Below are 57,671 nucleotides of genomic sequence, written 5' to 3'. Positions count from 1 at the left end.
GGCCGCAAAAATTACAATTGAACCCACCTCAGCCCTCTCCCTTTCAAAACCGGATGAGTTTTTTACAGCAAATTTAAATGTTGACCTTTACGATAAAACCCTTGATAGGTCGGACCTATTTATTTCCTATAGTCTTCATGATGTGACACGTGGCGGCATTGTTTATGACAGTGGTTCGTTACCCATTCATACTGTAAATACTATTGAAATCCCAATGAGGAACTTCCACAATACAGAGTTTGGTTTAGTGGCAACGATACGGATGAAGCAACGCGTAGCAGAGGATGGTTTTATTGAAACTGAACTTCTCACTGCTTCACCAATGCTCAGTTTTGTTTACAGAGATTCTTCAGACAAGCGAACTTACGGACTTTTAAAAGAAATCAAATGATACCAAAAAAGAAAATCAAACTTTATTCATGGAAAGCTCCAGGCGGAAAACCAAATTTTGGTGACGAACTTGGTCCTGAAATTATCCAAAATTTATTCTCCTACATTGAAATCGTCTACGAATCAGATATTAAGAAGGCTGATATGATTTCTGTGGGCAGTCTGCTACACATTTTGCTTGATTTAGAGCACAACCGCCCAACAAAAAAAATGCACATTTGGGGAAGTGGTACAATCTATCCGCTTCAAGCAAGAGTAGGCTCCATCAAGGAAACCTATCCTTTGCATGAGTTTTCATCGCTAAATTTTTCAAAGTTAAAATTTCATGCAGTACGCGGTAAGTTGACACAACAGGACTTGAAGCTTCCACCACTTCCTCTAGGCGATCCGGGAATTCTTGTAAATAAAGTGTATGAAGAAAGCCAGGTCAAGGAAGATAAAATAGGTATCATCCCTCACTTCGAGGAAGCTGATCAACCACTCATTAAAAAGTTAGCAGCAGACTCAAGATTTAAAATTATTGATGTTTTGCGGGCACCGCAAGCCGTCATTACCGATATTACATCGTGTAAGCTTATTTTTTCCTCGTCTCTTCACGGTTTGATCGTGGCGGATAGTTTTGGTATTCCCAACCTCCACATGAATCTATCAGATCGACTTGTCGGAGGAGACTTTAAGTTTGAAGATTACTACTCAGGAATAGGAAAGCAGCATCAATTGGCAAATCTAAACAGAATTTTAAGTCAAGAATATCACGCGCAGCTTATTGAAGAATATCAGCCTATTACTGACCTTGAAGGAAAACAAGAAGCCTTATTAAAAGCTTTTCCATACAGAAGAATAAACTATATCTACTCATTGCTCGCCAAGCTGAAAAAAAGGTTATAAGGAGAAAAAATGAACATAGCTAAAAATAAAAAATTAAAACTCCCAGCAGAAAAATTCTTTATCATAGTTGTGCTCATTTTTGGTGTATTGGCTACCTTTCTTACTCCGCCGCTGTCAACAGGAGATGAAGGCTATCATCTTAGTTATGCCTATAGTCAGTTTTCATCTACTCATCCCGAAGTGATGTCTAAGCCAAGCCTCCGTGTGATGGAGAATGAGGCTATTGGAGGGGTTACAGGAAGTACAGCAGATATCAGCATCAAGGATACCATTTTCAAAAAAGTTGACTTGGGGAATGACGGTATTCGTTTTAATTTAACGAGTAATGGGAATAGCTTTGTTCCTATCAATCTTATGCACCTTCCAGCTTCGGTAGGTGTACTCATTGCGCGATTGATTTATCCGAGTATCGGAGTGATGGATTATGGGGGCAGATTGGCTAATCTTCTCTTTTTCGCCCTCTGTTTTTATTTTATCATCCAAAAAAGTAAGCAAGGGAAATGGCTTATGGTCATGCTTTTCACGGTTCCTTACCTTATGAAAATTGCCAGCCCAAGCTATGATATCTTTAGCTTTATCGTCTTTGCGATGTTTGCGCTCAATTTCTTAGAATTGACTCAAATCAAGAGCTTCAAAGAATTAAGCAGAAAACAGCGTCTTTATACCTTAACCACAATTTTGCTCCTCTTTTTCGCAAAGAAGAATTATGTTTTCTCACTTTTTGCTCTAGTCGGTCTCCCCATGTTTTACAGACCTATAGTTGCATACCTCAAAAAGATGAAGAGCGCAACAAAATGGGTTTCGTCCTTTATAGTTACTCTCTTGATTGTTGGGACTCTTGTCGTTTTTAATGAAAAATTTGGCTTAGTTCATTTTACAAAAGTCTTTTTTAATAACTATCTCAACTTTGCAACAATGGGAACCAATGCGCGCAGAATGTGGATGATTACCCCAATGAATCTTCCAGACTTTTTCAACATTATCTGGATTCTTTTATTCTGTTGGGTAGCCATGGGAGAGTTTAGACAGGTTTATTCCAAATGGACGACTTGGGTTTCTGGTATGACTTATTTCATCAACTGGGTAGGGATATTTGCAGGAATCTATATTGGACAGAGGACGCTTTCGGCATTTGATGAACTCTCTGGTCGTTATCTGCAGCCCTTTATCATTTTTTTCCTCCCAGCCCTACAGAATTTGGGAGCAAAATATAACATCAAACTTTCAGAAAAAACAGTTGCCAACATTTCCAAAGTTTCTACGATTACGATAATGATTCTTTACCTCCTTATCGTCTTCTACCGAGGCTTTATTCTCAGAGTAAAACCAACAGGAGTTGTCTAAAGAAAGAGTATACCTATGAATGATAAGATTTCAGTTGTAGTCACTTGCTATAATCATGAAAAATATATTGAACAGTGCATAAGAAGTATCTTTGAGCAAACTCATCAAAATATTGAACTTATTATTTTTAATGACGGTTCAACAGATCATTCTGGAGAAATTATTTCTTCACTGCTTCCAGAATCCCCCTTTCCAGAAACGCGCTATTTTTCAGGTGAAAATCAAGGCGTAGTAAAAATAAGAAATGCTGCTCTGGATAGGATTACTGGTGATTATCTCTTATTTGTCGACAGTGATAACTTTTTAAACAAAGACCATATCGAAATCTTGCTCAGAGAGGCAAAAAAACATGGTGATGTAGACATCGCCTACTGTCAACTCTGGGATTTTGAAAAAAAGAGAAATATTTTGCATGAAAACCTAGACTTTTCTCTCAATGATGAATTGGTGCAAAATGTTATTGACATGTCTTCCTTAGTAAAAACTCAGGCGATTGGAAATGCGAGATTTGATGAGAATTTGCGAAGTTTAGAAGATTATGATTTTTGGCTCAACCTCTTTCTCAACAACGGTGCAAGTGCTTATTTTGTGAGAGAAACTAAGTTAAACTATCGCGTACTGGAAGCTTCACGGAGCCAAAGGGATGATTTGGACAGGTATTTTGATGATTATCTTTATATTTTAAATAAATATAAAGATGTCCTTGGAGACAGGTACGCACAGGCAATCAAGCAAAACCTCATAGTTAGTGCGAGCAACTATAGAGAGATGGCAGAGGTTGCGGATGAACGTCTTGCATTAATAAGGCGCTTGGAGCAAGAACTCCAACGTAAAGAATGGGAGATAGAGAGCAAAGAGGTACATATACAAAACATCACCCAGTCAAAAAGTTACAGACTGGGAAGTGCTATCGTGAAAAATATTAAGCGTGTCTCTCATGTTTTACGTCATCCAAACTTGTGGCTAAAAATGCCCAAGAGGATTTTTAAAGCCCTAGGGTTAAAATTCCACCCAGTTCTCAAAATCAAAAAAGAAATACTAAGTCTTTTACGCAATAAATCACGCAAAAACAACAACTATCACAATCCTAAGCGTGTCCTTGTTTACGTCATTTATTCAAACGGTAAAAAGCTTCAGGAGTACAAGCTGATTTTTCTTGAGGCTCTGGCTAGACTGTCGCATAAAATCGTCATTGTTGTCAATGGTTCTCTCGTCCTAGAAGACCAAAAGATCTTGGAGGGCTTTGGAGAAGTAATTCTCCGGCCAAATGAGGGATATGACACAGCAGCATTTAGACAGGGCATTTTGGAGCTAGAAAAAACCGTTCTTTCACAATACGATGAACTGCTACTTGTTAATGACACAAATGTTGGGCCCTTTATGGACTTGGAAATAACCTTTAGGGAAATGGCTGAGCGTAAATTGGACTTCTGGGGTATCTCCTATGGCGAACCCCAAGAAGATTTTACGGGTTATAACAAATATAAAACCATTCCAGTTCATCTCCAATCGTATTTCCTCGTTATTGAAAAAAGTATGTTCACTTACCCAGGTTTCATAAAATACTGGAAAAATATGGACGATACAAATTCGAGAAATAAAGCGATTGGTAAACATGAAACTGTGTTTACAAAACATTTTGAAGATTTAGGGTTTAAGCATGGTGCAGTAAGTAACAACAATGGTGACAGTGCGATGTATATGCATCCACTTGTCATGCTGAAAGATTTCAAAGTTCCTTTAGTAAAATACACAGCATTTTCAAATTACGATAACGACAAGTTTGCCTGGCAAGGCATAACAAGAGAAACAGAAGTTCCTGCCTTAATTGATTATATAAAGTCAAGTACTTCCTATCCCTCAGAAGTTATTGATGGGATAATGGAGGATATCAAGAATACAAAACCCAAAGAGCATATCCTGATTATTGATGGTGTTGAAAATGCTATTCCACAGTGTACACGCTATCGTGTTGAAAATAAAGCTGCACAGTTAAAATCGCTTGGCTTTGACGTGTGGGTAGTAAATGCTTCAAGCTTTAAGATGGGTTATGCAGAAAATGCAAGCCATATCATTATCTATCGTACGGGTTACTCAGAAGAACTAGAAAAGTTATGTCAGCTTGCTAAAAAGTATAATAAGCCTGTTTATTATGATATTGATGACCTTGTTATTGATACAAAATACACCGACTTGCTGACTTATACGCAAGAACTCTCTGATTTAGAGAAACACGCGTATGACAGTGGCGTTCACTCTTATGGGAGGATGATGGCGCTGTGTGATAGCGTGATAACAACGACTCGTGATCTTAAAGAGGAGCTGAAAAACTACAGTTCAAATGTATTATTAAATAGAAACCTTGCCAGCGAAGAACTGGTGAGCCTCAGTCAAAAAGCACTCAAAGATTATTCAAAAGAAGACGCAAAAGTTAAAATAGGATACTTCTCCGGTTCAATCACACACAATGAAAATTTTGAAATGATTAAACCAGCGATTGTTCAAATTTTAGAAAAATATCCCAATGTAGAACTTCACTTGGTCGGTTATATCGATCTCCCACAGGACTTGCAAAAATTTTCAAGACAAATCAAAATGAATGATTATGTAGATTGGAAAGAGCTGCCGAAACTTATTAGTCAAGTGGATATTAACTTGGCTCCTCTAGTGGATAATGTGTTCAATCGGGCAAAATCAGAAATCAAGTGGCTGGAAGCTGCTCTTGTAAAGATTCCAACCCTAGCAAGTAATTTAGGATCTTTTGAAGAAATGATTGAAGACGGAAGAACGGGTCTCTTGGCTCAACCAAATGAATGGTATGAAAAACTAGAAGCACTTATCGAAAGTCCAGAAAAAAGAAAAGCAATTGCCGAAAATGCCTATGATTTTGTTTTAGAACATTGCACAGCTAAAGATCATACAGATGAATTTACCAAGAGTATAAGCGAATAATGTTTGGGGCAGGGAAGACTTAATTTAAGTGCTTTTCAATCAATTTTTCTTACAGAGCCTGTCTTGCTGAATGAGAGGCTGACCATGATTGCATTTCGAATAACGAGGAAAGAACAATGAAAAATATTTTATTCGTTTCTCCAACAGGTACCTTTGATAATGGAGCAGAAATCTCAATTTTTTATCTGATGACTGCGTTAGTTAAACGTGGGAACAAAGTGATAAATGTTGCACCAGGTTATCAAGGGGAGGATAAAACAAGTTACCAAAACAAATTTAAGGCTTCGGGTATCGATACCTATATTCTTCCAGCAGGAAAATGGTGGTGGGAAGATGCACCAGGAGGGCTTCCAGAAGATGCTAAGGTTCGTGCCTTTTATTATCGCGAAAACATTGCGCAAATCAGACAACTGATTCAGGAAAACAGCATAGATTTAGTGGTTACTAATACGGTGAATATGTTTCAAGGCGCGCTTGCTGCTGCGTGTGAGTCAATTCCTCATTTTTGGTTAATCCATGAGTTTCCAGAAAATGAGTTTGCTTATTATCTTGATAAGATAGATTTTATAGCAGAGTATTCGAAAGAAATCTACAGTGTGACAGGGCTTCTGAATCAAAAACTGAATCTTCTCTTTGGAGAAAAAGACATTAAGCAGTTCATTCCTTATAGCGAAGTGGATGCCTCGCCATTAAAAAAAGGAGAAAATATTCGTTTTGTGTCAGTAGGGCGTTTGACCGAACGTAAAAATCAATTGGAACTTTTAAAAGCTTATCACCAGTCTGGAAAAACGGATGTTGATCTTGTTTTAATCGGTGCCGGAGATGAAGACTACAAAATCAAGTGCTTAAATTATATTAAGAAATATAATTTGAAAAATGTGAAGTTGACCGGTCATCTGGATAATCCCTGGGAAGAACTTACAGATAAGGATATTTTTGTCAGCAGTTCGGCTATGGAGACCTTTGGTTTGGTTTATATTGAAGCTCTACTCAAGGGACTTCCTGTTATCATATCGGACAACCCGGGTTACGCGTCTGCATACAAGATTTTTCAAGAAGGAGAGATGTATCCTTTAGGAGATATTGAAGCCTTATCTGAAAAAATGAGCTTGAGCCTAGAAACTTTTACAGAGCAAAAGCAAAACAGCATCAATAAAATTTCGGAAGTACGAGAGAAATATTCTATAGAGTTTGTTTATAAAACGTTTATTGAAGAAGCTGAAAAAGTCCAAGGCAGTGAGAAGAAAGCCGTGCGACATATAGAAAATCTACTCACAGTGAATGCAGACAGTTCAAGTTCGTTTAAGTCTGAAATAAAGAGAACGGTTAAAAGAGTGCTCTTGAAATTTAAGAAACGATAAATATGAATATAACAATTTGTTTGGTCGCTTATGCCCAAAAATTCACGGAAACAGAATCTTTTGCATCACTTGTCAAACTTAGTGATGCAATCAAAAAAAAGCTCAATGTCATTGTATTTGATAACGGAGCTATAGACTATTCAGAGATAAAGCTTTCCCCTCTTTTTCATTCACTCACATATCTTTATAATCCTAATCCTAAAGAACGAGGGACCCGTATAGCATATGAGACTTCTCTCTCTTTGTCAAAAGACGAATGGCTGATGTTGCTGGACGATGATACCTTACTTACAGAAAGCTATATGCTTACTCTGTTTTCTGAGTTAGAAGGTGAAGAAAGAGAGAGTGACATCGTTGCTTACTGCGCGAAAATATATGATGGCACAACACAGATTTCTCCCACAGCAAGTGAGACTTTGGACATGCTCCTCTACCCAAGAGAAGCGGGTGTCTATCACCAAGATATTTCTGGAATATCCAGTACGCTAACGCTGAACGAGTCTTTCCTTGAACAAATCGGTGGTTTTACAAAAGAGTTTCCTCTTGACTATCTGGACCATTGGATCTTTTCAAAAATCATTTCGAGTCATAAAAAGGTCAAGGTGTTGCAATGTAAGCTTAGCCATAAGCTATCAGTTCAAGATTTATCCAGTCTGTCAGAGGAAAGATTTCATAGTATTTTTAGCAGCGAATATCGATTTTACAAAGCCTATAAGCCCGACTTGCTCTGTCAACTTAAAAGAAAATATGTTAAAATGATTCTGAAAGGTCTTTTGAAAAGAGATTCTGGAATCAGATGGAAGTACTTGATTAAATTAATGTTACAAGTGAAAAAGACAAATCCAAGACTAAGAGAGGAATTTCATAGATTTGACTAACAAAGCAAAAATTCTTCTAATCATTCCTGCGTATAACGAGGGAGAAGGCATTGCAGAGAATATCAAAAAAGTAGAAAATTATATTAAAAGTTCTTTTTATGACTTAGATTATGTAGTCATAAATGATGGTTCGACAGATAACGAAGAAGAAGTGCTGAAAGAGAACAAGATTAATCATGTTGAACTCATTCAAAACCTTGGAATTGGTGGAGCTGTACAGACAGGATATATGTATGCCTATAGAAAGGGTTATGATATCGCAGTCCAATTTGATGGTGATGGACAACATGATATCGAATCACTTCCGCAACTGATAGACCCTGTTATAAATAACCAAGCAGATTTTACTGTTGGTTCAAGATTCCTTGATGAGAGCAATTCAGAGTTTAAGTCTTCAAGAACACGTCAAATTGGAATTAAGATTTTGTCCACTTTGATTCGTTTCACATCAAAGATACGTATAATGGATGTTACCAGTGGCTATCGTGCAGGGAATAGAAAAGTTATTGAGCAATTTGTGAAAAGGTATCCTCGGCAGTATCCAGAGCCAGAAAGCTACATGCATCTTTTTGCCAAAAATATTCGTGTAAAAGAAGTAGGGGTAAGAATGTTTGAACGAACTACGGGGACATCTAGCATAAGCCTTTTAAAAGGTGTAAACTATATGATTAGTGTTTCGTTGTCCATTTTAGCAACGTCACTATTAGGGAAGGGTAGAAAATGATGCCGTTACAACTACGAATATTAGCGATTATTCTAGCAGTTTCATTCTTTTTTTATACGATTCATCTTGTTAGAAAAGATAGAGCAGAAATTCGACACATGTTGAAATGGCTGGTTCTAGCGTTAGTTATTCTGTTTGGAGCGCTTTTTCCAGAAGTAGGAAGTGAAGTAGCACATTTCTTTGGTATTCAAACTCTTACAGCATTATCTTTGTTTATACTGGTGAGTATTTTACTGATAATTGTTTTGAAACATCAGATGTCTTTAATATCTGCCGAAAAGCAAATAAAAAATTTAGTTCAAGAAATATCACTACTTAAGAAGAATGTGGAAGAAGTGGAAAATAAGAATGATTCAAAACAATAATATTTTAATCACTGGTGGGGCAGGGTTTATTGGTTCATCTTTGGCTAATAAGCTTCTTCCTAACAACAAGGTTACGGTTATTGATGACCTCTCAATGGGAGATTTTTCTAACCTAAATAGCTCGAGTAATTTAATAAAAATAAAAGGCTCTGTAACGGATAAAGATCTGCTTGAGAAAGTATTTGACGAAAATGACTTTGATTATATCTTTCATCTTGCAGCAGTGGCCTCTGTAGCGGATTCAGTTGCTCGTCCATATGAAACTCATCAAGTCAATTTTGATAGTACAATGGCGATTTTAGAGATTCTACGGAAAAATAAAAAATCGATCAAACGTTTTATTTTTTCTTCAAGTGCAGCGGTTTATGGAGATGAACCGACTCTTCCAAAACAGGAAGAAAGCATCATTCGTCCTCTAACACCTTACGCGGTTGATAAATTTGCTTCGGAAAGAATGGTCATGGTCTATAATAACCTTTACAAAATTCCGGCAAGTGCAACGCGCTTTTTCAATGTCTATGGTCCGAACCAGAATCCTAATTCCCCATATTCAGGTTTTATTTCGATTTTGGTGGATCGCCTGAAAAACCAGAAACCTTTGACAATTTTTGGCGATGGTGAGCAAGCAAGAGATTTTGTCTATATTGATGATGTTCTCCAAGCGCTGCTTCTTATTGCCACATCTGACCAATCTTTAGGCCAAGTGTACAATGTTGGGACTGGAATAAAGACGACTTTGAATGATTTGATTCGCTTTTCCCAAAGCAATTTAGGCAAAGTGGTAGATGTCAAATATGCTGAACCAAGAGAAGGCGATATTAAACTTTCAATCAGTAACATCCAAAAATTAAAGAAAATAGGATATAATCCAAAGTATAATCTCGAAAGTGGAATGAAGAAATACTTAGATTATGAATTTCACAAATGAAAAACGAGTTTAAATCAGGAATATTTTTCACGGCAATTGCTCAGTACAGTACCGTAGTTGTACAACTCATCCTCAATATGGTGCTTTCACGGCTATTGACCCCTGAGCAAATAGGGATAGTAACTACGGTACAAGTGTTAATTTTATTTTTCCAACTCTTAACTGGTACGGCTATCGCACCAGCAATTGTGCAAAATAAAGAGTTGAAGCCTGAAGATTATGGAGTGATTTTTAATTATACAATCTTAATTGGCGTGATTACCTCTCTATTTTTCGGAGTTGTTGGTGGCTTTACATTATCAACAATTTTCAACGACCCAATCTATATTCCGATCAGTTGGTCAATGTCACTTATAATTCTTACTGCAGCGATGAACCAAGTGCCTAATGGTATCCTCAGTAAGGAAAAGAGATTTAAGGCAATCAGCCTTAGATTGGCTGGGGCAAGCATAATTAGCGGGGTAATGGGTATAACTGCTGCATTAATGCATGCTGGGATATATTCATTGGTAATCACCTTTACGATGATTGAAGCAATCATACTTGTGTTGAATTTACGACTGGTAGATATTAAGTTTACAAGGTCAATGCATCTTGGCCCAATGAAGAAAATCTTTTCATTTGTAAAATATCAAACGAGCTTTTTATTATTAAACTACTTTTATCGTAACTTCGATAACCTACTTGTAAGTAAGTTTTTTGGCGCCAAGCCCTTAGGAAATTATTCAAGAAGTTATCAATTGCTATCACTTCCGATAACTGTATTCTTAAGTGTCGTCAATCCTGTTTTACAACCTATTTTGGCCGAACATGAAAAAAATGTCCCTTTAATAAGAGATACATATTTAAAAATTAGTCAAATCCTCGCCTTTATCGCTATTCCGGTATCTGTTTTCTTTTCACTCAATGCTGAACCCATCATTTACTTGCTGTTTGGGAATCAATGGGGCGGAGCAGTCGTGCCCTTGAAATTTTTAAGTTTGAGTATATGGGCACAGATGCTGGCACAGATGATGCCAGCGATATGGCAGGCAAGAAATCTTGTGAGGATCCAATCCTTTAATGGGATAGTTTCTTTAGGAACTATTTGCATAAGCATCATAGTTGGAATTTCCTTTGGTTCAATAGATACTGTGGCAATTGCAGTTTCCATCTCTTATATCATTAATTTTATTATTTCAGGAAGTTTGTTAATGAGTCGCGCACTTGAAGGGAAGTTTCGTCTAATAGTACGAAATCTCATCAAACCTTTCATTCTGGGAATACTACTTTATGCAGTTTTATATTTCACACAAGATTTTACTAATATTTTAAATTCCTTTGTTACCCTTCTTGTGAGAGGAAGTATTTGGCTAGCTTTGATTGTAGTTTTCTTGTACTTCTCTGGCGATTTGAAAAATATAAAACAATTGGTGAAAAATAATGAATAAAACAGTTGCGATTTTTAATGGATATTACCTGCCTCATTTAGGTGGTGTCGAACGCTATACCTACAATGTTAGTAAAAAACTGCACGAGCGGGGCTATAATGTCATTATAGTGACGACTCAGCATAGTGATGATTTGCTTAACGAAGAGGTACAAGATGGAATAAAAATTTATCGTCTTCCTGTAAAAAATATTTGGAAAAACAGATATCCATTTTTGAAAAAGAACGCCTTATATCATTCTTTAATAAAGAAAATTTCATCTGAACCCATTGATTATTATATCGCCAATACTCGTTTTCACCTTCCTGCCTTGTTAGGAACTGAACTGGCAAAGAAAAAAGGAAAAGAAGCAATCGTTATCGAGCATGGTTCGTCCTACCTTACCTTGAACCAGCCCATTTTAGATTTATTTTTACAAAAAATTGAGCATTGGTTGATAAAGAAGGTGAAGAAAAATACTTCCCTTTTTTATGGTGTATCCAAGGAAGCTTCTGAATGGTTGAAAACTTTTAACATACATGCAAAAGGTACACTTCCTAATGCAGTCTCCATTGAAGAGTATAATAACCAAAAGATAGAAAAAGTCCAGGATAAGATTGTTATTTCCTATGCTGGGCGATTGATTCCACAGATGAAAGGCGTTGAAATATTGCTTTCGGCTTTTGAAAAGCTTTCAAAAGAACGAGAGGACTTGGAACTGATTATAGCTGGTGATGGTCCACTATTAAAGGATGTTCGGACACAGTATCAACAAGAAAATATAAAATTTTTAGGACGACTCCCTTATGAGGGCGTACTAGAGTTAGATGCGAAATCGGATATTTTTGTTCTGATGTCTCGGAGTGAAGGTTTTGCGACAGCAATGCTTGAGGCAGCCATGCTAGAGAATGTTGTAATTGCAACTCCAACTGTCGGTGGAGCACGAGATATTATGCCAGATGAAAGTTATGGCTTTATTATCGAAAACAGTGAATCTGCACTACTTCAAACGCTGAGAAAAATCATTGCGGATAAAGAAGAGATGAGACGCATACAGAAAAAAGTCTCTAAGAATGTGGTAGAAAACTTTACTTGGGAACAATCAGCAGAAGCTTTCGTAAAAGTTTTCAAAGAATTGGACGAGAAAAAATGAAAGAGATAACTCAAGAAGAACTTCGTGAAATACAGCTTGACCAACTGGCTTATATCGATACTATTTGTCGAGAAAATGGTATTGAATATACTTTAGCTGGCGGCTCTTTGATTGGAGCTATGCGTCATGGGGGCTATATTCCATGGGATGATGATATTGACATCGAGCTTACACGATCAAACTATGAACGCCTCATTAAGATTTTGATGGAAAAACTCCCAGATGAGAGATATGCTCTTCTTTACTATAAAGTCAGAGAAACTTATCTTCCTTTTGCAAAGTTATATGATACACGTACAACATTTGAAAGTAAAATTGATAATTTGAATAGAGGAACAGGAGTGTTTTTAGATATTTTTCCGATGGATATTTTACCGGATGATGCGGAAGAACGAAAGCAGTTTAAAAAAGAGTTCTTGAAAAAAGCCGTTCGATTAACGGCTTCAAATCCTCATGGTTTAGACTTTGCCAGTGCAAGCAGAAAACTTTATTTTTGGGGGAAGTTGATTTTGTGGATGCCGCAGCATCTCAAATACCGTGGAAAATATCGAACTTTAGCTGAACAGTTAGATCTCTTTATGCAAAAATACAATAATACAGATAACAATCTAGTCTCATATCTGTATACTGGTTATAAAAATGCAATTTTTCCTAAAAAAATCTGGGAAGAATATGAAGATGTAAAATTTGAGCATTTGATTTCTCGAAAACTGAAAGATCATGATGCTTATCTCTCCCGTCAGTATGGCGATTATATGAAATTACCCCCAGAAAATGAGAGAGTAAATCATGAATACTATAAATGGTTTTGGAAGGATAAATCATGAAATTTAGCATTATTATCCCAGTTTATAATTCGGAAAAGTATATCGAAAAATGCGTATCCAGCATTACTCAGCAAACACATCAAGATTTAGAGATTCTTTTAATAGATGATGGTTCAACAGATAATTCTGGAAATATATGCGATGAACTATCAAAGGCTGATTCCAGAGTGAAAACCATTCATCAAGAAAATGGAGGGACATCAAAGTCTAGAAACACAGGTTTAAAAGAAGCCACGGGCGACTATATTATGTTTATGGATAATGATGATTTATGGTCGACTAAAGATGGTTTGGCGGCTATAAACAGCCAACTTCTAGAATCTAAGGCTGATGTTTTAATGTTTGATTCTGCAATTGAACGTAATGGAAACGTAGATCATGTAGGAGAATCTAATTTTTCAAGAGATAGAGTATTAAAACAACCTACAGAAGTCGCTTTGAAAGAATTAATTGTAGGGAATAAATTGGTTCGAGCTGTTTGGACAAAGGTAATCAAAAATGATTTAATAAAAAAATATCATTTGGAATTTCCAGTAGGAATGAGAAATGAAGATACAGCTTTTACAGCAGATTTAATTGCTGTAGCTCAAAGCTACGACTGGTACAATTATCATTTTTACACTTGGATTAAAACAGGAGTGAGTCAAACTTCGCAAAGAGTCTCTCTTCAAAGTATGAAGGATTTAGAAGAAATTTTGGTTGCTAACTTCGATAGAGCTTCAAAAATAGAAAATAAAGAAATAAAAAAAGCTTTTTTATCTTATTTGGCCTATCCATATGTAGTTCTCTTAGGGCAAGCTAAAGAATATCAGAAACAAGATAAAACGGCGAGTCTCCAAATAATAAAAAACTTGGAACAATATAAATTTATCTTAAATATTGAGGGGCATCCCACAGTCAAAAAGATAAAATACATTTATAAAATATTTGGATTCAAAGTAGTCGTCCACCTTTTAGGAAGAGAAATGAATAGAATATACAGAACACAAGGAATTTGACATGGGATATAGTTTGACAATTCTGACCCCTACATACAATAGAGCATATGTCTTACCCAAGCTTTATGAAAGTTTAACAGGGCAGACCAATCTGGAGTTCACATGGTTAGTAGTCGATGATGGAAGCAGTGATAATACAGAAGAGCTAATCAACGAATTTATCAAAGAAGAAAAGATAAAGATTGTATATATTAAGCAAGAAAACGGTGGAAAGCACAGGGCTCTAAATACAGGAGCTAAAGCGGTTACTACTGATGCTGTATTTGTTGTAGACAGTGATGACTACTTGACTTCTGATGCAGTGGAAACAATTCTTAGCTCATGGAATATTGTAAAAGAAAACAAGCTTATGGGAATCAGCCTTTTACGAGGCTACAGTGAAACAGAGGTAATAGGGGAAGAGTTTCCTGAGAACTATCTCATTAAAAATTTCAATGAGGTCAGGTATAATATGGGGATAAAAGGAGATAAGGCAGAAATCATAGATGCTGAAATTATGAAATCAAGCCCATTTCCAGATATCCCTAGCGAACGCTTCATGAGTGAAGGAGTGGCTTGGAAAGAAATGGCTAAAAAGGGCGACTCACTCTTCATTAATAAGATTATCTATATCACAGAGTATCTTGAAGATGGCTATACAAGTTCTGGCAGAATGCTACTCATCAATAATCCACTTGGAGCCATGCTCAATGCAAAGATGGCGATGACAGATGAATTTACTCTAAAAGTTCGCTTAAGAAATGCTCTCCTGTACATTGCTTATGGCTACGTTGCGCATAAGAGTAGAAAAGAGATTGTTCAAGAAAGTGGTCAGAAAGCCCTTGTTCAGTCATTACTCCCATTTGGTTGGTTGTTTTACCGGTACTGGAAGTTTAAATATAAATTTTAAGTATAGGAATTGAAAGGAAAAAGAATGAAAACAGTCTTAGTTGCAGGAACATTTGATATTATACATGAGAGTCATATCAATATGCTTAAAAATGCGCGTAATCTTGGCGATCGCTTGATTGTTATGGTTTCTACGGATGAGTTTAACTGGAATGAAAAACAAAAACGAGCTTATCAGGAGTATGATACGAGAAAATATATTTTAGAAGCAATACGCTACGTTGATTTGGTTGTGCCAGAACAGTCATGGGATGATAAAGCGCTCTATATTGATATGTTCGATGTCGATATTTTTGCCATGGGAGATGACTGGCGGGGCAAATTTGATAGCCTTAAAGAACAGTTTCCAAATTTGAAAATAATGTATTTTCCACGTGGAAAAACATCTTCTTCTAAAATAAAAAAAGACCTTTGGGAAATGTATCAAGAAAAAGAAGAATAATTCGTAGGTAAAAATGGAGAGCTCATGTTAGAAAAAAATCTACCCATATTAAAAAGAAAGATGCCATACATACTTTTTTGTACGTTTTTTGGCCTCCTTTTTTTGAACATGCTATTTGCCCCAGTAAAAGCACAGGCTGCACAAGTAGAGAAATTATCGACTAGAATTGAAGTGAGCAATAACGGGACACCTGTCATAAATACTTCTTTCAGTGCTTTGAATGTTGAGGTTGCTATGCAGCAAATCAAGAAGGGGGAGTTTTCACAAAGCTTTCTTGAGGGGGGAGCATGGAAGACCTTTCTTCAAAGTGCTCCAAAATGGATGAAAGTTCAAGGAGATGAAGTTCTTTTTGATAATGGTTTGAAGTTTGGCCCAGGAATTATACTTAATGATGCAGATGCTAGAAAAATAATGAATAGTATTCTGGTTTCTAATGGGAAAGCTATTATTGAGCAGTTAAACTTAGAGACATCAGATGTACCAGAATCTCCAGTAGCTTTTTATCAGCCAGGCAAATTTACAAATAAATTTACCAATCAAAAAGGAATTGCAGAGACAACGTTGTCTGCAGGATTAACGGCTGTTTTAGATGCCCAGTTGAACTATGTCAAGTTGATTGATGTGCAGAACAACAATCAAACTTTTTCCATTGATTTGGAGAATACGAGTCCAGACTTGAAATTTAATTTGCAAAGTGTAACCCCAGAGGAGAAAACCACTTTTGGTCAGTATGTTGTCTCATTGGATCAGAGTTTGGAGTACCATCTTATCATCAACCGGAATCTGCTACACACGACAGATTCAGTGACGTTGTCCCTGCCTGCCAATTCTCAACTTGTTGTGGATTCCATCGAGAGTTCAAATCCTGAGGTAAAAATTACTCCCAATCTCCTTGCCTTTGATGAAAATACTGCAAGTGGTCCCTCTCCTGTTGTTGCTGCAACGGTAGGGTTTAGTGAGGGTTTGAATCAAGATGTTGTGGTCATAGTCAAGACACATATGAATAAAGCATTGATTTCAGCGGCAAACCCGCTTGAACTCAATCTAAGTTTGCAGGCAACCACGACTCAAAATGGAAATGGTATCCAGCTGGCGACCACTCCTGATTTGGTTACTTCGGGTATTAATTTTGCGATGATTGACGGTGAAAAATTATCTTTGGCTTCCGGTGCAGAATATGTTTTGGGGCGCGAGAGAGGAGAGGTAAAAGAGATATACTCACCCGATGGTTCTTGGAGAGAAGTGCAAGACTTAGACAGCAATCTTTCTTCCATTGCTGAAGTCATTAAGGGAGGACAAAGATACACGATTGCATCAGGGAGTGGAGCAATCCCTCTGGCTACGACTCGGTTTAACTTTGACTTAGACAAGAACAGAGCTATCAATCGCTCCCTTATCCAAATATATGGCTTGAGTAAGGGTGAAAAGTATTTTCTATATCAGATTAAGGCCGCACAAAACTATACAGAGAACAATAAGATTCATTATTTTGATGTGGATTATTCTACTCGAATTTCAAAGAATGGAACTTCAATCAGTGAAAGCACGGTTTCAAAATCCAATACGGCTCTGCCGACACTTAATGGGAGTATCCCAGATTTTGCGGCAGGAGAAAATGAATACCATCCGTTATTGATTAGTGATGCTCCTGTAAGAAAAATAGATGTGCTAAAAAAGATAGTTATTAGTGTTGTGGCTTTTATCCTTATAGGTGCTGTTTCTGTTTTTGCTGTTATTAAATATTTGTAAGGAGATTATATGAAAACTAAAGAATTTGATAAGGTTGAGAAAAATCTCCATAAAATTTATTTTGTTGTAGCGGTGATAATCAGTAGTGTTCTTTCCATCGGGATGCCTTTGTTTAGTGAACCGGATGGCCAATGGCATTATTCGGTGAGTTCAAATATTGCACATCTCAGCAATGATTTGTCTGCCTATGGTGAACCCATAGGAACAGGTACGGATGTTCAGGAAGCTGCCTATCAGAGGGGCGATTGGTTTGAAAAGTACTTTGAAAATCAAATTGTAAAAATGCCGATAGAGAAAATTCCAAGAACAAGTTCTATCCCGCCGGTCTTAAACTTTAACTTTCTAGGTCATGCCATCCCGGCTTTTGGTGTCTGGCTAGGTTATCATATTTATCCATCTGTTGGTGTTATGGTCGTCGTTGGGCGTTTGGTTTCTAGTTTAGTTGCTAGCTTTGCGATTTGCATGATTATTAAGTACTTGAAACGAGGGAAGTTACTTTTTATGGCGCTTTCCCTGACACCAGTTATCGTAGCTACGACGGCAAGTTTATCTTATGATACACTTTCTTATATTGCAGCATTGCTGGTCTTCATGATTACGATTAATGTCTATGAAGCTAAACGTATGACTTGGAAGTACGCACTTGCGATGCTTGCCACGACAGTTTTTGTTATGATAGGGACAAAAACAAACATAAAGATTTTAGTGGCTCTTTTTCCACTCGTTGCTTTTGTATTATTTCTTCAACGTCGTAAAGAGCTAGGAAAAAGTAGTTTTCTTAACTTGAACCGCAGAAGTCTTGTGATTTTGAGTGTTACCGGTACGGCATTGCTGGTATTGGCTTTGGCTGCTGTTTTCACTTTTAAACCTAGTTTATTGTTTTCAGCTTACCGCATTATTATTAATTTCATGGTGAATCTAGCACCGGGTCTTTCAACGAATAATATATTTATCGGCTTGCTTGTCTCACCTTACCCAGGTTACAATTACATGCCTTATTGGGTAGCAGGAGCATGGTATATTCTCCTAGTGCTTGTTATGCTGTCCGAGGAGAAGTTTGTAAAATCAAAATTATTAAGTTTTGGAGCTTTGGGGCTTTTTCTAGCCAATTTTTTAGGTGTTTATCATGGATTTTTGACATTTTTGGGAGCAGGCTATAATCCTGCACCTAATAACATCGTGGCAGGGGCAATCTATGGTCAGCAGGGCAGGTATTTTACGCCATTTATTCCCTTACTTGCCTTAGGATTGTCTAATACAGCTCTTCCACTCAAAATATTGTCCAAACGTTCAGTCCTATATTTGACTGTCGGGCTTGCTTTTGTTTCTAACTTTATCTTAATTTTTGCTACCTTGTTTGGCATCTATTATCTATAGCAAGAAGAAAAGTAGAACTAAAAATTGCTTTTGGGTTCCTATAAGTAAAAACGCTTAACCATGTGCACAAACATGCCAAGGTTAAGCGTTTTTTCTATTATCGTAAAGTATTGTAAAAGCGATTGATAAAGGCTGCCATCTCTCCACGAGTGATGCTGGCATCAGGTCTGAATGTGGTAGGCGTATAGCCTGTTGTGATTCCTTTTGACTTCAACCAGTTGATGTCATTTTTGAACATGTTATTGTTTATATCTGTGAAAGGTGAGCTATAGGTTCCTGAAGCTGGTGCTTTCCCCATAGCTTTAGCTGTACGATGCAAGAAGGCTGCCATTTGTCCACGGGTTACATTTCCATTTGGATTGTAGTGTGGTATCGTACCATTTGAAATATTTGCTGCTGTCAACCAAAGAATTTGGTTTTTATACTGGTTGATATCCGTATAAACATTGAATGGAGGTGTATAGCCTGGAGCTCCAGCTAAACGGTGAAGAAATACAGACATCTCTCCGCGAGTGACATTTGCATCGGGATTATATGTAGTTGGTGTGTAACCTGTGGTAATCCCAACACTATAGTTCCAGTTGATGTAATTTTTGTAAATGGAGTGAGAGATGTCTTTAAATGGAGAAGAACCTGGATTTTTAACAGGAAGATGAACAAATTTCACTGAAATTCTTGGAAGCTCTCCGCTGCTAAAAATATTTGCATAATCAATGCTTACATCCAAAGGGCTGCGTTTACTAAAGTTTGTAAAGTACATTTGGCTTGTATATTGCCATGCGCCAAACTGTGTATTTTGGAGATTAGAGGCACTAGGTTTTCCGTAAAGATACTGGGCAATCCAGAGATTTTTTGCGCCCAATTTTTTTGGCTCCATTTGACCGGTTCCGTCAACAGCCCAAGCTTTTGAAGTGTAATGACGTGTGGTAGCAAAGCCTTGTTTTTTAAGCTGATCTGCAAAATTCTGTGAGGCAATCGTCCAATCCCAGTAAGGCATACTGCCGACACTGCCAGCTGGAACATATTCAGCATCGTTAATCATGACAGTGCTCGCTGGAAGTCCATATTGTTTAGCGATTGAAGCAAAGAAATTTGCTTCTGCTCGAGCTGTATTGTTTACTGTAGCTTGAGCAGTTCTGCCCGACTCAGAAAAGTGAGAGAAATGATAAACGGCAATTACAAGTCCAGCCCTTTGTGCCATTTGGATATGTGATTTGGCGTAGGGATTGACATAATTTGTACTTTCGGTCAGTTTGACGATGACTGTTTTAACCCCTTGTGCCTTTAACTGATTGAAGTCACTTTGGGTCATCCAAGATTGCCAAGAAGCAATATCAACCGCATCTTTACGCGGCAAGCTTGCATCATTGGAAACAAGATCTGAAGGGGCATTTCTTAGATTTGTTTGTTCACTTTCTCTGGCAACTGAACGACGAAAACGGCTTGCATTTTTAGGAATATCTGCTTCTTCAGAGAGTTCCTCTTTAACAGTTTGCCCATCCTCATCAACAGCAGCCAAGTTTCCTTGAGCATCAAGAGGTGCTGCCATAGGGTTTTCGGCTGTTTGTACTTCGGCATAGTAGCCCATTGGGTGGTTATCTACCGGAACTTCAGCAATTTCTGCCTTGACTGTGTGGCCAGCAAGAATGCTGAAACATATTCCGGTAAAAACGGCTGCTTTTTTTATGTTAATCATTTTTTCCTCATTACTATATTAATTATTAGTTTTTCTATCACTACTTATTCTACCAAAAAGCACAAAGCAATGAAAATTATTTAAAAAAATTTTTTTAAAATTAGTAAAAAATCATTGAAATCCCTAAAATATAGTGATAGAATAGTAAAAATATATATTTGGAGGATAAATTTAATGTCAAATTGGGAAACAAAGTTTTTGAAAAAAGGTTACACTTTTGATGATGTATTGTTGATTCCAGCAGAATCACATGTGCTGCCAAATGAGGTGGACATGCGTACCAAATTAGCGAAGAACTTGACATTGAATATTCCGATTATCTCTGCTGCTATGGACACTGTGACAGACAGTAAAATGGCGATTGCAATGGCGCGTCAAGGTGGGCTTGGCGTTATTCATAAAAACATGAGTATTGCTGATCAGGCCGAGGAAGTGCATAAAGTAAAACGCTCAGAGTCGGGCGTTATCACGGATCCATTCTTCTTAACGCCTGAGCATAAGATTGAAGAAGCTGAAAACTTGATGGCTACTTATCGTATTTCTGGTGTACCAATTGTTGAAACATTGGAAAATCGTAAACTTGTGGGTATTTTGACAAACCGTGACCTGCGTTTTGTTTCAAACTACAATCAAGAAATCAAGAATGTTATGACTTCTGAAAACTTGATTACAGCCCCTGTAGGAACTTCTTTGCGTGAAGCTGAGGAAGTTCTTCAAAAGCACAAGATTGAAAAACTGCCATTGGTCGATGAAAGTGGTAAACTTGCAGGCCTAATTACAATCAAGGATATTGAACGTGTGATTGAGTTCCCTAACGCAGCAAAAGATAGCCAAGGTCGTCTCTTGGTTGCAGCAGCGGTTGGCGTAACTTCTGATACTTTTGACCGTGCAGAAGCACTTTTCACAGCAGGAGCAGACGCTATTGTTATTGACACTGCACATGGTCACTCTGCTGGTGTCTTGCGTAAGATTAAGGAAATTCGTGAACACTTCCCAGATCGTACGTTGATTGCAGGAAATATTGCTACCGGTGAAGGTGCACGTGCACTCTTTGAAGCTGGTGTTGATGTCGTTAAAGTTGGTATTGGCCCAGGATCAATCTGTACAACGCGTGTCGTAGCAGGTGTTGGTGTTCCACAGATTACTGCTATCTACGATGCGGCAGCAGTTGCGCGTGAATATGGCAAAACAATCATCGCTGATGGCGGAATCAAATATTCAGGCGACATTGTGAAAGCTTTGGCAGCAGGTGGAGATGCAGTAATGCTTGGTTCAATGCTTGCTGGTACAGACGAATCACCAGGTGAATTCGAAATCTTCCAAGGCCGTAAATTCAAAACGTATCGAGGCATGGGCTCGCTTGCGGCGATGAAGAAAGGTTCAAGTGACCGCTATTTCCAAGGTGCTGTCAATGAAGCAAATAAATTAGTACCAGAGGGTATTGAGGGACGTGTCGCCTATAAAGGAACAGCTACAGACATCATTTTCCAAATGGTTGGTGGCTTGAAATCAGGAATGGGTTATACTGGCGCGGAGAATATTCTTGCCTTACATGAATCTGCACAATTCATCGAAATGTCAGGCGCTGGGTTGAAAGAGTCACATCCGCATGACGTGCAAATCACCAAAGAGGCTCCTAACTATTCAGTACAGTAATTGATAAAAACAGATTTGGTCTGTTTTTATATAGCCTTGCAGTTCTCGAGAGTTTCTGCTTTGGAAAAGATAATCGTATTAACGCTTAAGGAGGATAGGGACACTGTCCTCTTTTTTCCTGTAAAAATGTAATTAATTTACGACAAGGTTTGTGGGGAAGCTATAGAAAGATGATGAACGGTAATCTTTGTATTTGACTGCCTCCTAACGGGAAGCAGAATTTTAGAAAATATGTTAGGATGAGTATGAATAGTTTAGTCATTAGACAATGAATAAGAGAGTCTGTGGGAGAAAGTATGAAAAAATATCAAAAGATTTTAATGCTGGGGACAGTGTTTTTATCCTCTTTACAAGGTGTCGTTGCAGGAGCTAGTGAAATCACTACTCACAGTTCTTTAGAGAGAATAGAGGGAGCTGACGATGGCGGCTCAGTAGAATTGCCAGAGAGTGAAGTTCCCCAATATATGGATGAAAGTCCAGTCAGTAAAGACACGAGTAGTTCTGTTGCAGGAACTGTTCGCTCAGATACTGAAGAAGTTTCAGACAACAGTGGTGAAACTGAGAGAAAGGTTAATGCAACTGAAATTAAGCCAGAGCAACAAGCCGAAGAACGATCTGAGTATAGTTTAGATAGGGGGAAAAATCTACCTAAGATTCCAGTTGACTTAAAAGCATTAGCAGTAAAAAATCCAGGTTCTTCTCCATTTAAAGACATCTCTCACTCTATTTACAAAAATTATATCAACTGGAATTATAGTGTTGGAATTACCACAGGTTACACACCAACTACATATAAACCAGATTATTACGTTACGCGGGGTGAGATGGCCGTATTTCTCCACCGTTTAGCTGGAGCTCCAGACTATACACCTCCATTCAATGTTTATACGGATATCAACCAATATAAAAATCAAATCCTGTGGTTGACAGCAGCAAATATTTCAAATGGTACGATACCACACTATAATCCAAATGGAAATGTAACCCGCGGACAAATGGCGGCCTTCTTACATAGAATGGCAAAAGAATCTGGAAAGGCACCAAAGAACGGGAAGTATGAGTCCCCTTTTCAAGATACGCAAAACAACATGTTTAAAAATGATATAGGTTGGCTATATTCTAAAGAAATCACAACAGGTTATACACCGACCACATTTAGACCAGATGCATCGATTACACGAGGCGAGATGGCAGCGTTCATCTATCGATTTTATAATAAAGTTGCAATAGTAAAACCTCATGTGCCAGTTGCTGATCCGTGGAAATATGTCATTTCACATCGAGGAAGTGCAGAACGTGTGGAACATACATTTGCGGCTTACGACTTAGCAATACAGCAAGGGTCAAAGAATATTGAACAAGATATTGTTGTTTCAAAAGATAAAACTTTATATGTTTCACATGATTTGTCAGCTAAACGCTTGACGGGAGTAGATAGATTATACTCAGATATGACTGATTCTGAAATTTCGAAACTTAGAGTAGCCAATGGAGAACCAATCCACACCCTTCAGTCAGTATTTGAGAGATATGGGAACAAGGTAAACTACATTGTCGAACTTAGAACTGCAGACCAGGCCCTTCCTTTTATGAATATGGTTCGGCAAAATGGTTTAGAAAATAATGTCGTCGCTCAAAGCTTTGCAGAAAATGTTCTACAGAAAATAGAGACTATAGCTCCTAATATTCCTAAAATGCAAATAGTAGAAACTCAAGCAGAGCTTGATAAAGCTTTGAAGTCCCCAGTATCCGATACGATTTGTATGGTCTGGAGCATCATGAACAAGGATAATGTTGATAAGGTGCATAAACAAAATAAAGTTGCGAGTGCTTGGACCTTGAATAGTGAAGCGTATATTAAAAAAGCAATTTCTTTAGGTGTTGATAATTATTTCACAAACTATACAGGTTTAGCTATTCGGTTGGAGAAAGAATATAGATAAGTAAGATATAAAAAGGCATAAACCAGTAGTGTTGAGCTTATGTAAGGAAGCAAATTCAGCTTTTTATCCCTTTTTTCAAGAAATACGTCATTATTTTTTGTCTACGGAGATTTACGATATAAACATAGTGTAAAAGAATTTGACAAACTAAGAAAAATTTGATAGAATGCTAAAAGTGCTCTTTAGGGAGTAAATATGAAAATGAAATGGGGTGAAATCAATGTCAAAAACTATCGTTCGTAAAAATGAATCGCTTGACGACGCTCTCCGCCGTTTCAAACGTTCAGTAACAAAAGCTGGAACTCTTCAAGAGCTCCGCAAACGTGAACACTACGAAAAACCTTCTGTAAAAGCTAAACGCAAGTCAGAAGCTGCACGTAAACGTAAAAAATTCTAATTGAAAATTTTGAGCCTGTCTTTTGAACAGGTTTTTTTCATTTCGTTTTACTTTAGTACATCAGAAGGGAAATATGCAATGTGGAGCACAGCAAGCTGTGTTCTTTTTTTCAAAAATATTGTGACAATGCACTAGTTTTTTCGTACTAATCAGTGTGGTTTATCTAAGGGGAGAGAGAATGATACAGGATTTGGCGAAAAAAATTTTACATCAAGCAGTAGAAGAAAAGGTGCACGATCTTTATTTAATAGCTGTGCGGGGAAGCTACCAACTTTATTTTCGCACAGCAACCGAAAGAAGATTTGAGCAAGATCTATCCCTTGAGCAGGGTCAAGCTCTGATTGCTCATATGAAGTTTGTATCCGGGATGAATCTCGGAGAAAGTAGGCGCACACAGTTAGGCTCTTGTTCTTATATGTTAGGCAGCGGGGAACAGCGTCTGCGTCTGTCCACTGTTGGTGATTTTGAGGGGCAGGAGAGCATGGTCATACGTCTTTTACACCAAAGACAAGTTCAATTAGATTTCTGGCATAATGATATCTTTGAAAATATGATGGGTGGAAGGGGACTTTATCTTTTCTCAGGCCCCGTTGGTTCAGGTAAAACCAGCTTGATGTATAGATGTGCGCGGCAGTATTTTAAAAATCAACAAGTTATTTGCATTGAAGATCCGGTAGAGCTTGTGGAGGAAGAGTTCTTACAGCTTCAAGTGAATAAGGTAATCGGAAATGACTACGATGCTTTAATCAAGCTGTCACTTCGTCATAGACCCGACTTGCTTATTGTTGGAGAAATACGTGACAGTCAGACTGCTAAAGCAGTTTTACGGGCGAGTTTGACAGGTTATACTGTTTTTTCAACGGTTCATGCGCGCTCCATCTCAGGCGTAGTTGCGCGCTTGAAAGAACTGGGTTTAACGGATTGGGAATTGCGTTCCAGTCTTCAAAGAGTAATTTATCAACGATTAATTGCAGGAAAAGGACTGCTTGTTTATGAAAAAAAAGAATTTGAAGATTGGCAGCCGGAACTCTGGAATGCGCAGATTGACCAGTTGGTTACAGATGGATTTATCTCACCTGCTACAGCTTCACACGAAAAAATTGAGCCTAGCTAGACAAATTAAACTTATTCAGTTAATGAACAATCTTTTCACGAGCGGTTTTCATATCGGAGAAATTATTGATTTTCTTGAGCGCTCTGGCTTGACGGAAAAGCAGTTTACCTCTCAAATGAGAAGGGGATTATTGAGAGGAAAGAGTCTTTCAGGCATTTTAGATGATCTCAAATTTTCTGGAGATGTTGTGACACAGTTGTCTTTAGCAGAGTCACATGGGAACATTGAACTTACGTTAGGTTTAGTTGAACAGAATCTGACCCGCGTTTTGAACATTCGAAGAAAGTTGATTCAAGTTGCTACTTATCCCTTAATTCTTCTAGTTTTCTTGGCTTTCATCATGTTGGGACTGAAAAATTATTTATTACCCCAACTGGAAGAAAACTCGAGTTTAGCCGTTAAAATTATTCAAAACTTACCTTTACTTTTTTTATCCAGTATATTAATATCCGTTATTTTTTTCTTAATCTGTAAGCTTTATTTTAGAAAAAAGACAGCTTTAGAAAATATGAGAGTGCTTGTGAAACTGCCCATCATAGGGAGTTTTGTACAGCTTTATCTGACTGCTTATTTTTCAAGAGAATGGGGCAACTTGCTTGCTCAGGCAGTGGATTTGCGTCAAATTTGTTTTATCATGCAGGAACAGAAAAGTCGTATTTTCAAAGAGTTTGGTTTAGATCTTCTTTATTCTTTGGACAGCGGGAAAAAGTTTGAAGAAGCATTGAGGGTTCATCCGATATTTACAAAGGAACTATCATTGATTGTTGAGTATGGAGAACTTAAGTCAAAGTTAGGTCAGGAGTTGATCGTTTTTTCCGAAGAAAGCTGGTCCAGATTTTTTGAAAGAATAGAAAGGGCGATGCAACTTATTCAACCTCTGGTTTTTCTGATTGTCGCAGTACTGATTATTTTAATTTATGTCGCAATGTTACTCCCCATATATAATAATATGGGATCTATGATGTAGAAAAGATGGAGATAAGGATGAGAAATAAAACTCTAAAGGCTTTTACTCTGATCGAAATGCTAGTTGTTTTGCTTATTATTAGCGTTTTACTTTTGCTATTCATTCCTAACTTAGCTAAAGAAAAGAAAAATATAGAAAATACAGGTCAGACTGCTGTTGTGAAGGTTGTTGAAAGTCAAGCGGAGCTTTATCAGTTGGATAAGCAAGAGGGACCAAGTTTAGGAAAACTTGTTTCTTCTGGTTTGATTACGCAGAAACAAGCTGACAGCTACAATGACTATTATGCAAAAAATCCTAATGCCAAACGTCATGTACCGAATTAAGGGATTCACTCTTTTAGAAAGTTTGCTGGTTCTTTTCATATGTTCCTTTGTTATTATGGTTTTTGCAGGTTCTGTAAGGCAGGGGATAAGGGTTGCACGTGCTGAGATTTTTGTTTTACAGTTTGAGCGCTTGTATAAGGATACACAGTATCTTGCAAGTCTAAAAGGAGAAAGTCAGACCCTACAGTCTATAAAGGGTTATTTGCGTAGTCGGGAGGAAGAATTAAGGATACCGGAGGAAGTGGAAGTCAATGATTTCTCCATTACTTTTGATAAAAATGCAGGAAATTCAAGTTTACAGAAAATATCCCTCTATTTGCCTTATCAGGAGAAAACAGTATCTTATCAATTGGAAATTGGAAGTGGAAAATATAAGAAAAAAATCTCTTAAAGCCTATATTTTGTTGGAAAGCATGGTAGCCATGACTCTACTCATTTTTTTAGTCACTTTTGTTTTGGATCAAGTTATACAAGTCAAGAAACAAACACATGAAGAAAATAGAAAAATAGAGGCATTAAATGTGGCGCTTATGGCGGTAGATATAGGAGAAGAGCGTTTGAAAATAAATGATGTAGAAGTTTTTATTGAGGAAAGCACTTCAAAAATCGTTGTCTGGGAATCTGGAAAGGTACTTATTACTCTTGAAAAAAAGAAAACTTTCTAGCTTCACACTTTTGGAATCACTCATTGCTTTATTGGTATTATCTGGTACTTTCTTATTGTTTCTAAGTATGACAAGGCTTTTTCATGAAGAAGTGAAACAAGCCACAGTGGATAATACGCAAGACTGGCAATTATTTTGTAACTTGATGCGAGCTGAGCTTGAGGGAACAACATTGGACAGAGTAGAGGGTAACTATCTCTATGTAAATAAAAAAGTTCCTTTGCGCTTTGGTTTATCCTCACGAGGAGATTTTCGAAAAACAAATGCAGATGGCAGAGGTTATCAACCGATAATCCACCATTTGAAAAAAGCAGAGATAAGTCAAAAAGGACAGAAGATAAAAATTGTTCTATTTTTTGAAAAAGGAGGCAGTCGTACATTTTTATACAGATTTTTAGAGGAGTAAAATTGAAAGCGAGTATTTTAGCTTATACTCTTGCTCTTTCACTTATATTTAGCTTACTTTTACAATATTATTTACAAGGAGCCGTCAATGCTAAAAAACAAAGATTGCTGCAACGTGACCGTTTAGAAACTCAACTGAGAGAAAAGCTTGATAAGCGTTTGGAAAATAGAAATTAAAACAAAAATACTTAACTGGTTGACATTATTTCGACTTTATATTATACTAGCTTTATGAAAAAATATACTCTCTTATTACTTATTCCTGTTTTGCTCTTGTTGACAGCCTGTCAAAAAGCAGCAGACAGCAAGCCGCAAATTGTGACAACCTTTGAGCCGATGTATGAGTTCACCAAAGCTATCGTGGGCGATAAAGTTGAGGTTGTCAATATCGTTCCTGCTAACCAAGAAGCGCATGATTTCGAGCCAAGTGCCAAAGATATGACTACTTTGACAAATGCAGATGTTATTGTTTACAATTCGAAAAATCTTGAAACGTGGGCATCTTCTGCGAAAAACAAAGGTATAAAAATAGAGGCCAGTACTCCTGTAGAAAAAATTGGCGACGATCCTCATACATGGGTTAGTCCAAAGTCTGCTCTTCTAGAAGTACGCTATATCGCAGAAGAATTATCTAAAAAATTCCCTGACTATAAGGAAGAGTTCACTAAAAATGCTGACAGCTATATCGATAAGTTGAAAAAAATTGATCAGAGTTTTGATCAGTTAAAAACGGCTAAGAACAAGACATTTATTACACAGCATGAAGCTTTTGCCTACTTGGGGCGTGACTATGGTTTGACACCGGTTGCTATCACAGGGCTTGATCCAGAAATGGAGCCCTCAAGTGCCACATTGATTAAACTGAAAGATGAGATGCAAAAAGCCAATTTAGATACAGTTTATTCAGAGGAAAATTCTAGCAGTAAGCTGGCAGAAACTTTAGCAAGAGAAGCAGGAGCTCGACTACTGCCTATTAACCCAGTTGAGGGACTGACAGACGAACAAAAAAAAGCAGGTGAAAGTTACCTGACAATTATGGAAGAAAATCTAAGATTTTTGAAAGAAACAATTAAATAGGACTTAAGCTTATTTTAAGAAGCTTTCACTATAATAAAGTCCTTCCTAAAAAAATCTTTTCATAAAACTCCTAGAGTCCACTTTTTAAAAGTGGACTTTTTTCATAGATGAAAGTATCACTCGGGGCTGCTATTTCGATGTCTTCTCCAGATAAAGGATGAACAAAACTTATTTTTCCAGCATGAAGCATCATCCGGCTCTTTGTTGAGTAGGGATGATAGAGTGGATCCCCGATAATAGGATGTCCTTCACTCGAGAGATGAACACGTATTTGATGAGTACGCCCAGTATCTAGTGTGCACCGCACCAAAGAGTACTTCTTGCTTTTGTCGAGAGTTTCTATGTGGGTGATGGCTTTTTTACCTCTCTTGCTGGCTACATATTTTTTGCGATTGTGTCGGTCTCTTCCTATATTTTTATGGAGAGTTAAGTTTTTTTCGCTAAAATAACCTTGGACGACTGCATAATAGGAACGGTGAATTTTGTTTTCTTCAAACATTTTACCAATGATGGGCAGGATAAATTGATTTTTGGCAAAGAGAACGGCTCCTGAGGTTTCTTTATCTAAACGGTGTACGACAAATGCTGGGGCGTTGAGATAGGCTGTAACATGATTTTGTAGTGCTAACTCTTGGGGACTATTGCCATGTGTTTTCATACCTTCGGGCTTATTGACGATGATAAGATGTTCGTCTTCATATAAGATATCTGCGAGGCTCGGATCTCCCGGCTCAACAGTAAGGAAATCAAAATCTTCTTGATCGAAAACAAGTGTTACTTTGTCGTTTGGTCCAACAGTTTCCTCCCAACTTGCAAGCAGTCCGTTGATGAAAAGATGCTTTTTCATACGCAAAAGATGTCTTTGCTTGCGGGGCATTGACCATGTGTACTCAAGCAGATGCGAAACACCTTGCTTTTTAATTTTTTTTGGTAAAATTAAACTAAATTTCATATAGAATATTGTAACACAAAGCCTTTTTTGTTAGAATAGGCAAAATATAGAACAAAGGATTTTTTAAATTCATGTCAGAAGAAAATCAAAGTTTTAGCCGACGTGCTAAAAATAAGAAGTCATCCAAAAGTATAGAGAAAAATAATATAGAAGAAAAGGTGATGAAAGAAGCGGAAGTTCCGCTTGAGGACCTTAGGGGTATAAAAAAATATTTAAGAATCATGGCGCCTTATACAGAAAAAATAAGGCAGTTTTTACGTCCGGTCAAACGCTTTTGGAAGAAGTATAACTTAACCAAAATTACCATCATTGCTGTTTTAGTCATGATTTTAGCAATTGGTTCTTACCTTTTTTATTTGGCTAAAACAGCCAATGTTTCAATTTTGCAAAAATCAATTGATGCTCAAACACAAATTGTAGATAAAAATGGGGATGAGGCTGGTCTTCTTTATGGCAGTAAGGGGACAACGGTTAAGTTTGAGCAAATCAGTGACAATATCAAAAATGCTGTTGTGGCGACAGAGGATCTCACATTCTATGAAAATCATGGGGTAAATCTCAGTCGCTTTGCCTTAGCTACCTTTACTTTTGGGAAGTTTGGTGGTGGTTCAACAATTACCCAGCAGCTAGCCAAAAATGCCTATCTTACCCAGAAACAAACCATTGACCGTAAAGCGCGTGAGTTTTTCTTAGCTTTAGAAATCAATAAACATTACAACAAGCAAGAGATTCTTGCAATGTACTTGAATAACGCTTATTTTGGTAACGGTGTTTGGGGCATTGAAGATGCGAGTAGGAAATACTTTGGTGTTTCTGCAAATCAGGTCACAGTAGATGAGGCGGCAACCCTTGCTGGTATGCTTAAAGGTCCGGAAATTTATAATCCGCTTTATCAGGACGGAAAATACGCAACGCCGCGACGTAATACTGTCTTACAAAATATGGTAAGTGCGGGCTATCTGAAACAAGCCGAAGCGGATAGTTATGCTTCGATTGATCTCAAATCGAAGCTTAAAGATACTTATGTTCCTCAGTCAGCAGCATACAAATATCCAAGTTACTTCAATGCTGTAATCTCTGAAGCAGAACGTAAATATGGTCTCAGCCTTCAAGATATCATGAATGATGGCTATAAGATTTATACGACTTTAGATCAGAATAAGCAGGCAGGGATGCAGGTTACTTATGATAATCCCGCTCTTTTCCCTCAAGCTGCCGATGGCACCCATGCACAGTCAGGCGCTGTTGCGATAAATCCAAAGACTGGAGGTGTCGAAGCGCTTGTTGGTAATGTTACATCTGAGAATCATAATAGCTTTTTTGACTTCAACTACGCGACACAGTCTAGACGCTCTACGGGATCAGTTATCAAACCTCTCATTGCTTATCTTCCTGCTGTTCAGGCAGGCTGGGCAATTGACAAAAGTTTGGAGGATAAGCCTACAACTTATCCGCCAGACAACTGGAAACCGCAAAATTACAGTGGTGAATATTTGGGCACTGTTCCTATGTATCAGGCTCTGGCTAACTCCTATAATATTCCAGCGATTAACACTTATCGGGATATCACACCTGAAAAAGGTAATGCTGTGGGCCGGGAATTTGGTCTGAATCTTAAGAAGGAAAATGAAAATAATACTTTATCCACAGTCCTTGGCTCTGGTGTTGAAACGAACCCTTGGGAAATGGCCCAAGCCTATGCAACATTTGCAAATGATGGAGTAATGAACAGTGCACATTTGATTACCAAAATCGAAAATGCAGCTGGCGATACAATTGCTACAGCTAATGTTACGCAAAAGCGTATTATGACTAAAGAAGTGGCAGAAAAGATGAACGCAATGATGTTGGGGACATTTACGAACGGTTCGGCTTGGAATGCAGCTCCTGCTAGTTATGCTATGGCGGGTAAAACGGGGACCAACAATACAACAGACCAATGGGTTGTCGGCTATACACCAGACATTGCGATTGCGCTTTGGATTGGCTTCCCAAATGAAACGAATGAGCAACAACAATTGCAGGGAACATCTGAAGGACAACCCTCTGTAATTTTCCGGAATATAGCAAGTTATCTGTTGCCTTATACGGCGGGGACGGCGTTCACAGCTGAAAATGCCTATGCTATGCATAACATTGCTCCTATTACTCCAGCCTGGACAGCACTCCGTGACCAGCAAGATGCGATTGTTTATCAAGAGCAAAGTGCGCAAAATACGACAGGAAATATACCGAAAAGTGAATCTTCTAGCAGTGCTTCCTCAGGTACAGGCAGTGGATTTGATTTCCAAAAAACAGTTGATGATGCAAAAAATGCCGCTAAAAATATTTGGGACAATATTACTGGATTTTTCAATAGGTAAAATGTTCTAAAAAATTACTAAAAGTGGTAGAATAGAGATAGTGCATAAGTTTAGAAAAAAAGTCATGCCACGGCTTTTTTTCTTACAAAAATGTGAGCCAAAAGTTAATCTAAACAGGGTAAAATAAGTAGTGAAATTAAAATTTATTTTTTAGAGGGAGGACAGTGGTGGAAGCAAAAAAACGTTTTGTTAGTGGTTTCAATGGCTTACGTACCTTAGGGGTTTTTGCTGTCATTTTATATCATCTTTATCCACAAAAAATTCAGGGTGGCTTTTTAGGCGTTGTCCTCTTCTTTGTCCTCTCTGGCTATTTGGTGACGGATTCATTGCTAAGAGAGTTTAAGGAGACTAAAAAGATAAGCCCTCTTAACTTTTGGAAAAAAAGAATGAAGCGTATTTACCCCATGCTTTTAGCTGTCTTTCTGATTGTCTCTCCTTATCTGTTGTTCTTCCAGAACAATCAGATGAAAGGCTTGCGGTCAAATTTCTTGTCAAGTGTTTTTATGGTTCAGAACTGGTGGCAAATCCAACAAGGTTCGTCTTATTTTGCGGATGCGGCAGGTGAGTCACCTTTTAAACACATATATTATCTCGCGATTGAGGGACAATTCTTTCTTTTTTGGCCACTTATAGTCATTTTTTTGGTGAAAATTATTCGCAGTAAGAAACATAGTTTTTTATTGCTTAACTTTTTAGCAATAATCTCATTAATTTTGATGATTGCTCAGTATAAGGTTGGCCAAGACCCAACACGTGTTTACTATGGAACAGATACGAGGGTCTTTAGCCTTTTCATGGGAGCGAGTCTGGCTTTCATCTGGCCACTGAACAAAAGTCATGCTAATTTGAACAAGAGAGGGCAAGTATTTGGTCGCAATCTATTATTAGGTGTCCTTGCCCTTACGTTGCTCTTATATATCTTTATGCCAGCGCAAAGTCCACTTACATACTATGGTGGCCTCTGGTTTGTTAGTCTCTTGTCAATGCTCTTAATTGCCTTAGTTGTGCATCCAGGGTTGAAAGCGAACAGAATATTTTCGAATAGAGTTTTTGATTATATCGGCTCGCGTTCCTATGGCATTTATTTATGGCAGTTACCAGTATTTGCTCTGGCTGCTGCAAAAATTATTAATCCTACAAGCTGGTACAATGTTATCTGGCAGTTGTTTCTAGTTTTTGCTTTGTCTGAACTCTCTTATCGTTTTATTGAAGGTCCGCTCGTGGCTTACGATTATAGCAAATTATGGCCATGGATTAAATCAAAGGCAGAAGACATTAAGCAAGATAAATGGCGAGCATTACCCAAAAAAGTACTCGCAGTTGTCATCTTGGTAAGCACTTCTTTGATTATCATCTTAACCTCTCCCAAGTCTCCACATGATCAACAAGTCTTAGAAGCCAAGATTATGGAACAGCAAAAAGCTCTTGAAGAGGCTAACTTGAAAGCTGCAAATGCGCGTGTCAGTGCCCCTCTTAAAAGTATTGCTGAAAAATACGGTGTTGATCCCGTGGTTGCAGAAAAAGCAAGTAAAATGCAAATTTTTGCAGTTGGAGATTCTGTCATGGTGGCAGGTTCAACAGATCTTCAAGAGGCCTTTCCAAGAATGACGATTAAAGCCGTCGTAGGGGAACAAGTAGATTCTGGTGCGACGATTTTAGCAGAGAATAAGGAGGCTGTTCAAAAGGCAGATGCTATTTTGATTGGTTTAGGCACAAATGGAACACTAACTATTGGGAATACGAATTATGTTGAAAAGATTATGCAAGAAGTTGGTGACAAACCTGTTTACTGGATCAATAATCTCATGCCCCGTCCTTGGGAAAAGAGTAATAATAGTCAGTTAAAGGAAATGGCTAAAAAGTATCCCAATTTGACAATTATTGATTGGCACGGTCTTTCGGAAAACCAAAGCTCATGGTTCTATAGTGACGGTATCCATCCAAAAGATCAAGGTGCGATAAACTATACACGCTTGATTTTGGAAAGTATGGCGAAAAAATAGAGAGATTTGAATTTTTTTCGGAGTTCTGCTAAAATAATAGCATGTTAAAAAAAGCGGGATTGGCATGCACTGTCTGTGGCTCGAGAAATTACTCTCTACAACTGTCCAGGACAGCAAAAGAAAAACGCATTGAAGTCAAAAAGTTTTGCTCACGATGTGGCAAACATACTTTGCATAAAGAAACGAGATAAAGTAAATGTTTAAATTTATTGGTAGTGTTGTCAAAGAAATGAAGTTAACAACGTGGCCGACACGTAAACAGTCTGTTATTGATTTTTTCATGGTTATTGAATATACTGTTTTTTTCCTCATCTTTTTGATGATTTTCGACTGGGTAACGCAAAATGGTATTACAAGTGCTGTACAGTACCTACTTCCATTTGTACGTAATTAGTGATATAATGAAGGAAGAGGCGAGAGCCTTTTTCTTATACAATCCGTTCAGACTATGAACTTACAAATTTGAAAATAAATAATAAAGAGGTACTCAAATGGACGAAAGTACATTGACAAGTTTTGACCAAGGCTGGTTTGTTATCCAAACTTACTCTGGTTACGAAAAAAAAGTTAAAGAAGATTTGCTTGAGCGTGCAGAACTTTATAACATGGCGGACAAAATTCTTCGCGTTGAGATTCCAACAGAAACGGTTCGCACAGAAGTGAACGGTAAGATGAAAGATGTTGAAGAAAATTTGTTCCCGGGTTATGTTTTAGTGGAAATGAACATGACAGACGAAGCTTGGTTTATCGTTCGTAATACACCGAATGTTACAGGGTTTGTAGGTTCACACGGTAACCGTTCAAAGCCAACGCCGCTTTTTGAAGAAGAAATTCAAGAAATCCTTATTGGTATGGGCAAAGTTGTGCGTGAGATTGACTTTGATATTTTTGTTGGTAAGCGTGTGCGCATTATTGATGGCGCTTTCTCAGGATTTGAAGCACCTATTACTGAAGTTTTAGGCGATGATAAGATTAAAGTTATGGTAGACATGTTTGGACGTGAAACACCAGTAGAACTTGATTTGCATCAAATTGAAGAAGTCAAAGGATAAAAATAAGAGCGTATCTCTAAGAGTGCGCTCTTATTTACCCTAAATATGAAATCAACAAAAGAAATCTTAAAATTTGCACTCCCAGCCGTTATCGAAAACTTTTTACAAATGTTGATGGGGCTTAGCGATACATTTTTAGTCACGCGACTTGGTCTTGCAGCTGTAGCAGGGGTTTCGCTGGCAAATAACATTATTACTGTTTATCAGGCGATATTCATTGCTTTAGGTACGATATTATCAAGTGTTCTTGCTCGAAAAATGACGGGACACATGCTTAACGCAGGTGTGAAACTTACCGTGTTATTAGGCGGTCTCATTGGAATATTAACGGCAATATTCACTCAGGACTTGGTTCATTTTTTTGGTGGGCGTGGCGAAGTAGCTGCTTTAGGTCAGACTTACTTGCTTTTAGTTGGGGGAACAATTGTTCTTTTAGCATTGATGACAAGTTTTGGAGCAATTATCAGAGCAAATGGAGATACCCGGACGCCAATGTATGCCAGTTTTTTTGCCAACATCTTCAACCTCCTTCTTTCGGCTGTATTGATATTTGGCCTCCATATGGGAATTGTCGGAGTAGCCTTGGGAACGATAGCCTCAAGAGCTTTGGCTCTCCTTTATTTATGGAAAAAATTGAAAGAGAAAAATTTAAAGCCGACAAAAACTTTTTTCACAGAAAAAATCAGCAAGGAATTGATTTTTTTGACAATCCCAGCTGCGGGAGAGCGTTTGGCTATGCGTGTAGGGGATCTAGTAATTATGGTTTTGATTATTACTTTAGGCAACCCTGTATTTGCAGGTAACGCCATCGGTGAGAGTATCACACAGTTTAACTATATGCCTGCCTTTGGTTTAGCCACTGTTACCGTAATTTTAGTTGCTCAAGAGTGGGGGCAAAAAAATATCGAAGCCATTCGCTCTTATATCACAAAGACTTATTGGCTGGCAAGCAGTATGATGTTTGCTATTGGTTTATTTCTATTTTTAGCCTCCTCATTCTTGAGTCGACTTTTCACTTCAGATACAACGGCTCTTGCAGCCAGTCACACAGTTATCCTTTTTTCCTTCTTAGCAACATTTTTTGTGACGGGAACGACAACTTATACAGCAGCTTTTCAAGGAATAGGAAATGCAAAGCTTCCCTTATATACAACAATTGTAGGAATGCTCGTCATTCGTGTGGGCCTTGGGTACGTTCTCAGTCAAATTTTTGCATTTGGGCTGGAGGGGATATGGTTTGCTGTTCTTGCAGACAACTTTTTCAGATTTGTTTTTATGAAACTACGTTTTCAGAGAACAATGCAGCACTATCTTAACATCTAAAAAGTCATCCCGTTTAGTTTTGGATGACTTTTTAGATGTTATAAAATTATTTTGAAAGTTCTTTTTCTTTTAAGAGATCACGGATTTCGCGTAATGTCTCCAGTTCTTCGTTGACTGCAGGAGTATCCTCGGCAGCTTTTTTAGGAAAGAGCTTGTTGATTGCCTTAACGATAATGAAGACAATAAAGGCAGTAATCAAAAAGTTCAACACATCATTTAAGAAAGCACCGTATGCAAAAGTTGCGCCAGCAACTTTGACTGACATGTGGGTTAGGGCTCCATCTTGAACAAAGAGTCCGATAAGAGGATTGATGAGATTGTTAACCAAAGAAGAAACGATGGCTGTGAAGGCTGCACCGATGATAACACCGACAGCTAAGTCTAGAACATTCCCACGTAAAATAAATTCTTTGAATTCTTTAATCATAAGTTCTCCTATTATTATATGTATATATTGTTATTATATAGTATTTCTAAAGCGATGTGAATTATTTTGTCGCAAAATTTAATCCGGATAGGTTATCTTGCCCAGCTATGCAGCAGAAAGGAAATAATTTACAAAAAAATTATTTATACTCTTGACAAGACAGGTGTGCTTTGATAGAATGGATAGGTGCTGTAAAAATTGCAGTATTAGCGATGAAGCGAGAGGTTGCGACACACCCGAAAGTATTGCCATACTTCGGTGTCGGTTTTCCCGCTGAGCTAGCCTATTAACAAATAGACGAAGGAGAAAAAATGGCAACTAAAAAAATCCGTATCCGCCTCAAAGCATACGAACATCGTATCCTTGACGCTGCTGCTGAAAAAATTGTAGAAACTGCAAAACGTACAAACGCAGAAGTAAGTGGTCCAATCCCACTTCCAACTGACCGTAGCGTCTACACAGTTATTCGCGCGACTCACAAATACAAAGACTCACGCGAACAGTTTGAAATGCGTACACACAAACGTTTGATTGATATCATTGAACCAACACAAAAAACAGTTGATTCATTGATGAAACTTGATCTTCCAAGTGGCGTAAACATCGAAATTAAATTATAAGAAAGGTAATTCTCATGTCAAAAGGAATCTTAGGGAAAAAAGTGGGAATGACTCAAATCTTCACAGAAAACGGTGAATTAATTCCCGTAACTGTGATCGAAGCAACTCCGAACGTAGTACTTCAAACAAAAACTGTCGCTACAGACGGTTACGAAGCTGTTCAAGTTGGTTTCGATGACAAACGTGAAGTTTTGTCTAACAAACCTGCCAAAGGTCATGTAGCTAAAGCTAACACAGCTCCTAAGCGCTTCATTCGTGAATTCAAAGGAATCGAAGGCTTAGAAGTTGGCTCAGAAATTAAAGTTGATACTTTCGAAGCTGGAGATGTCGTTGATGTTACCGGTATTTCTAAAGGTAAAGGTTTCCAAGGACCAATCAAACGTTGGGGACAATCACGCGGGCCAATGGCTCACGGGTCACGTTACCACCGTCGTCCTGGTTCAATGGGACCTGTTGCAGCGAACAGAGTTCCTAAAGGCAAACGCCTTGCTGGACGTATGGGTAATAAGAAAGTTACTGTACAAAACCTTGTTATCGCTCAAGTGCTTCCAGAACAAAACGTTATCCTTATCAAAGGTAACGTACCTGGAGCTAAAAAATCATTGATCGTTATCAAATCAGCGATCAAATCTAAATAATAAGGAAAGGAGATAGATTATAATGACAAAAGTATCATTATTTAAACAAGACGGCACACAAGCTGGTGAAGTAACACTTAACGATGCAGTATTTGGTATCGAACCAAACGAAGCTGTACTATTTGATGTCGTTCTTTCACAACGTGCTAGTCTCCGTCAAGGTACACACGCTCATAAAAATCGCTCACTTGTATCTGGTGGCGGTAAAAAACCATGGCGTCAAAAAGGAACTGGACGTGCCCGTCAAGGTTCAATCCGCTCACCACAATTCCGTGGTGGTGGTACTGTCTTCGGTCCTAACCCACGCAGCTATGCTTACAAACTTCCACAAAAAGTACGTCAGTTGGCCCTCAAGTCAGCATACTCACAAAAAGTTATTGACAACACACTTGTTGCTGTTGACGAACTGAACTTCACGGCACCAAAAACTAGCGAATTTGCTAAGGTTCTTGAAGCTCTTTCAATTGAGCGTAAAGTACTTGTTGTTCTTCCTAATGAAGGTAACGAATTTGCAGAACTCTCTGCTCGTAACCTTAAAAACGTGAAAGTATCGACTGCTAACTCAGTAAGCGTACTCGATCTTGTAAACACTGACAAAGTTCTTGCTACGCAAGCAGCTCTGTCTCAAATTGAGGAGGTTCTTGCATAATGTCTCTTTATGATGTAATCCGTAAACCAATTATTACAGAAGCTTCTATGCAAGCAATGGATCAAAAGAAATACACTTTTGAAGTAGATGCTCGCGCACACAAACTCCTTATCAAACAAGCTGTTGAAGCAGCATTTGAAGGTGTTCAAGTTGCATCTGTAAACACAATCAGCGTTAAGCCTAAAGCTAAACGTGTGGGTCGTTATACAGGTTTCAAGCCTGGCTATAAAAAAGCAATCGTCACTTTGACTGAAGGTTCAAAATCTATTGATCTCTTCGGCGAAGGCGAAGACGCAGAATAATAAAGGAGGAAAATCGTGGGAATTAAAGTTTACAAACCAACCACAAACGGTCGTCGTAACATGACTGGTAGCGATTTTGCAGAAATCACTACAAGTACTCCTGAAAAGAGCTTGCTTGTAAGTCTTAGCAAAAAAGCTGGTCGTAATAACCTTGGCCGCATTACAGTACGTCACCACGGTGGCGGACACAAACGTAAATACCGCTTGGTCGACTTCAAACGTACAACTGATAACGTAAAAGCTAAAGTTGCTACTATAGAGTATGATCCAAACCGCTCAGCTAATATCGCCCTTATCGTATACGAAAATGGGATTAAGTCATATATCCTTGCACCTAAAGGTCTTGAAGTTGGTATGACTGTTGTATCTGGTCCTGAATCAGACATTAAAGTTGGTAATGCATTGCCACTTGCTAACATCCCAGTTGGTACTTTCATCCACAACATTGAGTTGAAACCAGGTAAAGGTGGACAGCTCGTACGTTCAGCTGGTACGTCTGCACAAGTCCTTGGTACAGAAGGTAAATACACACTTGTTCGTCTTCAATCAGGCGAAATGCGTATGATTCTTTCAACTTGTCGCGCTACAGTTGGTACAGTTGGTAACGAGCAACACAACTTGATCAACTATGGTAAGGCTGGTCGTACACGTTGGCGTGGTATTCGTCCAACAGTTCGTGGTTCTGTAATGAACCCGAATGATCACCCACACGGTGGTGGTGAAGGTAAACAACCTGTTGGTCGTAAGTCACCAATGACACCATGGGGCAAACCAGCTCTTGGTCTCAAAACGCGTAACAAAAATGCACGTTCTAACAAACTTATTGTTAAACGTATCAACGATAAATAATTTTTCAATATGCTTACAGATGTAAGCGTTGGAAAGATAGTCCTGAGGCGCTTTCTCGGCGTCTTGCTAAAATTGATAAAATTTGTCAACTTTAGCAAGATGTCGAGAAGATGTCTATATTTTATCCGCCAACCTGGCCCTGGCAGCCAGCGTGGTATCAAATTTAAAGGAGAACTCAAAAATATGAGTCGTAGTCTTAAGAAGGGGCCTTTCGCTGATGAGCATTTGATGAAAAAAGTCGAAGCTCAAGAAAACGCCGAAAAGAAATCTGTGATTAAAACTTGGTCACGTCGTTCTACAATCTATCCTAATTTTGTAGGACTTACAATTGCTGTTTACGATGGACGCAAGCACGTTCCTGTTTATGTTCAAGAAGATATGGTTGGACACAAATTAGGTGAATTTGCACCAACTCGTACATACCGTGGTCACGCTGCTGACGACAAGAAAACTAGACGTTAATAGGAGGAGAACAAAATGGCAGAAATTACTTCAGCTAAAGCAACTGCAAGAACAGTTCGCGTTTCACCTCGTAAAACTCGTCTGGCTACAGACTTGATTCGTGGTAAACGTGTTGCGGATGCAATTGCAATCTTGAAATTTACACCGACTAAAGGTGCTGCAGAAGTTCTTAAAGTAATGAACTCAGCTATTGCTAATGCAGAGAATAACTTTGGTCTTGAAAAAGCTAACTTGGTAGTTAGCGAAACTTTCGTCAACGAAGGACCAACAATGAAACGTTTCCGTCCACGTGCGAAAGGTTCAGCTTCACCAATCAACAAACGTACTAGCCACATTACAGTAGTAGTGGCTGAGAAAGAATAAGGAGGTAAAATCGTGGGTCAAAAAATTCATCCAATTGGTATGCGTGTTGGCGTTATTCGCGACTGGGATGCCAAATGGTATGCTGAGAAAGAATATGCGGATTACCTTCACGAAGACTTGGCTATTCGCCAGCTTATCCAAACAAAACTTGCTGATGCTTCAGTCTCACTTATCGAAACTGAACGTGCGGTAAACAAAGTTATCGTTACTTTGCACACTGCAAAACCAGGTATGGTTATCGGTAAATCTGGAGCTAATGTTGATGCACTTCGTGCAGAACTCAACAAGCTTACTGGTAAACAAGTTCACATCAATATCGTTGAGATTAAACGTCCTGACTTGGATGCTCACTTGGTTGGTGAAGGAATTGCTAAACAACTTGAAGCACGTATCGCTTTCCGTCGTGCTCAAAAACAAGCTATCCAACGCGCTATGCGTGCAGGAGCTAAAGGGATTAAAACTCAAGTATCTGGTCGTTTGAATGGTGCGGATATCGCCCGTGCAGAAGGATACTCTGAAGGTACAGTTCCACTCCACACATTGCGTGCGGATATCGATTACGCTTGGGAAGAAGCAGACACTACTTACGGTAAACTCGGCGTTAAAGTTTGGATCTACCGTGGTGAAGTTCTCCCAACTAAAAAATCTGCGAAAGGAGAAAAGTAATCCATGTTAGTACCAAAACGTGTAAAACACCGCCGTGAATTCCGCGGTAAAATGCGTGGCGAAGCTAAAGGCGGTAAAGAAATCGCATTCGGTGAATATGGTCTTCAAGCGACTACATCTCACTGGATCACTAACCGTCAGATTGAAGCAGCCCGTATTGCTATGACGCGTTACATGAAACGTAACGGTCAAGTTTGGATTAAAATCTTCCCTCACAAATCATACACAGCCAAAGCTATTGGTGTGCGTATGGGTTCAGGGAAAGGTGCTCCTGAAGGTTGGGTATCACCAGTTAAACGTGGCAAAATCATGTTTGAAATTGCTGGTGTAAGTGAAGAAGTAGCACGCGAAGCTTTGCGTCTTGCCTCTCACAAACTTCCAGTCAAGACTAAATTTGTAAAACGAGGTGACGCAGAATGAAATTGAACGAAACAAAATCACTTCTCAAAGATCTCCGTGCTTTGTCAATCGACGAATTGGCTACACGCGAAGCTGAATTGAAAAAAGAATTGTTTGAACTTCGTTTCCAAGCTGCAGCTGGTCGTCTCGAAAACACAGCGAAACTTGACGAAGTGAAGAAAACAATTGCACGTGTTAAAACTGTGCAACGCGAATTGACTAAATAGATCGGGAGAAATACATAAATGGAACGTAATCAACGTAAAGTTTATCAAGGCCGCGTGGTTTCAGACAAAATGGATAAGACTATCACCGTTGTCGTAGAAACTAAACGTAACCACCCAGTCTATGGTAAACGCATTAACTACTCTAAAAAATACAAAGCTCATGACGAAAACAATACTGCCAAAACTGGTGATATCGTACGTATCATGGAAACTCGTCCACTTTCAAAAGACAAACGTTTCCGCTTGATTGAAATCGTTGAAGAAGCTGTAATTATCTAAGCTATACTAGGAGGAAAAAAGCATGATTCAAACAGAAAGCCGTTTGAAAGTTGCAGATAACTCTGGTGCCAAAGAAATCTTGACTATCCGTGTACTCGGTGGCTCAAGCCGTAAATTCGCTGGTATTGGTGATGTTATCGTAGCTACAGTAAAATCAGCTGCCCCTGGTGGAGCTGTTAAAAAAGGTGAAGTTGTTAAAGCTGTTATCGTTCGTACTAAATCTGGTGCTAAACGTCCTGATGGATCTTACATCAAGTTTGATGAAAACGCAGCAGTTATTATCCGTGACGATAAAACACCTAGAGGAACACGTATCTTTGGCCCAGTAGCTCGTGAACTTCGTGAAGCTGGTTATATGAAGATTGTTTCTTTGGCACCTGAGGTTCTCTAATATCTAGAGGAGTTCGTAAATAAAGGGGACATTGTCCCCTCTGTTTACGTCAAAACTAATAAAACAAGAAAAATCTAATTTCGCATTTATAAATTCACTTCTATCTTGGATAGAAATAGTCCCCTACGCTGTAGGGTGCCCATAGGGCGTAAGAAAGGAATATCAAATGTTTGTAAAAACTGGAGATACTGTAAAGGTTATCGCAGGTAAAGACCGCGGTACAACAGGTAAAGTTATCAAAGCTTTACCAAAAGTGAACAAAGTCATCGTTGAAGGTGTTGCTATCGTGAAGAAACACCAAAAACCAGACGCTGTTAATCCAAACGGCGCTATCCTTGAAATTGAAGCACCTATCCACGTTTCTAACGTACAAGTGCTTGATAAAAACGGTGTAGCTGGTCGTGTTGGTTATAAAGAAGTTGACGGCAAAAAAGTTCGTTTCAACAAAAAATCAGGCGAAGTCCTAGACTAAGACGGGAAGGAGAAAGAATATGGCTAATCGTTTAAAAGAAAAATACTCTAACGAAGTAGTACCAGCATTGACTGAAAAATTCGGTTATACTTCAATCATGGCAGTGCCAAAAGTTGAAAAAATCGTGCTTAACATGGGTGTTGGGGATGCAGTGAGCAACTCAAAAAACCTTGACAAAGCCGTTGCTGAATTGGCTTTGATTTCTGGTCAAAAACCATTGATTACTAAAGCTAAAAAATCAATTGCGGCTTTCCGTCTTCGTGAAGGGCAAGCTATCGGTGCGAAAGTAACGCTTCGTGGCGAACGTATGTACGAATTTTTGGATAAACTCGTAACTGTTTCTCTTCCACGTGTACGTGACTTCCATGGTGTATCAAATAAAGCATTTGATGGACGTGGAAACTACACACTTGGTGTGAAAGAACAATTGATCTTCCCAGAAATTTCATACGATGATGTTGATAAAGTACGTGGTTTGGATGTTGTTATCGTAACAACTGCGAATACTGACGAAGAATCACGTGAATTGCTTGCTAAACTTGGCATGCCGTTTGCTAAATAATAGGATAGGAGAATAACTAATGGCTAAAAAATCTATGGTTGTTAAAAACCAACGCCCTGCAAAATTCTCAACGCAAGCCTACACTCGTTGCGAACGCTGCGGACGCCCGCATTCAGTTTACCGCAAATTTAAACTTTGCCGTATCTGTCTTCGTGAGTTGGCTTATAAAGGTCAACTTCCAGGCGTTAAGAAAGCATCTTGGTAATTTGAATTTTATATAAAGGGCATCTCTTAGAAATTCTGCTCATGCCCAGACAATTCTTAGAAGGAATTGTAGCTCTAACATATAAAAATTTCTTCCCTTTGAGGGAAGTTTTTTTCTTTTATAAAAGCTGTTATAATATCACTTCTGAATAAAATTAAAATAAGATATACTTAAGATGAGAAAAAATGAATCTGAAGGGATAAAGTGAAAATGAGGGATAAGGCATGACCATCTATGATATCTTTTTTTTGTTAGGAGGCTTGGGACTCTTTTTATATGGAATGAGCTTGATGAGTGAGGGCTTGAGCTTAGTTGCAGGGTCAAAACTGAAAAACATCTTACGCCGACTAACACGTAATAAATGGTTGGGTGCCTTCTTTGGGTTCATTATTACGGCGATAATTCAGAGTTCGACAGCAACGACTGTTATGGTATTGGGATTTATCGACTCCTCATTAATGTCTCTTAGTCAAGCCGCAGGTGTGATTATGGGTGCTAATGCTGGAACGACTTTGACGGGTATACTGTTCACATTTAATATCCAAGATATTGTTCCTTTTGTTATTTTTCTCGGGACAATAACAACTCTTTTTGTTAAACGCAAAACCTTTAATCATATGGGGTTAATTTTGCTTGGCTTTGGTCTTTTGTTTTTAGGTCTGAATCTTATGAGTTCTTCGATGGTTCCCTTACGGGAATCGGCTTTTATGGCAGATTTATTTGTTCATACTCAAATGCCCCTGATTGGTCTCGTTGTCGGTTTCATTGTAACGGCGTTGATTCAAAGTTCAACTGCCTCAGTTGGTATTCTATTGACCATGGTGGCCGCAGGAGTTGTTGTTGATCTCCAGCAAGCGATTTTTATTTTATACGGCTTTAATGTGGGGACAGTTGTGACGACCTTAGTGGCGTCTATACGTGGTAATAAGACGGCTCAACAAGCAGCCATGGTTCATGTTCTGTTCAATGTTGTGGGCGCTTTGATTTTCACAGTTTTTACAGTTTTGCCCCTAGGTTTTGTTTCTTTTATTCAGAGTACTTCAGAAAATATTGCCCTTCAGTTGGTTTATGCACATATTGTTTTTAATGTTGCAACGCTGTTCATATTGCTTCCGGTGTCTAAATATATAATTCAACTCTCTGAAAAAATTATTAAGGCAGATTCGGAGGAGTCTCCTCAGCTTAAGTTAAAATTTATCGATCGACGATTGATTTACTCGCCAGAGATTGAAGTTGAGCATATTCTTAAGGAGATTCAAAGGACCTTTGAGCTTGTGCATGAAGATTTTAAAGAAGCTACAAATTATAAGACAATAGGGAAAAAACGACAGGAAGTCTATTTGCTGTCTAACGAAGCCTTAATCGAATATTTGGTCAAGGAGATTAACAGAACACTTACTAATGTAAATACGGTCAAGTTGAAAGAAGAATTTGCTATAACCGTTGGAATCTGTTATAAAGTTATTAATTATTTGCGCCAAATAGAAGAACAAGCTAAAGATATTGCGCTTAGCCTGCAACGCTATGAGCAACCTGAAACTATAGATGATAGTGGCAGAGAAGAGGGAGAGTTAGCTATTCATCTGGTTATGGAAGCGATAGTGCCGTTAGTGGATAGAATGCTCTTACAGATTTATGAGTTTTTAAAGGAAAAACTGTACCAAGAAGATAAAAAATTAGTGCAAGATATTGAGAGATTGGATCAAGAGATATTGAATCTTACACAAATTAATAGGGATTTACTCAGAGCAGATTTTGAAGATATTCGGATTTTTAATAGTCTCCGTCGTATCAGTGCAGACGCAGTAAGTATAGCAGTAACGTTAGAACATAAGAGGTGAAAAGAGCACGAAGATAGCTCTTTTTTTGTCATCTATAGTAGCACATTCAAGAAATGCTAAACAGCTTTTACCGACTTATTACATACAATGAGTAGTACATTTTATACATTTATAAATAAAATATTTGATTCAAAAAATTAATGCCTTTTATTAAATTAATTTATTTTACAAATTAATGATTGTGCGGTAAGATATAAGTATAAAGGTAATACGAAAGGAAGTACAGGAATGAAAGTCACAAATAGAAAAGTAGTAGTTATAGGCACAGGATTTGTTGGGACAAGCATTGCCTATTCGATGATTAATCAAGGGATTGTCAATGATTTGGTACTTATAGATGTGAACCAAGAAAAAGCAGAGGGAGAAGCACTGGACCTTCTAGATGGTATTTCATGGGGGCAAGAAAACATTAATGTAAAAGCCGGCGGCTATGAAGAATGTAAGGATGCCAATGTTGTAGTTATCACTGCAGGTATCAATCAACAGCCGGGTCAAACGCGATTAGAACTCGTGGATACGAATGCAAAAATTATGAAATCCATTGTTCATGAGGTGATGAATTCGGGATTTGATGGTGTGTTTGTCATTGCTTCTAATCCTGTAGATGTATTAACTTATTGTGCTTGGAAAGCTTCAGGTTTACCAGCATCAAGAGTAGTAGGTACAGGCACAACATTGGACACCACTCGTTTCCGCAAAGAACTTGCGACAAAACTTGAAATTGATCCTCGAAGTATCCACGGCTATATTATCGGAGAGCATGGAGACTCAGAAGTCGCAGTTTGGTCGCATACAACAGTTGGTGGTAAACCAATATTGGAATTTATCGTTCAAAATAATCGCTTAGAAGTTGCAGATTTACAAATTTTATCAGATAAAGTAAAAAATGCAGCTTATGAAATTATTGACCGTAAAAAAGCAACTTACTATGGCATAGGTATGAGTACAGCAAGAATTGTAAAAGCTATTTTGAATAATGAGCAGGCTGTTTTACCTGTATCTGCTTATCTCGAAGGCCAGTATGGAGAAGAAGGACTATTTACCGGTGTACCTTCAGTTGTAAATCAGACAGGAGTTAGAGAAATTATTGAGTTAAATATTGACCCTCAGGAACGCCAAGCATTTAAAAAATCTGTAAAACAGTTACGCGATGTTATTGAAAAGCTGGAGTGTAAAGATTAAGTTTTATTCTGCTTCCCTTACTTCTTTGTCTGCACACTTTCTGACTTAAAAGCTGAGATAATATAGGGTTTATTCAAACTTACGCATCTTCAAGAAAAGTAAAGGAAGAGTCTGGAAGAATTTGATAGAAAAAAGGGGACAAAAGTCCCCAACAAGAAAAAAACTGCTTAACCGCGCGTATAAGAATGCTGCTGTTAAGCAGTTTTTCTTTTGCTTTTTATAATTTTAAAAATTAGACAAAAGGCAGAGAACGGCGGAAAATGTCTAATTCGGGATTGTTAGTCACTGTGGCTCAAACACCGACTCAGCTTGTGTTTGAGTGTTCTCGATTGATGTCTTTCTTCTACATAACTTAATTCTTTAAATCGTGCATAATCGCCATCTTAGTTTAGAAGATTAGGAGGATTTTTTTAAATTGCTGTGTTTTCCATGGAGAAACACCCGAACCTATTGACATGATACAAATATTTTGATAAAGTATATAGGTTCGGTCTTTTAAAAAAGACCTCATTAATTTGAAAGTGGGATTGAACAAACCCAAACTACAAATAAGGAGAAATTACATTATGGTAATGACAGACCCAATTGCAGACTTCCTCACACGTATCCGTAACGGAAACATGCGTCGTTTCGAAGTTGTTGAAGCACCTGCTTCAAAAATTAAGCGTGAAATCGCAGAAATCCTTAAAGCTGAGGGTTATGTGAAAGACGTTGAGTATGTTGAAGATAACAAGCAAGGTATTATCCGTGTGTTCTTAAAATACGGAAAAAACAACGAAAAAGTTATCACTAACTTGAAACGTATCTCTAAACCAGGTCTTCGTGTTTACGTGAAATCTGATGAAGTACCACGTGTTCTTAACGGACTTGGTACAGCAATCATCTCAACTTCTGAAGGCGTTGTGACGGATAAGGTTGCACGTTCTAAGAATATCGGTGGTGAAGTTCTTGCTTACATCTGGTAATCTCTTACTGGTAAGCAGAAAAACATTATAATTGTGAAAACAGGCAGTAGAAATACTCTTGATAATTTAACAGAAAAGGTAAAAAAAACATGTCACGTATTGGTAATAAAGTCGTTGTTTTACCAGCTGGTGTAACAGTTGAACAAAACGGCGCAACAGTAACAGTTAAAGGCCCTAAAGGCGAATTGACTCGTGAGTTTTCAACAGCAATCACGATGGAAATCAATGGCTCTGAAGTAACATTCAAGCGTCCTGATGACTCTAAAGAGATGAAAACTATTCACGGCACTACTCGTGCAAACTTCAACAACATGGTTGTTGGTGTAAGTGAAGGTTTCCGTAAAGAACTCGAAATGATCGGGGTTGGTTACCGTGCACAACTTCAAGGTTCAAAACTTGTATTGGCTGTTGGTAAATCTCATCCAGATGAAGTTGAAGCTCCAAAAGGTATCACTTTTGAAGTTCCAGATGCTACACACATTAACGTTTTGGGCTCAGATAAAGAAGTCGTTGGTCAGACAGCAGCTTATATCCGTAGCCGTCGTGCACCAGAACCATATAAAGGTAAAGGTATTCGTTACGTTGGCGAATTTGTACGTCGTAAAGAAGGTAAAACTGGTAAATAATCTCTTGAAGATTATAATCCGTCATTTGGTGAATATAAGTTTGCCAAAATTCTGCTTAAGCAGAAACTTCCCGCTTGCATTTTTTGCAAGAAAATCGATGGCAAAAACTATCGAAATATAAAATATTAAAAGAGGTAGAATTGTGATTTCTAAACCAGATAAAAACAAGCTCCGTCAAAAACGCCATATTCGCGTTCGCGGAAAAATCTCAGGTACTGCTGAGACTCCACGTTTGAATGTTTTCCGTTCAAACACAAATATCTATGCACAAGTTATTGATGACGAAGCAGCTGTAACACTTGCATCTGCATCATCACTTAAATTGACTGGTACTAAAACAGAACAAGCAGCTGAAGTTGGTAAACTTATTGCAGAAGCTGCTAAAGCTAAAGGCATAGAAGCAGTTGTATTTGACCGCGGTGGTTATCTCTATCACGGACGTGTCCAAGCACTTGCAGAAGCTGCACGTGAAGCTGGATTGAAATTCTAAGGAAAGGGGTAATCATTAAAATGGCTAGAAACGAAGAAGTTAAAGAATTCGAAGAACGCGTTGTTGGAATCAACCGTGTTACTAAAGTTGTTAAAGGTGGACGCCGTCTCCGCTTTGCCGCACTTGTTGTAGTTGGTGACCGTAATGGTCGCGTAGGTTTCGGTACTGGTAAAGCTCAAGAAGTTCCAGAAGCAATCCGTAAAGCTATCGAAGCAGCTAAGAAAAACATCATTACAGTACCTATGGTAGGAACTACTGTCCCTCATGAAGTGCTTGGTGTATTTGGCGGCGGTAAGATCCTTATCAAACCAGCTGTAGAAGGTTCTGGAGTTGCCGCAGGTGGTGCCGTTCGTGCCGTCCTCGAACTCGCAGGTGTTGCTGACGTAACATCTAAATCATTAGGTTCAAACACAGCAATCAACGTTGTTCGTGCAACAGTTGAAGGTTTGCAACAATTGAAACGCGCTGAAGAAGTTGCGGAACTCCGCGGCAAATCAGTAAGCGATTTGGCATAAGGAGGATATCATGGCTCAAATCAAAATTACATTGGTAAAATCACCAATCGGCCGTATCCCTGCACAACGTAAAACTGTTGTTGCACTTGGCCTTGGTAAACTTGGTTCATCAGTTGTGAAAGAAGACAATGCAGCACTTCGCGGCATGGCTAACTCAATTTCACACTTGGTAACAATTGAAGAAGTTAAATAATAAGTAAAAAAGTTCAGATTATCTGAACTTTTTTTGTGAAAAATTGTAAATATTTTCAAACTGGAAAATTAAATAAGTAAAAATATACAGTGAATTTTAGGGTATAATTATTTCCAATGGCCGTAGCGTACCCAGATGTGAACATCTAAATAGATTAGACTTTACTAAGGGATATGTTTTCTACTCTGTAAAGAATAGCCTCTTTTTTGTTGAGTAATGGCCTGTCGTATTATGAAATGTGGAAGGAAGAAAAAATGAACAAACGTATTTTTACACTTGCAGCAGTCGTCTTTGCATCAGTAATCGTACTTGCAGGGTGTGGAGGACGACGTGCAGAAAAAATGCAAGGCGAAACAGCTCTTAAAGCAGCCTTAGTCTTAGGTAATGATGGCGTAGATGATCGCTCGTTTAACCAGTCGGCTTGGGAAGGGCTACAAGCTTGGGGGAAGGACAATGGTTTGTCTAAAGGGAAGGGAATTAACTATTTTCAGTCCAATTCTCCAGCTGAATTTACATCAAACTTTAATTCGGCTGTTTCAGGCGGTTATGATTTAATTTTCAGTATTGGCTTTGTTTTGCAGGAGGCAACTTCTCAAGCTGCGCAAAACAACCCGGATACAAAATTTGCTGTTATCGACTCTGTAATTGAAGGTAAAAACAATGTTGTTTCTGCCACTTTTGCGGATCAGCAATCTGCTTATCTGGCTGGTGTTGCGGCAGCTAAGACAAGTAAAACCAACCACGTAGGTTTTATCGGCGGTATTAAATCCGATGTTCTTGCAGCCTTTGAAAGTGGATTTACAGCGGGAGCTAAGTCTGTAACTCCAGATATCAAAGTGGATGTACAGTATGCGCAATCTTTTACAGATGCAGGTAAAGGAAAAACAATAGCTTCAGCAATGTATGCGAGTGGGGCAGATGTTATTTACCAAGCAGCTGGTAGTGTAGGTGCTGGACTGTTCACTGAGGCTAAAAATCTGAATGAAACAAAAAATGAAGCAGATAAAGTATGGGTTATTGGTGTTGACCAAGACCAAGAATATTTGGGCGGCTACACTTCTAAAGATGGGAAAAAATCAAATTTTGTTCTTGTTTCTACAGTGAAAGAAGTTGGAAATGCAGTTCAGGATATCGCAAGCAGAACAGCAAAAGGCAAGTTCCCAGGCGGTGAAAAACTCAAATATGACCTATCCAATGGTGGCGTAACACTTGCGCGCGACAACGCTTCTGATGAAGCATGGAAAGCCGTTGAAGCAGCAAAAGCTGATATTGTTTCGGGTAAAATTGTTGTTCCTGCAAAATAATTATAGAAATAACATGCGTGCTCTCACGCTTTTTATGCCAATAATGCCCTCTTTTTTGAAAAATTTGCATTTCCAGAGCAAATTTAGTAAAATGGAGAAGGTTTAAAAGCCCAAAATTAGAAAAAGTACAGGCGAGTCAAACTCCATTCTTCCTTAGAGTGGAGCAAGGCGTCAGCATTGTACAAAATAAGGAGAAAACATGAAACTTCATGAAATGAAAGCTGCAGAAGGCAGCCGTAAAGTGCGCAACCGTGTAGGTCGTGGTACTTCATCTGGTAACGGTAAAACATCTGGTCGTGGACAAAAAGGTCAAAAATCACGTTCAGGTGGTGGCGTACGTCCTGGTTTTGAAGGTGGGCAAACAGAGTTATTCCGCCGTCTTCCAAAACGCGGTTTCACTAACGTAAATCGTAAAGAATACGCAATCGTAAACCTCGATACTTTGAACCGTCTTGGCGATGGAGCAGAAGTTACAGCTGAAACACTTGTAGCTGCTAAAATCATCAAAGATGTTAAATCTGGTATCAAAGTTCTTGCTAACGGCGAATTGACAGTTAAAAACCTTAAGGTTAACGTTGCGAAAGCTTCTGCTGCTGCAAAAGCTGCTATTGAAGCTGCTGGTGGTTCTGTAGAAACTCTTGAAGCAAAATAATTCAATTGGCGGTTGTGGATCAACCGCTTATTTTATAGGATTAATATTTAAGAAAGTTTAGAGGGAAATTATGTTTTTCAAAACTCTAAAGGAAGCCTTCAAGATAAAAGATGTGAGAGCGCGAATCATCTTTACCATCTTTATTCTTTTTGTCTTTCGACTAGGTGCACATATTACAGTGCCGGGAATCAATGTTGAAAACTTGAATGCCCTAAGTGACTTACCGTTCCTGAACATGATGAATTTGGTTTCAGGTAATGCCATGCAAAACTACTCACTGTTTGCCATGGGGGTATCGCCTTATATCACAGCTTCAATCATTGTCCAGCTCTTGCAAATGGATATCTTGCCGAAGTTTGTCGAATGGTCAAAACAGGGGGAAATTGGACGCCGTAAGCTTAATCAAGCGACACGATATATTACTCTAGTTTTAGCTATGGCTCAGTCTATTGGTATTACTGCAGGTTTCCAAGCGATGAGTTCGGCAAATATCGTACAAAATCCAAACTGGCAAACTTATCTGATGATTGGTGTTATTTTGACGACGGGGTCAATAGTTGTTACTTGGATGGGGGAACAAATCAATGAAAAAGGATTTGGCTCAGGTATCTCAGTCATTATCTTTGCAGGGATTGTTTCAGGTATTCCAAGCGCCGTACACGAAGTTTACACAGAATGGTTTGTAAATGTACGTCCAGGTCAAATTCCAACATCATGGATTATGTTGGCTATCCTAGTTATTGTATCTGCATTGATTATTTACTTCACAACATTTGTACAACAAGCTGAACGTAAAGTACCTATTCAATATACAAAGTTGACACAGGGTGCGCCAACAAGTTCATACTTGCCACTTCGTGTTAACCCAGCTGGTGTTATCCCAGTTATCTTTGCGGGGTCAATTACAACAGCTCCTGCAACAATTTTGCAGTTCTTGCAGCGTGCCCAAGGGAACAATGTGGGTTGGCTTAATAGCTTACAATCTGCTCTTTCATACAACACATGGACAGGAATGCTGTTTTATGGTTTACTGATTGTTCTCTTTACCTTCTTCTATTCATTTGTACAAGTTAATCCGGAGAAGATGGCAGAAAACCTGCAAAAACAAGGGTCATATATCCCATCTGTTCGCCCAGGTAAGGGAACGGAAAAATATGTTTCAAGCTTGCTTATGCGCTTAGCCACAGTTGGTGCTCTTTTCCTTGGCTTTATCTCGATTTTGCCAATCGTTGCCCAAAACATTTGGGGCTTGCCAAAGATTGTTGCCTTGGGAGGAACCTCTCTCTTAATCTTGATTCAGGTTGCGATTCAAGCAGTTAAACAGCTCGAAGGCTATCTTTATAAGAAAAATTACAAAGGATTTATGGATAATCCGATTGAGGGCTAGTGAACTTCTGGCGTTGTGACTGAAGTTATCTATGCCCTACAACTCAAAAATATACTAAGGCTTTCATTTTACCTTGGTATATTTTTTTATTTTGATTTCCATATGATATAATAAAAGAGTAATGAGTTTTAGATGAGAAAAAGGAGAGAAACATGAGTGATAAAGGGAAACAAAAAAAGAACAAACGGCTGGCAATTTCTCTAGGTATTGTTAGTCTTTTGGGCTCCCAAGTTGCAGGGTCTATCGCTCCAGCTTTCGCGCAAACAGCTCCTCTTTCTCACGAGGCTTTAAGCCAAGAAGCACAACAAACGCCCCTTGCCCCTAAAGATATATTGCTTGGAAGTCAGCAGATTAATGCGATTTTCCCTGATGCTAGATTGGCAGCGGCTGTTGCTTATCGTTTGCAAAAAGTTCCTACAGACTTTGTCACTCAAACTGACTTGAACAATATAACCACTTTACAACCTACATCTGGAGCACCGATTGAGGGAATTAACAGTCTGGAAGGCATACAGTTTCTCACACGGATGACGACTTTTGGGATTACAAATGGTAATCTTTCTGACGTTAACAGTTTGGTTCCGCTTGAAGGCTTGGCAACTTCTAGTTTGACGAGTTTGAATCTAGGCAGCGCCCGAATTACAGACATTACTTCACTGGCTAAGTTGACACAGTTACGCAATCTGTCATTGGTAACCAACCGCATTGTCAATATCGAAGCGATTGGTGCATTAAAGGAGCTGAGGAGTCTTAACCTCACAAGTAATCGCATCGTAGACTTATCGCCCTTGCAAAATCTCCCCAGCGATGTTTTGACTGACCTGACCTTGAGTGAAAATACAGGACTTGGTGCAGGGACGACAGTCAATGCTGCGCTCTCCCATTTTACAGCACTCACGCGTTTAACACTGGCAAATGCAGGTATATCAAGCTTGGCCCCCGTTGCTGCCATGAATAGTCTGACCTACCTTTCTGTGGGGCGCAATCAAATTGACGATGCAGGGCTTCAAGCGGGAAATCTGTCTGCCAAGACAAATCTTACAACGCTTTACTTAAGAAATAACATGATTACTGAAGCAGGATTAGCAGAACTTTCGGGCTTGTCCAACCTGGTTTCACTTTACCTTTCAAACAATCTTATCTCTGATCCTCAAATTGGGGCAGCTGCACCATATGCTTTAGCTCCTTTGTCCTCACTTACAAGCCTGAAGACACTTGAACTTAATAACAATATGTTGCGTAGCCTGGCTCCTCTCCAAACTTTGAGTGGCTTGGTCGATCTTTCAGCAACTGGGCAAACTTGGCGGAAGGTAGAAACGAACCGAGGCCAGGCCCCCAATGAAACTGTTGGGATTTATAACAAAAACAGTATGTTTCCAAGTGACTCTGAACAATTAAGCATCGTTCAGGGCTCTGGGAGCATCGTATTTGATACGCCACCTTTGCGTGTACTCTGGCAAACGCTCGGAGACAACACATTGGAGTGGGTGATGCCCTCTGGTTTAGGCTCAGGGATTTTCTCCGGTTTAGCCGTGTATCCAACTCTGGGAGAAGTGGGAGAGCCCAACCCTGAACTAGGACCTATCAATATGCTTTTTCCTGACCCTGGTTTAGCTCAAGCCGTGGCTGATGTACTTGGCTTTGATGTGACACACATATTGACACAAAGTGAGGCGGACAGCATTGAAACTTTAGATGCTTCAAGCCGAAGTATCAGTAAGCTCAACGGCTTGACGCTTCTTCGTCGTCTTATCACACTTGATTTGTCTGATAATGACTTGAACACAGGAAGTCTCACTTTCTTTGCAAATGTCCCTACAGGCAGTTTGCAAAACTTGGACACCATCCTTCTTGATCAAAATCACCTCAATGATTTAAGAGCCTTCTATCATTTTCGAGGGGGAAATATCGGCGGACTCACTCTTTCAGCCTTAGATCAGCGTATTTATCTTGCGGATGTCAGCCACCGTGAAGCAACAGCTTTTAGCATTTATAACTTGCAGGAGCTTCATGATCGGACCAGTCTAGCCTTGGATCAGGTGCCGGAAGGCAGTCATATCGCTGAGCAGCTTCTTTGGGATTATATAGGTGAAAACCAAGCTGCCCACTGGACGGCACAAAATATTGAAAATATCGCATCCGGTCAATTTTCTGGTCAGGTTATCCAAACAGTTACTCCAAATCAATTTGATGTTCCTATTAATCAAATTTTTTCTGACCCAAAAGTTCAGGAAGCTATTGCAGCTGCGTTGACAGAAGGGCGGGATCGCCCTTCCCCAATACCTCCTGTTGCAGTGACGGATTATACATCAGCTGCAGAGTTGGCCCTGCTAGGTCTTGAAACAGCAGGGAATAAATATCCCAGAAAGTTGACATTGGATGGCGTCGCGCTTTTGGACGGACCAAATGTTCTTGGAGGTGGTGAGCATTATGTGGGACTTGCTACTCTCCCTAATCTCCAAGAATTGACGTTGACTCATGCGACAGTGACAGATTTTTCAACTCTGACTCATTTGCCCAATATGACGCATTTGACTATCAATGCAACAGCTGGCGTTGCTAATGCCATGGAAATGTTTAATCACCCTAATCTAAACTCTCTTCGTCACCTAACTCTGAATCAGAACGGTATCACGGATGTCTCGCAGCTGAGAGCACTTTCTGGATTGAACACCCTGACACTCAACCATAACCAGATTGCGAATCTGGGAGTTCTGTCCCGGCTTCTTCAGCTAGCCTCTGGTTTGACAAGTATTGTGGCAGAGGAACAAAGTCTTACGCGTCCTGCTGTTCTGACTTTTACGGATAGCCCGACAGATGTCTTTAACATTGATGAAAAGGCAGTAGATGCGAGCAAATGGTCCATGACTCAAGGGCAAGGGAGTTTGCGAACCCAAGCAAGTCCGAGTCAAACATTTGTCAACTATAGTCAAGCTTTGGCAGATAACAAACTCCGTTGGGAGGAAAGTCAAATTTTTACCAGTAATCCACGTATTGAGGTTTCCTTTTCTGGTACAATCACACAAACTTCCTTACCGCAAGCTGCTCCGACAAAACCTGTGATTGATAGCCTAACAGGAAATTCCTCCGAAGGCTATGTGGTCACAGGGACAGGAAAAGCAGGAGAAACGATTCTTATCCATGATTCTGGAGGTAATGTCATTGCCACAACGACCGTCCAAGCTGATGGAACTTGGAGGGCGGAGATTTCTTCTGGAAAAGTAAGGCCGGGACAGATGATTTCGGCTGTCAGTAAAAATGCAGATGGAAAAATTTCTGAGGCTGTTCAAACAAGAATTCCAGAAGATTCTGAGACAGAGAAAACTGGACCACAGGAAGAAAGTCCTGTAGAGACAAAGGAAGAACAAAATCTTCCAGACTTAGGGGAGATAGCCTTGCCTGCCTTGGCTCTTGGAGGAAGCAGTCTTGTGGCTGCAGTGCTGCTTTGGCTAAAACAGCGCAAATCACAAATGAAATAATGAAAAGTCTTGTTTTAGGCAAGGTTTTTCTTTATTTATCTCCAGAAATACGATAAAATATTAAGGTGTAAAGATGCTTTTAGGACTGAAAAAGAGATTTTAGTGCCTATAGCAAACTTGTAATAAGAAAACAGGAGAAGAAAATGAACTTGCTAATCATGGGCTTGCCAGGCGCAGGTAAAGGAACACAGGCAGAATTTATCGTAAAAAACTACGGGGTAAATCACATCTCTACTGGAGACATGTTCCGTGCAGCGATGAAAAACGAAACAGAGATGGGCAAACTTGCCAAATCTTATATTGACAAAGGAGCTCTAGTTCCAGATGAAGTGACAAACGGAATCGTTAAAGAACGTTTAGCACAAGATGACATCAAAGCCTCAGGTTTCTTGCTTGATGGCTATCCACGTACATTTGACCAAGCAGAAGCTTTGGACAAGATGCTGGTTGAGCTTGGCATTAAACTTGATGCAGTCATCAACATTGAGGTAAACCCAGATATCTTGGTTGAACGCTTAAGCGGACGTTATATCTGTCGTACATGTGGTGCAACATACCACAAAATCTTCAAACCAACTAAAGTTGAAGGCACATGTGACGTTTGTGGTGGACATGATCTTTACCAACGTGCTGATGATAATCCAGAAACGGTTAAAAACCGTTTGGAAGTAAATATTAAGGAATCCGCACCTATCTTGGAACATTATACAGAGCTTGGCTTAGTCAAGACTATTGATGGGGGTCAGGCAATGGAAAAAGTAACGGAAGATATTCAAGAAGTTCTTGGATAAGATATAAAACTTATGAATCCGCTAATCCTATAAAGAAAAGAAGCTCCAACCGGGGCTTCTTTTCGCATACCTAAAAGCCAAGCCCCCAGCCAAACCACCCATCCTTTTCTCATCAAACACTCATTT

At 38.8% G+C, this 57,671-nt stretch carries 64 protein-coding genes (1 of these 64 running past the window's edge); 61 read left to right on the top strand and 3 right to left on the bottom strand.

Going from position 1 to position 57,671, the window contains the following annotated elements; all coding sequences use genetic code 11:
- The 17 genes from B4H39_RS05970 to B4H39_RS05890 form a co-directional block, all read left to right on the top strand.
- Positions 1–391, top strand: partial view of an ABC transporter ATP-binding protein gene (locus B4H39_RS05970; protein WP_202229670.1) — the 3' portion only. It extends 770 nt beyond the left edge of the window; the window shows 391 of its 1,161 coding nt (coding positions 771–1,161); the start codon falls outside the window, past its left edge; its stop codon occupies positions 389–391.
- A complete protein-coding gene (locus tag B4H39_RS05965; protein ID WP_251420332.1) occupies positions 388–1,278 on the top strand; it encodes a polysaccharide pyruvyl transferase family protein in 891 nt (296 codons plus the stop codon). Before B4H39_RS05970 ends, B4H39_RS05965 begins: the two co-directional genes overlap by 4 nt.
- A gap of 9 nt (positions 1,279–1,287) precedes the next feature.
- A complete protein-coding gene (locus tag B4H39_RS05960; protein ID WP_251420329.1) occupies positions 1,288–2,622 on the top strand; it encodes a DUF2142 domain-containing protein in 1,335 nt (444 codons plus the stop codon).
- Positions 2,623–2,637: 15 nt separating this feature from the next.
- Positions 2,638–5,574, top strand: coding sequence for a rhamnan synthesis F family protein (locus tag B4H39_RS05955; protein ID WP_286927539.1), 2,937 nt, complete (start codon positions 2,638–2,640; stop codon positions 5,572–5,574).
- Positions 5,575–5,690: 116 nt separating this feature from the next.
- Positions 5,691–6,935 (top strand): glycosyltransferase family 4 protein, encoded by a 1,245-nt coding sequence (locus tag B4H39_RS05950; protein ID WP_251420324.1) that lies wholly within the window; start codon positions 5,691–5,693, stop codon positions 6,933–6,935.
- 2 nt (positions 6,936–6,937) lie between these two features.
- Entirely contained in the window at positions 6,938–7,813 is an 876-nt protein-coding gene (locus B4H39_RS05945; protein WP_251420321.1) for a glycosyltransferase, read from the top strand.
- A complete protein-coding gene (locus tag B4H39_RS05940; protein WP_202229682.1) occupies positions 7,806–8,537 on the top strand; it encodes a glycosyltransferase family 2 protein in 732 nt (243 codons plus the stop codon). Before B4H39_RS05945 ends, B4H39_RS05940 begins: the two co-directional genes overlap by 8 nt.
- Positions 8,537–8,902: a DUF2304 domain-containing protein gene (locus B4H39_RS05935; RefSeq protein WP_202229758.1), complete on the top strand. Its 366-nt coding sequence runs from the start codon at positions 8,537–8,539 to the stop codon at positions 8,900–8,902. The genes B4H39_RS05940 and B4H39_RS05935 overlap by 1 nt, the downstream gene beginning before the upstream one ends.
- The gene (locus B4H39_RS05930; protein ID WP_251420319.1) at positions 8,886–9,830 is read left to right on the top strand and encodes an NAD-dependent epimerase/dehydratase family protein; all 945 of its coding nucleotides are present in this window, start codon (positions 8,886–8,888) and stop codon (positions 9,828–9,830) included. Before B4H39_RS05935 ends, B4H39_RS05930 begins: the two co-directional genes overlap by 17 nt.
- Positions 9,827–11,260: a lipopolysaccharide biosynthesis protein gene (locus B4H39_RS05925; RefSeq protein ID WP_202229686.1), complete on the top strand. Its 1,434-nt coding sequence runs from the start codon at positions 9,827–9,829 to the stop codon at positions 11,258–11,260. Before B4H39_RS05930 ends, B4H39_RS05925 begins: the two co-directional genes overlap by 4 nt.
- Positions 11,253–12,392: a glycosyltransferase family 4 protein gene (locus tag B4H39_RS05920; protein ID WP_251420317.1), complete on the top strand. Its 1,140-nt coding sequence runs from the start codon at positions 11,253–11,255 to the stop codon at positions 12,390–12,392. The genes B4H39_RS05925 and B4H39_RS05920 overlap by 8 nt, the downstream gene beginning before the upstream one ends.
- A complete protein-coding gene (locus B4H39_RS05915) occupies positions 12,389–13,219 on the top strand; it encodes a LicD family protein (RefSeq protein WP_202229690.1) in 831 nt (276 codons plus the stop codon). Before B4H39_RS05920 ends, B4H39_RS05915 begins: the two co-directional genes overlap by 4 nt.
- Positions 13,216–14,217, top strand: coding sequence for a glycosyltransferase family 2 protein (locus B4H39_RS05910; RefSeq protein ID WP_251420314.1), 1,002 nt, complete (start codon positions 13,216–13,218; stop codon positions 14,215–14,217). The genes B4H39_RS05915 and B4H39_RS05910 overlap by 4 nt, the downstream gene beginning before the upstream one ends.
- A 1-nt stretch (position 14,218) precedes the next feature.
- Positions 14,219–15,106: a glycosyltransferase family 2 protein gene (locus B4H39_RS05905; RefSeq protein WP_202229694.1), complete on the top strand. Its 888-nt coding sequence runs from the start codon at positions 14,219–14,221 to the stop codon at positions 15,104–15,106.
- Positions 15,107–15,130: 24 nt separating this feature from the next.
- The gene (gene tagD / locus B4H39_RS05900; protein WP_251420313.1) at positions 15,131–15,547 is read left to right on the top strand and encodes a glycerol-3-phosphate cytidylyltransferase; all 417 of its coding nucleotides are present in this window, start codon (positions 15,131–15,133) and stop codon (positions 15,545–15,547) included.
- A 24-nt stretch (positions 15,548–15,571) separates the two neighbouring features.
- Entirely contained in the window at positions 15,572–17,296 is a 1,725-nt protein-coding gene (locus B4H39_RS05895) for a surface protein (RefSeq protein WP_271327890.1), read from the top strand.
- 9 nt (positions 17,297–17,305) lie between these two features.
- Complete coding sequence (locus B4H39_RS05890) at positions 17,306–18,673, top strand: DUF2142 domain-containing protein (protein ID WP_202229700.1); 1,368 nt, start codon at positions 17,306–17,308, stop codon at positions 18,671–18,673.
- 97 nt (positions 18,674–18,770) lie between these two features.
- On the opposite strand, the gene B4H39_RS05885 is transcribed toward B4H39_RS05890, so the two are convergent.
- On the bottom strand, positions 18,771–20,369 hold the full coding sequence (locus B4H39_RS05885) for a GH25 family lysozyme (protein ID WP_202229702.1): 1,599 nt from the start codon (positions 20,367–20,369) through the stop codon (positions 18,771–18,773).
- A 174-nt stretch (positions 20,370–20,543) separates the two neighbouring features.
- Between B4H39_RS05885 and guaB the strand changes: the two genes are divergently transcribed.
- The 11 genes from guaB to B4H39_RS05830 all read left to right on the top strand — a co-directional run bounded on the left by guaB (position 20,544) and on the right by B4H39_RS05830 (position 28,916).
- Positions 20,544–22,025, top strand: coding sequence for an IMP dehydrogenase (gene guaB / locus B4H39_RS05880; protein WP_202229704.1), 1,482 nt, complete (start codon positions 20,544–20,546; stop codon positions 22,023–22,025).
- Between the two features lie 296 nt (positions 22,026–22,321).
- Positions 22,322–23,968, top strand: coding sequence for a glycerophosphodiester phosphodiesterase family protein (locus B4H39_RS05875; protein ID WP_251420311.1), 1,647 nt, complete (start codon positions 22,322–22,324; stop codon positions 23,966–23,968).
- A gap of 220 nt (positions 23,969–24,188) precedes the next feature.
- Positions 24,189–24,365 carry a 30S ribosomal protein S21 gene (rpsU, locus tag B4H39_RS05870; RefSeq protein WP_003134539.1) on the top strand — a complete coding sequence of 59 codons (177 nt, stop codon included), beginning with the start codon at positions 24,189–24,191 and terminating at the stop codon, positions 24,363–24,365.
- 178 nt (positions 24,366–24,543) lie between these two features.
- Positions 24,544–25,479 carry a competence type IV pilus ATPase ComGA gene (gene comGA / locus B4H39_RS05865; RefSeq protein WP_251420310.1) on the top strand — a complete coding sequence of 312 codons (936 nt, stop codon included), beginning with the start codon at positions 24,544–24,546 and terminating at the stop codon, positions 25,477–25,479.
- Entirely contained in the window at positions 25,427–26,446 is a 1,020-nt protein-coding gene (gene comGB, locus B4H39_RS05860; protein WP_271327896.1) for a competence type IV pilus assembly protein ComGB, read from the top strand. Before comGA ends, comGB begins: the two co-directional genes overlap by 53 nt.
- A 17-nt stretch (positions 26,447–26,463) precedes the next feature.
- Positions 26,464–26,769, top strand: coding sequence for a competence type IV pilus major pilin ComGC (gene comGC / locus B4H39_RS05855; protein WP_394304467.1), 306 nt, complete (start codon positions 26,464–26,466; stop codon positions 26,767–26,769).
- Positions 26,729–27,160 carry a competence type IV pilus minor pilin ComGD gene (gene comGD / locus B4H39_RS05850; protein WP_237459868.1) on the top strand — a complete coding sequence of 144 codons (432 nt, stop codon included), beginning with the start codon at positions 26,729–26,731 and terminating at the stop codon, positions 27,158–27,160. The genes comGC and comGD overlap by 41 nt, the downstream gene beginning before the upstream one ends.
- Complete coding sequence (gene comGE / locus B4H39_RS05845) at positions 27,132–27,434, top strand: competence type IV pilus minor pilin ComGE (protein ID WP_251420309.1); 303 nt, start codon at positions 27,132–27,134, stop codon at positions 27,432–27,434. Before comGD ends, comGE begins: the two co-directional genes overlap by 29 nt.
- On the top strand, positions 27,412–27,840 hold the full coding sequence (gene comGF, locus B4H39_RS05840; protein ID WP_237459870.1) for a competence type IV pilus minor pilin ComGF: 429 nt from the start codon (positions 27,412–27,414) through the stop codon (positions 27,838–27,840). The genes comGE and comGF overlap by 23 nt, the downstream gene beginning before the upstream one ends.
- A gap of 2 nt (positions 27,841–27,842) precedes the next feature.
- Positions 27,843–28,016, top strand: a complete 174-nt coding sequence (locus B4H39_RS05835) for a hypothetical protein (protein WP_202229764.1) — start codon at positions 27,843–27,845, stop codon at positions 28,014–28,016.
- Between the two features lie 54 nt (positions 28,017–28,070).
- On the top strand, positions 28,071–28,916 hold the full coding sequence (locus B4H39_RS05830) for a metal ABC transporter solute-binding protein, Zn/Mn family (RefSeq protein WP_202229714.1): 846 nt from the start codon (positions 28,071–28,073) through the stop codon (positions 28,914–28,916).
- Between the two features lie 70 nt (positions 28,917–28,986).
- Here B4H39_RS05830 and B4H39_RS05825 read toward each other — a convergent pair whose 3' ends face one another.
- Positions 28,987–29,868: an RluA family pseudouridine synthase gene (locus B4H39_RS05825; protein ID WP_251420308.1), complete on the bottom strand. Its 882-nt coding sequence runs from the start codon at positions 29,866–29,868 to the stop codon at positions 28,987–28,989.
- 71 nt (positions 29,869–29,939) lie between these two features.
- Between B4H39_RS05825 and B4H39_RS05820 the strand changes: the two genes are divergently transcribed.
- From B4H39_RS05820 to B4H39_RS05795, 6 genes are all read left to right on the top strand, one after another.
- Positions 29,940–32,231: a PBP1A family penicillin-binding protein gene (locus tag B4H39_RS05820; RefSeq protein WP_251420305.1), complete on the top strand. Its 2,292-nt coding sequence runs from the start codon at positions 29,940–29,942 to the stop codon at positions 32,229–32,231.
- A gap of 167 nt (positions 32,232–32,398) precedes the next feature.
- Positions 32,399–34,234, top strand: a complete 1,836-nt coding sequence (locus B4H39_RS05815) for an acyltransferase family protein (RefSeq protein ID WP_251420303.1) — start codon at positions 32,399–32,401, stop codon at positions 34,232–34,234.
- 41 nt (positions 34,235–34,275) lie between these two features.
- Positions 34,276–34,425, top strand: a complete 150-nt coding sequence (gene rpmG / locus B4H39_RS05810; protein WP_202229722.1) for a 50S ribosomal protein L33 — start codon at positions 34,276–34,278, stop codon at positions 34,423–34,425.
- A 5-nt stretch (positions 34,426–34,430) separates the two neighbouring features.
- Positions 34,431–34,628 (top strand): preprotein translocase subunit SecE, encoded by a 198-nt coding sequence (gene secE / locus B4H39_RS05805; RefSeq protein ID WP_202229724.1) that lies wholly within the window; start codon positions 34,431–34,433, stop codon positions 34,626–34,628.
- A gap of 112 nt (positions 34,629–34,740) precedes the next feature.
- The gene (nusG, locus tag B4H39_RS05800; protein WP_277612219.1) at positions 34,741–35,286 is read left to right on the top strand and encodes a transcription termination/antitermination protein NusG; all 546 of its coding nucleotides are present in this window, start codon (positions 34,741–34,743) and stop codon (positions 35,284–35,286) included.
- A gap of 45 nt (positions 35,287–35,331) precedes the next feature.
- Positions 35,332–36,609: an MATE family efflux transporter gene (locus tag B4H39_RS05795; RefSeq protein ID WP_251420302.1), complete on the top strand. Its 1,278-nt coding sequence runs from the start codon at positions 35,332–35,334 to the stop codon at positions 36,607–36,609.
- Between the two features lie 46 nt (positions 36,610–36,655).
- On the opposite strand, the gene mscL is transcribed toward B4H39_RS05795, so the two are convergent.
- On the bottom strand, positions 36,656–37,036 hold the full coding sequence (gene mscL, locus B4H39_RS05790; protein ID WP_202229730.1) for a large-conductance mechanosensitive channel protein MscL: 381 nt from the start codon (positions 37,034–37,036) through the stop codon (positions 36,656–36,658).
- Positions 37,037–37,347: 311 nt separating this feature from the next.
- Here mscL and rpsJ point away from each other — a divergent pair, with 311 nt between their 5' ends.
- The 27 genes from rpsJ to B4H39_RS05655 all read left to right on the top strand — a co-directional run bounded on the left by rpsJ (position 37,348) and on the right by B4H39_RS05655 (position 57,545).
- Positions 37,348–37,656 carry a 30S ribosomal protein S10 gene (gene rpsJ, locus B4H39_RS05785; RefSeq protein ID WP_003129973.1) on the top strand — a complete coding sequence of 103 codons (309 nt, stop codon included), beginning with the start codon at positions 37,348–37,350 and terminating at the stop codon, positions 37,654–37,656.
- Between the two features lie 14 nt (positions 37,657–37,670).
- Positions 37,671–38,294 (top strand): 50S ribosomal protein L3, encoded by a 624-nt coding sequence (gene rplC / locus B4H39_RS05780; protein WP_202229732.1) that lies wholly within the window; start codon positions 37,671–37,673, stop codon positions 38,292–38,294.
- Positions 38,295–38,316: 22 nt separating this feature from the next.
- The gene (gene rplD, locus B4H39_RS05775) at positions 38,317–38,943 is read left to right on the top strand and encodes a 50S ribosomal protein L4 (RefSeq protein ID WP_202229734.1); all 627 of its coding nucleotides are present in this window, start codon (positions 38,317–38,319) and stop codon (positions 38,941–38,943) included.
- Positions 38,943–39,245: a 50S ribosomal protein L23 gene (locus B4H39_RS05770; RefSeq protein ID WP_202229736.1), complete on the top strand. Its 303-nt coding sequence runs from the start codon at positions 38,943–38,945 to the stop codon at positions 39,243–39,245. The genes rplD and B4H39_RS05770 overlap by 1 nt, the downstream gene beginning before the upstream one ends.
- A 15-nt stretch (positions 39,246–39,260) precedes the next feature.
- A complete protein-coding gene (gene rplB / locus B4H39_RS05765; RefSeq protein ID WP_202229738.1) occupies positions 39,261–40,094 on the top strand; it encodes a 50S ribosomal protein L2 in 834 nt (277 codons plus the stop codon).
- A gap of 183 nt (positions 40,095–40,277) precedes the next feature.
- Entirely contained in the window at positions 40,278–40,556 is a 279-nt protein-coding gene (gene rpsS, locus B4H39_RS05760) for a 30S ribosomal protein S19 (protein WP_003133742.1), read from the top strand.
- Between the two features lie 15 nt (positions 40,557–40,571).
- Positions 40,572–40,919: a 50S ribosomal protein L22 gene (gene rplV, locus B4H39_RS05755; RefSeq protein WP_202229740.1), complete on the top strand. Its 348-nt coding sequence runs from the start codon at positions 40,572–40,574 to the stop codon at positions 40,917–40,919.
- Between the two features lie 12 nt (positions 40,920–40,931).
- Entirely contained in the window at positions 40,932–41,585 is a 654-nt protein-coding gene (rpsC, locus tag B4H39_RS05750) for a 30S ribosomal protein S3 (RefSeq protein WP_202229742.1), read from the top strand.
- A gap of 3 nt (positions 41,586–41,588) precedes the next feature.
- Entirely contained in the window at positions 41,589–42,005 is a 417-nt protein-coding gene (gene rplP, locus B4H39_RS05745; RefSeq protein WP_202229744.1) for a 50S ribosomal protein L16, read from the top strand.
- Entirely contained in the window at positions 42,002–42,211 is a 210-nt protein-coding gene (gene rpmC / locus B4H39_RS05740; RefSeq protein ID WP_003133747.1) for a 50S ribosomal protein L29, read from the top strand. Before rplP ends, rpmC begins: the two co-directional genes overlap by 4 nt.
- Positions 42,212–42,229: 18 nt before the next feature.
- Complete coding sequence (gene rpsQ / locus B4H39_RS05735) at positions 42,230–42,490, top strand: 30S ribosomal protein S17 (protein ID WP_003133748.1); 261 nt, start codon at positions 42,230–42,232, stop codon at positions 42,488–42,490.
- Between the two features lie 22 nt (positions 42,491–42,512).
- Positions 42,513–42,881 carry a 50S ribosomal protein L14 gene (gene rplN / locus B4H39_RS05730; protein ID WP_202229746.1) on the top strand — a complete coding sequence of 123 codons (369 nt, stop codon included), beginning with the start codon at positions 42,513–42,515 and terminating at the stop codon, positions 42,879–42,881.
- Between the two features lie 166 nt (positions 42,882–43,047).
- Positions 43,048–43,353 carry a 50S ribosomal protein L24 gene (rplX, locus tag B4H39_RS05725; protein WP_202229748.1) on the top strand — a complete coding sequence of 102 codons (306 nt, stop codon included), beginning with the start codon at positions 43,048–43,050 and terminating at the stop codon, positions 43,351–43,353.
- Positions 43,354–43,372: 19 nt separating this feature from the next.
- Positions 43,373–43,915 (top strand): 50S ribosomal protein L5, encoded by a 543-nt coding sequence (gene rplE, locus B4H39_RS05720; RefSeq protein WP_202229750.1) that lies wholly within the window; start codon positions 43,373–43,375, stop codon positions 43,913–43,915.
- Between the two features lie 19 nt (positions 43,916–43,934).
- On the top strand, positions 43,935–44,120 hold the full coding sequence (locus B4H39_RS05715; RefSeq protein ID WP_003129946.1) for a type Z 30S ribosomal protein S14: 186 nt from the start codon (positions 43,935–43,937) through the stop codon (positions 44,118–44,120).
- A gap of 224 nt (positions 44,121–44,344) precedes the next feature.
- Positions 44,345–45,961, top strand: coding sequence for a Na/Pi cotransporter family protein (locus B4H39_RS05710; RefSeq protein ID WP_271327893.1), 1,617 nt, complete (start codon positions 44,345–44,347; stop codon positions 45,959–45,961).
- Positions 45,962–46,189: 228 nt separating this feature from the next.
- Positions 46,190–47,143, top strand: a complete 954-nt coding sequence (locus B4H39_RS05705; protein ID WP_202231547.1) for an L-lactate dehydrogenase — start codon at positions 46,190–46,192, stop codon at positions 47,141–47,143.
- Positions 47,144–47,709: 566 nt separating this feature from the next.
- Positions 47,710–48,108, top strand: a complete 399-nt coding sequence (rpsH, locus tag B4H39_RS05700; RefSeq protein ID WP_202231546.1) for a 30S ribosomal protein S8 — start codon at positions 47,710–47,712, stop codon at positions 48,106–48,108.
- A gap of 89 nt (positions 48,109–48,197) precedes the next feature.
- On the top strand, positions 48,198–48,734 hold the full coding sequence (gene rplF / locus B4H39_RS05695) for a 50S ribosomal protein L6 (RefSeq protein ID WP_202231545.1): 537 nt from the start codon (positions 48,198–48,200) through the stop codon (positions 48,732–48,734).
- 142 nt (positions 48,735–48,876) lie between these two features.
- Positions 48,877–49,224 (top strand): 50S ribosomal protein L18, encoded by a 348-nt coding sequence (rplR, locus tag B4H39_RS05690; RefSeq protein ID WP_202231544.1) that lies wholly within the window; start codon positions 48,877–48,879, stop codon positions 49,222–49,224.
- A 20-nt stretch (positions 49,225–49,244) separates the two neighbouring features.
- Positions 49,245–49,739, top strand: coding sequence for a 30S ribosomal protein S5 (gene rpsE, locus B4H39_RS05685; RefSeq protein ID WP_202231543.1), 495 nt, complete (start codon positions 49,245–49,247; stop codon positions 49,737–49,739).
- A gap of 10 nt (positions 49,740–49,749) precedes the next feature.
- Positions 49,750–49,932: a 50S ribosomal protein L30 gene (gene rpmD / locus B4H39_RS05680; RefSeq protein WP_003134512.1), complete on the top strand. Its 183-nt coding sequence runs from the start codon at positions 49,750–49,752 to the stop codon at positions 49,930–49,932.
- Between the two features lie 254 nt (positions 49,933–50,186).
- Positions 50,187–51,236: a BMP family lipoprotein gene (locus tag B4H39_RS05675; protein WP_202231542.1), complete on the top strand. Its 1,050-nt coding sequence runs from the start codon at positions 50,187–50,189 to the stop codon at positions 51,234–51,236.
- 199 nt (positions 51,237–51,435) lie between these two features.
- Positions 51,436–51,888 carry a 50S ribosomal protein L15 gene (rplO, locus tag B4H39_RS05670; protein WP_202231541.1) on the top strand — a complete coding sequence of 151 codons (453 nt, stop codon included), beginning with the start codon at positions 51,436–51,438 and terminating at the stop codon, positions 51,886–51,888.
- Positions 51,889–51,958: 70 nt separating this feature from the next.
- Positions 51,959–53,275 (top strand): preprotein translocase subunit SecY, encoded by a 1,317-nt coding sequence (secY, locus tag B4H39_RS05665; protein WP_251420298.1) that lies wholly within the window; start codon positions 51,959–51,961, stop codon positions 53,273–53,275.
- Between the two features lie 152 nt (positions 53,276–53,427).
- Positions 53,428–56,754 carry a leucine-rich repeat domain-containing protein gene (locus B4H39_RS05660; protein WP_271327894.1) on the top strand — a complete coding sequence of 1,109 codons (3,327 nt, stop codon included), beginning with the start codon at positions 53,428–53,430 and terminating at the stop codon, positions 56,752–56,754.
- 143 nt (positions 56,755–56,897) lie between these two features.
- The gene (locus tag B4H39_RS05655; RefSeq protein ID WP_251420295.1) at positions 56,898–57,545 is read left to right on the top strand and encodes an adenylate kinase; all 648 of its coding nucleotides are present in this window, start codon (positions 56,898–56,900) and stop codon (positions 57,543–57,545) included.
- Positions 57,546–57,671 lie beyond the last annotated feature (126 nt).

This window comes from Lactococcus sp. UBA7128 (assembly GCF_002492185.1).
In the GTDB taxonomy this organism is placed as follows: Bacteria; Bacillota; Bacilli; order Lactobacillales; family Streptococcaceae; genus Lactococcus; species Lactococcus muris.
Note: the sequence above shows the minus strand (reverse complement) of the source record. Positions and strands in the feature narration are given on the sequence as shown.

Bases quoted from the DNA above. Each gene is read 5' to 3' on its own strand.
- comGA (WP_251420310.1), top strand. From the start codon at position 24,544: ATGATACAGGATTTGGCGAAAAAAATTTTACATCAAGCAGTAGAAGAA.
- B4H39_RS05825 (WP_251420308.1), bottom strand. From the start codon at position 29,868: ATGAAATTTAGTTTAATTTTACCAAAAAAAATTAAAAAGCAAGGTGTT.
- B4H39_RS05925 (WP_202229686.1), top strand. From the start codon at position 9,827: ATGAAAAACGAGTTTAAATCAGGAATATTTTTCACGGCAATTGCTCAG.
- B4H39_RS05770 (WP_202229736.1), top strand. From the start codon at position 38,943: ATGTCTCTTTATGATGTAATCCGTAAACCAATTATTACAGAAGCTTCT.
- B4H39_RS05920 (WP_251420317.1), top strand. From the start codon at position 11,253: ATGAATAAAACAGTTGCGATTTTTAATGGATATTACCTGCCTCATTTA.
- rplE (WP_202229750.1), top strand. From the start codon at position 43,373: ATGGCTAATCGTTTAAAAGAAAAATACTCTAACGAAGTAGTACCAGCA.
- B4H39_RS05935 (WP_202229758.1), top strand. From the start codon at position 8,537: ATGCCGTTACAACTACGAATATTAGCGATTATTCTAGCAGTTTCATTC.
- rpsE (WP_202231543.1), top strand. From the start codon at position 49,245: ATGGCTAGAAACGAAGAAGTTAAAGAATTCGAAGAACGCGTTGTTGGA.
- comGD (WP_237459868.1), top strand. From the start codon at position 26,729: ATGCAAAAAATCCTAATGCCAAACGTCATGTACCGAATTAAGGGATTC.
- rpsH (WP_202231546.1), top strand. From the start codon at position 47,710: ATGGTAATGACAGACCCAATTGCAGACTTCCTCACACGTATCCGTAAC.
- secY (WP_251420298.1), top strand. From the start codon at position 51,959: ATGTTTTTCAAAACTCTAAAGGAAGCCTTCAAGATAAAAGATGTGAGA.
- B4H39_RS05955 (WP_286927539.1), top strand. From the start codon at position 2,638: ATGAATGATAAGATTTCAGTTGTAGTCACTTGCTATAATCATGAAAAA.
- rplV (WP_202229740.1), top strand. From the start codon at position 40,572: ATGGCAGAAATTACTTCAGCTAAAGCAACTGCAAGAACAGTTCGCGTT.
- B4H39_RS05715 (WP_003129946.1), top strand. From the start codon at position 43,935: ATGGCTAAAAAATCTATGGTTGTTAAAAACCAACGCCCTGCAAAATTC.
- B4H39_RS05875 (WP_251420311.1), top strand. From the start codon at position 22,322: ATGAAAAAATATCAAAAGATTTTAATGCTGGGGACAGTGTTTTTATCC.
- B4H39_RS05905 (WP_202229694.1), top strand. From the start codon at position 14,219: ATGGGATATAGTTTGACAATTCTGACCCCTACATACAATAGAGCATAT.
- B4H39_RS05795 (WP_251420302.1), top strand. From the start codon at position 35,332: ATGAAATCAACAAAAGAAATCTTAAAATTTGCACTCCCAGCCGTTATC.
- B4H39_RS05830 (WP_202229714.1), top strand. From the start codon at position 28,071: ATGAAAAAATATACTCTCTTATTACTTATTCCTGTTTTGCTCTTGTTG.
- B4H39_RS05910 (WP_251420314.1), top strand. From the start codon at position 13,216: ATGAAATTTAGCATTATTATCCCAGTTTATAATTCGGAAAAGTATATC.
- rplD (WP_202229734.1), top strand. From the start codon at position 38,317: ATGACAAAAGTATCATTATTTAAACAAGACGGCACACAAGCTGGTGAA.
- tagD (WP_251420313.1), top strand. From the start codon at position 15,131: ATGAAAACAGTCTTAGTTGCAGGAACATTTGATATTATACATGAGAGT.
- rplF (WP_202231545.1), top strand. From the start codon at position 48,198: ATGTCACGTATTGGTAATAAAGTCGTTGTTTTACCAGCTGGTGTAACA.
- guaB (WP_202229704.1), top strand. From the start codon at position 20,544: ATGTCAAATTGGGAAACAAAGTTTTTGAAAAAAGGTTACACTTTTGAT.
- secE (WP_202229724.1), top strand. From the start codon at position 34,431: ATGTTTAAATTTATTGGTAGTGTTGTCAAAGAAATGAAGTTAACAACG.
- rpsS (WP_003133742.1), top strand. From the start codon at position 40,278: ATGAGTCGTAGTCTTAAGAAGGGGCCTTTCGCTGATGAGCATTTGATG.
- rplN (WP_202229746.1), top strand. From the start codon at position 42,513: ATGATTCAAACAGAAAGCCGTTTGAAAGTTGCAGATAACTCTGGTGCC.
- rplO (WP_202231541.1), top strand. From the start codon at position 51,436: ATGAAACTTCATGAAATGAAAGCTGCAGAAGGCAGCCGTAAAGTGCGC.
- rplX (WP_202229748.1), top strand. From the start codon at position 43,048: ATGTTTGTAAAAACTGGAGATACTGTAAAGGTTATCGCAGGTAAAGAC.
- rpsU (WP_003134539.1), top strand. From the start codon at position 24,189: ATGTCAAAAACTATCGTTCGTAAAAATGAATCGCTTGACGACGCTCTC.
- comGB (WP_271327896.1), top strand. From the start codon at position 25,427: ATGGATTTATCTCACCTGCTACAGCTTCACACGAAAAAATTGAGCCTA.
- mscL (WP_202229730.1), bottom strand. From the start codon at position 37,036: ATGATTAAAGAATTCAAAGAATTTATTTTACGTGGGAATGTTCTAGAC.
- B4H39_RS05710 (WP_271327893.1), top strand. From the start codon at position 44,345: ATGACCATCTATGATATCTTTTTTTTGTTAGGAGGCTTGGGACTCTTT.
- B4H39_RS05965 (WP_251420332.1), top strand. From the start codon at position 388: ATGATACCAAAAAAGAAAATCAAACTTTATTCATGGAAAGCTCCAGGC.
- B4H39_RS05950 (WP_251420324.1), top strand. From the start codon at position 5,691: ATGAAAAATATTTTATTCGTTTCTCCAACAGGTACCTTTGATAATGGA.
- B4H39_RS05890 (WP_202229700.1), top strand. From the start codon at position 17,306: ATGAAAACTAAAGAATTTGATAAGGTTGAGAAAAATCTCCATAAAATT.
- comGC (WP_394304467.1), top strand. From the start codon at position 26,464: ATGAGAAATAAAACTCTAAAGGCTTTTACTCTGATCGAAATGCTAGTT.
- B4H39_RS05820 (WP_251420305.1), top strand. From the start codon at position 29,940: ATGTCAGAAGAAAATCAAAGTTTTAGCCGACGTGCTAAAAATAAGAAG.
- B4H39_RS05945 (WP_251420321.1), top strand. From the start codon at position 6,938: ATGAATATAACAATTTGTTTGGTCGCTTATGCCCAAAAATTCACGGAA.
- B4H39_RS05675 (WP_202231542.1), top strand. From the start codon at position 50,187: ATGAACAAACGTATTTTTACACTTGCAGCAGTCGTCTTTGCATCAGTA.
- B4H39_RS05885 (WP_202229702.1), bottom strand. From the start codon at position 20,369: ATGATTAACATAAAAAAAGCAGCCGTTTTTACCGGAATATGTTTCAGC.
- rpsQ (WP_003133748.1), top strand. From the start codon at position 42,230: ATGGAACGTAATCAACGTAAAGTTTATCAAGGCCGCGTGGTTTCAGAC.
- B4H39_RS05705 (WP_202231547.1), top strand. From the start codon at position 46,190: ATGAAAGTCACAAATAGAAAAGTAGTAGTTATAGGCACAGGATTTGTT.
- rpmD (WP_003134512.1), top strand. From the start codon at position 49,750: ATGGCTCAAATCAAAATTACATTGGTAAAATCACCAATCGGCCGTATC.
- B4H39_RS05655 (WP_251420295.1), top strand. From the start codon at position 56,898: ATGAACTTGCTAATCATGGGCTTGCCAGGCGCAGGTAAAGGAACACAG.
- rplP (WP_202229744.1), top strand. From the start codon at position 41,589: ATGTTAGTACCAAAACGTGTAAAACACCGCCGTGAATTCCGCGGTAAA.
- rpmC (WP_003133747.1), top strand. From the start codon at position 42,002: ATGAAATTGAACGAAACAAAATCACTTCTCAAAGATCTCCGTGCTTTG.
- rpmG (WP_202229722.1), top strand. From the start codon at position 34,276: ATGTTAAAAAAAGCGGGATTGGCATGCACTGTCTGTGGCTCGAGAAAT.
- B4H39_RS05660 (WP_271327894.1), top strand. From the start codon at position 53,428: ATGAGTGATAAAGGGAAACAAAAAAAGAACAAACGGCTGGCAATTTCT.
- B4H39_RS05895 (WP_271327890.1), top strand. From the start codon at position 15,572: ATGTTAGAAAAAAATCTACCCATATTAAAAAGAAAGATGCCATACATA.
- B4H39_RS05930 (WP_251420319.1), top strand. From the start codon at position 8,886: ATGATTCAAAACAATAATATTTTAATCACTGGTGGGGCAGGGTTTATT.
- rpsJ (WP_003129973.1), top strand. From the start codon at position 37,348: ATGGCAACTAAAAAAATCCGTATCCGCCTCAAAGCATACGAACATCGT.
- B4H39_RS05915 (WP_202229690.1), top strand. From the start codon at position 12,389: ATGAAAGAGATAACTCAAGAAGAACTTCGTGAAATACAGCTTGACCAA.
- rplC (WP_202229732.1), top strand. From the start codon at position 37,671: ATGTCAAAAGGAATCTTAGGGAAAAAAGTGGGAATGACTCAAATCTTC.
- B4H39_RS05960 (WP_251420329.1), top strand. From the start codon at position 1,288: ATGAACATAGCTAAAAATAAAAAATTAAAACTCCCAGCAGAAAAATTC.